The organism is Pseudomonas halotolerans (genome assembly GCF_039581215.1).
Lineage (GTDB): Bacteria > Pseudomonadota > Gammaproteobacteria > Pseudomonadales > Pseudomonadaceae > Aquipseudomonas > Aquipseudomonas tehranensis.
Window position 1 is genome coordinate 283,283 of sequence record NZ_JBCNTJ010000001.1, and the last position, 57,671, is coordinate 340,953.

Below are 57,671 nucleotides of genomic sequence, written 5' to 3' on the forward strand. Positions count from 1 at the left end.
GGAACTGATCGAGGTCTTGGCGCCGTGTCAGCACCGGCTGTTCGACTTGGGCGGTGAACTGGCGATGCCAGCCTGTCAAGCCTTGAACGTGAAGGAAGTCGAGCGTCTGGAAGCCGCCATCGATGCATGGAACGAAGAAGTGGGGCCGCTGGAGAACTTCATCCTGCCCGGTGGTTCGACACTGATCGCCCAGGCCCATGTCTGCCGCAGCCTGGCCCGTAGCGCCGAACGCCGCTGTCAGCAGTTGAACGCCGTGGAGCCATTGGCCGGGCCGGGGCTGGCGTATATCAATCGCCTATCGGATCTGTTGTTCGTCGCGGCGCGGGTCATTGCCCGCAGGCAGGGGGTGGCGGAGGTGCTGTGGGTAGCGGCTGCCAAGCCTGGGAGCTGATCAGAGAAATCTACCGCCGGACAAGTCGTCTTCGCGAGCAAGCCCGCTCCCACAGGGATTTCTGCCAGGCACAGAATGTGTGTCCATCGCAGATTCCCTGTGGGGGCGGGCTTGCTCGCGAAGGGGCCGGCAGCCCCCCACACAATCAAGCCTCAGGCCAAAACGCTCGAATCCCCGCCACGCCCTGCGCGCCCGCTGCCCAGGCTTGCTGCCGTTCGTCAGGCCCGACCCCACCCAACAGATACACCGGCCGGTTAAAGCCCTCAATCAATCGCGAAGCCTCTTCCCACCCCAGCGGTGGGGCCTCGGGATGGGTCTGGGTCGGTTGTACCGGCGAGAGCGTGACGAAATCCACGTCCATCTGCTGCGCCAGGGACAACTCTTCGGCGTTGTGGCAGGACGCCGCCAACCAACGGTCCTTACCAAAAGGTCGACCGGCCGCCGCATGCTTGCGCAATTGCGCGGAGGTAATGTGCCAACCGGCGGAAGGGAAATCCCCCAGCCATTCGAAGGGCCCCTTGAGCATCAACTGAGCCTTGCCGGCGCACAAACCTGCCGCGTCCACCGCCAGATCGCGGTATTGCGGGTCGTAGCCGTTGGGGGCGCGCAACTGGACCAGTTTGATCCCGCCGGCGATCGCCTTTTGCATGCCGCGCAGCAAGCTGGGGGTTTCGAGGCCTTCAGGGGTGATCAGGTATTCGCCCGGCAAACGGGCCGCGGCGACGATCGGTTGGTTGGCCGCCGGAAACGCGTAGTTCGGCAGGTCACGGGCCGTTACCCAGGCCAACGGTTGCCCTTCGGCACCGTGGGGCTCGCCGGTGAACGCCGAGACTTCCCAGACATCCAGCAACACCTGTTTGTCCGGATAATCATGGCGCACCTTGATCAGCGGCCGGGCGGTGTCGACCACAATCCCCAGCTCCTCATGAAGCTCTCGGGCCAGGGCGGTTTCGACGGACTCATCCGCCTCGACCTTGCCACCGGGGAACTCCCAAAGGCCGCCCTGGTGCTGAGTGTCGGCCCGTCGGGCGATCAGGATTTTGCCGGCAGCGTCACGAATGACCGCCGCCGCTACATGAACTCGTTTCACCGCGCTGTTTCCTCCAGGCCGGCCTGTTGCCACGCCTTGAACGCCGGCCATTGATAGATAGTTTCGACATAGGCCGCATCGACCTCGGGCAACGCCACCTGATAGGTGCGCAAGCGCACGGCCACCGGGGCGAAGAACACGTCGGCCAGGCTCAAGCGGCCAAACAGGTAGGGACCGGTTTCAGTCGCCGCGGCACGGCATTCGGCCCACAGCGCCAGCATCCGCTGGATTTCCGTCAGGACCTCCGCGGGCATAGGCGCCAGCGGCGCATCGCGGGTCAGGTCAAATGGCATGTGGCTACGGATGGCAAAAAAACCGCTGTGCATTTGTGCGCAGGCCGAACGTGCTTGAGCCCGGGCCGCTACGTCCCTGGGCCAGAGGCCGGCGTCTGGAAACTGCTCAGCCAGGTATTCGGCAATCGCCAGGGAGTCGGCGATCACACCGAAGTCGGTCTTGAGCAACGGGACCTTGGCGGTGGCTGAATACTTGAGCAGTTTCTCACGGGTGTCGGGTTGGTCGAGCCTGACCAGCTCCTCGGTGTACTTCGCGCCGGTCAACGCCAGGGCCAGCGCGCCGCGCAGGGACCAGGAGGAGAGGTGTTTGTCGCCGATGATCAGGTGCAGGCTCATGTGGATTCCTTTCTTGTGGTTTTGAGTGTCTGTACTGGCGCCTTCGCGAGCAAGCCCGCTCCCACACTGGATCTGCGGCGTTCACAGAACCCCTGTGGGAGCGGGCTTGCTCGCGATAGGAGCGACTCGATCCCGAATGTATTAAGTCCGATACTCAGCGTTGATCTTCACATACTCGTGGGACAGGTCGGTCGTCCAGATCGTTTCGCTGCAATCACCACGTCCCAGCTCGATACGAATGGTGATTTCTTCCTGTTGCATCACCGCCGCGCCTTGGGCTTCGGTGTAGGTGGCGGCGCGTGCGCCCTGGCTGGCGATGCAGACGTCACCGAGGAACACGTCGATCTTGCTCACGTCCAGTTCCGGCACACCGGCACGGCCGACGGCGGCCAGGATCCGGCCCCAGTTCGGGTCGGAGGCAAACAGTGCGGTCTTGATCAGGGGCGAATGCGCCACGGTGTAGCCGACGTCCAGGCATTCCTGATGATTGCCGCCACCGTTGACCTGCACGGTCACGAACTTGGTCGCGCCTTCGCCGTCACGGACGATGGCCTGGGCCACCTCCATGCACACTTCGAACACGGCCTGCTTGAGGGCGGCGAACAGCGCACCGCTGGCTTCGGTGATTTCCGGCAGGTCGGCCTTGCCGGTGGCGATGAGCATGCAGCAGTCGTTGGTGGAGGTGTCGCCGTCGATGGTAATGCGGTTGAACGACTTGTTGGCGCCGTCGAGCATGAGGTCTTGCAGCACTTGCCGGGAGACTTTGGCGTCGGTGGCGATGTAGCCAAGCATGGTCGCCATGTTCGGGCGGATCATGCCGGCGCCTTTGCTGATGCCAGTGACGGTGACCGTCACGCCATCGTGCTGGAACTGACGACTGGCCCCCTTGGGCAGCGTGTCGGTGGTCATGATGCCGGTAGCGGCAGCGGCCCAGTTGTTTTCCGACAGGTCATCCAGAGCGGCCTGCAACGCGCCTTCGATCTTCTCGACCGGCAACGGTTCGCCGATCACACCGGTGGAGTACGGCAGCACCTGGCTGGCGTCGACGCCGGTCAGCTCGGCCAGTTTGGCGCAAGTACGCTCGGCGGCGGCCAGGCCTGGGGCACCGGTGCCGGCGTTGGCGTTTCCGGTGTTGGTCAGCAGGTAACGCACCGGCCCCTGGACCCGTTGCTTGGCCAGGATGACGGGGGCTGCGCAAAAGGCGTTGAGGGTAAACACGCCGGCCACCGTCGAACCTTCAGCGCAACGCATGACCACGACATCCTTGCGCCCTGGGCGCTTGATGCCCGCCGAGGCGATACCGAGTTCAAAACCGGCAACCGGGTGCAACGTTGGCAACGGACCAAGACCAACAGCCATGAATGCGCTCCTAAGTAGATAAATCGACACCGCCCTAATCAAGACGGTGAATCAAAATGGCAAAACGCCGCGACGGCTGAAAGCCGGTCGCGGCGCGGGTCGTTCAGCGTTTGAAACGGGTGTTACTGAATCTGCCCGTGACAATGCTTGTATTTCTTGCCCGAACCGCAATAGCACAGCTCGTTGCGGCCCAGCTTCTGCTCGTTACGTACCGGCGCGGTCGCCAAGGCAACATCTACCTCGGCGCCCTCCTCCTGGGCAACTTCCAGGCCTGGGGCCGGGGCGTGCTCAAACTGCATGCGCGCGGCCAGGGCTTCGGCTTCCTGACGCAGACGGGCTTCTTCTTCGACCGGGTCTTCGCGGCGAACCTGAACGTGGGACAGCACGCGGATCGAGTCGCGCTTGATCGAATCCAACAGCTCGGAGAACAGCGTGAAGGACTCGCGCTTGTACTCCTGCTTGGGGTTCTTCTGGGCATAACCACGCAGGTGGATACCGTGGCGCAAGTGATCCATGGTCGACAGGTGGTCTTTCCACAGGTCGTCCAGCACCCGCAGCACGATCTGCTTCTCGAAGGAGCGCAGCGCTTCTTCGCCGGCCTGGTCTTCTTTCTCGTTGTACGCAGCGATCAGTTCGGCCAGCAGCTTCTCGCGCAGGGTTTCTTCGTACAGGTGATCGTCTTCGTCCAGCCATTGCTGGATCGGCAACGCCACACCGAAGTCGCTCTGCAAAGCGGCTTCCAGACCGGCGACATCCCACTGCTCAGGCAGCGACTGCGGCGGAATGTGGGCGCTGATGGTTGCGTTGAGCACGTCCTGGCGGAAATCGGCGATGGTTTCGCCAATGTTGTCGGCGGCCAACAAACTGTTACGCATGTGATAAATCACTTTACGCTGTTCGTTGTTGACGTCGTCGAACTCCAGCAATTGCTTGCGGATATCGAAGTTGCGGCCCTCGACCTTGCGCTGGGCTTTCTCGATGGCGTTGGTCACCATCCGGTGTTCAATCGCTTCGCCGGGCTGCATGCCCAGGGCCTTCATGAAGTTTTTCACCCGATCAGAGGCGAAGATGCGCATCAGGCTGTCTTCCAACGACAGATAGAAGCGGCTGGAACCGGCATCGCCCTGGCGACCGGCACGGCCACGCAACTGGTTGTCGATACGACGCGATTCGTGACGCTCGGAAGCGATCACCTGCAAACCACCGGACTCGAGCACCTGCTGATGACGCTTCTGCCAGTCGGCCTTGATCTGCGCGATCTGCTCGGGCGTCGGGTTTTCCAGGGAGGCGACTTCCACTTCCCAGTTGCCGCCCAACAGGATGTCGGTACCACGACCGGCCATGTTGGTGGCAATGGTCAGGGCACCCGGACGACCGGCCTGGGCGATGATCTCGGCTTCTTTTTCGTGGAACTTGGCGTTGAGGACCTTGTGCTCGATACCTTCCTTGGTGAGCAGTGCGGACATGTGCTCGGAGGTTTCGATCGTAGCGGTACCCACCAGGATAGGACGGCCCTGGGCCATGCATTCCTTGATGTCGGCGATGATCGCCGCGTATTTCTCATCGGCGGTGAGGAACACCAGGTCGTTGTAGTCTTTACGGGCCAGCGGCTTGTTAGGCGGGATCACCATCACTTGCAGGCCGTAGATCTGATGGAATTCGAACGCTTCGGTGTCGGCGGTACCGGTCATGCCGGACAGCTTGTTATACAGACGGAAGTAGTTCTGGAAGGTGGTCGAGGCCAGGGTCTGGCTCTCGGCCTGGATGTTCAGACCTTCCTTGGCTTCGATAGCCTGGTGCAGGCCTTCGGACAGACGACGGCCCGGCATGGTCCGGCCGGTATGTTCATCCACCAGCACGACCTGGCCGTCCTGGACGATGTACTCGACATTGCGATGGAACAGCTTGTGCGCACGCAGGCCGGCATAGACGTGGGTCAACAGACCCAGATTATGGGCCGAGTACAGGCTCTCGCCCTCGGCCAGCAGGCCGACGCGGGTGAGCATTTCCTCGATGAACTGGTGACCGGCTTCGTTGAGCTCGACCTGGCGGGTCTTCTCGTCGACCGTGTAATGGCCGGCCTTGGTCACTTCACCCTCGACTTCTTCGACGTGAAGTTCCAGCTGCGGGATCAGCTTGTTGATCTCGATGTACAGCTTGGAACTGTCCTCGGCCTGACCGGAAATGATCAGCGGGGTACGGGCTTCGTCGATGAGAATGGAGTCGACTTCGTCGATCACGGCAAAGTTGAGTTCGCGCTGGAATTTTTCATCCAGACTGAACGCCATGTTGTCGCGCAGGTAGTCGAAACCGAATTCGTTGTTGGTGCCGTAGGTGATGTCCGAAGCGTAGGCGGCGCGTTTTTCTTCCGGCGGCTGGAACGGCGTGACCACGCCGACCGTCAGGCCAAGGAATTCATACAGCGGGCGCATCCAGTTGGCATCACGGCGGGCCAGGTAGTCGTTGACCGTCACCACATGCACGCCCTTGCCGGACAGTGCGTTGAGGTATACCGCCAGTGTCGCCACCAGGGTCTTGCCCTCACCCGTACGCATTTCAGCGATCTTGCCTTCGTGCAAGGTCATGCCGCCGATCAACTGAACGTCGAAGTGACGCATGCCCATCACCCGCTTGCCGGCTTCACGAGCAACCGCAAAGGCTTCGGGCAGGAGCTGGTCAAGGGTTTCACCCTTGGCGATGCGGTCCTTGAATTCGGCAGTCTTGGCGCGTAACTGATCGTCCGAAAGGGCCACCATTTGCTCTTCGAAGGCATTGACGATCTGTACCGTCTTGAGCATGCGTTTGACTTCACGCTCGTTCTTGCTTCCAAAAAGTTTCTTTAACAAAGGCGCAAACATATCGGCAGGATCTTCCACACTAAAGGGATGGAGGGCGGCCCCGTGAGTCGCCCGTGCAGCCCTCATGGCCGCATGCGAACGAGCATTCTACCCGGAAACGATGGTGAGGAAAGTGGCGTTATTCCACGATGCTGGCACAGCGCTGTGACGGGGCCTCCCTAAAATAAGGGCTTTTACGGGAACTTCAACCCACAAACGCAGAAGTTATTCATCAATTGCGCGGCTAAGGCCGCCCTTGGCGAGCGGTCGCGGCGCACCCGGCGCTTTCTGCTACCATGGCGCCTCTGTCACTTGCGGTATTCGTTCATGGCCTTTCGCCCTCTTCCAGCCAAGGTTCCCGCCGTTCTGCTGCGCGAAGCCAAACCGCTGAAAGCCATCTTCGGCCACGCCAAACGACTGGGTCACTTGCAGCGCCTGCTGGACAGCCAATTACAGCCCGCCGCTCGCGAGCACTGCCACGTAGCCTCCTGGCGCGAAGGCAGCCTGCTGCTGATCGTCACGGATGGCCACTGGGCCACGCGCTTGCGCTATCAGCAAAAGCGCCTGCTGAGGCAATTGCAGGCGTTCGAGGAGTTTGCCGGCCTGACGCGGATTCTGTTCAAGGTACAACCGCCCACCGTGCAAGTCGCCGTCAAAGGGCACACGCTGGACTTGTCCACCGATGCAGCCGCTACCATCCAGGCCACGGCGGATGGCATCACCGACCCCAACCTGCGGGCGGCGCTGGAGCGGCTGGCGGCGCATGCGCGGCCCAAGGATTGAATCTGAATATCTCTGTTGGATGATAGATCGCCTTCGCGAGCAAGCCCGCTCCCACAATGGATACGCGGCGGACACAAAATATGTGTTTAGCGCGATACCACTGTGGGAGCGGGCTTGCTCGCGAAGGCAGCGACTCGGTCTTGAGCCCTTACCCACTACCGGCGCTTTTTGCTCCCCAGCAACGACCCCATCAACCCACGCACCAACTGCCGGCCCAACTGATTGGCCGCCTGGCGCATCGCCGATTTCAATGCCTGGCCGGCCGCCGTACCGAGAAATTCCCCGGCCTTGTCGGTGAAGCTCGGCTCTTGAGCGGTCGCCTGGCCCTGAGCCTCTTCGGCTTGCGGCTCCAAGCCCTTGCGGCCCATCAGCACTTCATAGGCCGACTCGCGATCAATGGGTTTGTCATAACGCCCCTGCAACGGCGAATCGGCAATCAGCCCGGCACGTTCGGCTTCGGTCAACGGCCCGATCCGCGACTGGGGCGGCGCCACCAGCACGCGCTGGACCATCTGCGGCGTACCCTTTTCCTGCAGGGTGCCGACCAAGGCTTCACCAATACCCAGCTCGGTCAGCACCGTCAGGGCATCGAATTGCGGGTTGGGCCGGAAACCCTCCGCCACCGCCCGCAGGGATTTCTGCTCCTTGGTGGTAAAGGCCCGCAGGCCGTGCTGGATGCGCAGGCCCAACTGCGCGAGCACGTCGTCCGGCAAGTCTCCTGGCGACTGGGTCACGAAATACACCCCCACGCCTTTGGAGCGAATCAGCCGCACGACCTGTTCCAACCGTTCTTGCAACGCCTTGGGGGTATCGGCAAAGAGCAGATGGGCCTCATCGAAGAACAGTGCCAGCAGCGGTTTGTCCGCGTCGCCGCGCTCGGGCAATTGCTCGAACAACTCGGCCAGCAGCCAGAGCAGGAACGTGGCATAGACTTTCGGCGCTTCATGCACCAGACGGCTGGCGTCCAGCAAATGGATGCGGCCGCGGCCGTCACTGGCCGGTTGCAGAATGTCTTCCAACTGCAAGGCCGGCTCACCGAACAACGCATCCGCGCCTTGTTGCTCCAATGTGGCCAAGCGCCGCAGCAAAGCCTGGCTTGAGCCGGTGGTCATCAAAGCGGCGTCGTCCCCCAACAACTCGGGGTTGTCCCTGAGGTGGTTGAGCAGCGCCTTCAAGTCCTTGAGATCCAGCAGCAACAGGCCTTCGCGGTCGGCGACCTTGAAGGCCGCGTACAGCGCCGATTGCTGACTGTCCGTAAGCTCCAGCAGGCTGCCAAGCAACAGCGGGCCCATTTCACTCAGGGTGGTGCGCAGCGGATGACCGGATTTGCCATGAATGTCCCACAGGGTCACCGGATACGCCTGGGGGGTGTGGCCAAGCCAGGGCATGCCAGCGATACGCTCGGCGACCTTGCCCTGGGGATTGCCGGCGGCACCGAGGCCGCACAGGTCACCCTTGATGTCTGCGGCGAATACCGCAACGCCGGCATCACTGAACGTCTCGGCCAGGCGTTGCAAGGTGACGGTCTTGCCGGTGCCGGTGGCGCCCGCCACCAGACCATGACGGTTGGCCAGACGCATGGCCTGGGCGATGGGTTGGCCGGCAAGGTCGGCGCCAATAACAAGTTGCGATGAGTCAGGCATTTCGTCACCTGTGATTAATCCATGGCCTTGCGCGGCCGATATATAAAGCGACAGACCCTACTGAAAACAAGGTCGGATAATTCCCTAAGGAGAGAAGGAAATATCAGCTTTTTTTCACTATGAAGCCATTTTTGCGCGCTTGTATATAAGCACGCTTAGCGTATCAAGACCTTAGCGGACCCCCGAGCCATGAATAAAAACCTGCGCTTTAGCCACAAAATTCTAATAGCCGCCGCGCTCATCGTGATTGCAGCCTTCGCTTCCTTCACGACCTACAACGATTACCTGCAACGCAACGCCATCCGTGATGACCTGGACAGCTACCTGCATGAAATGGGTGCCGTCACGGCGAGCAACATTCAGACCTGGCTGTCCGGCCGCATCCTGCTTATCGAGAACCTGGCCCAGAACATCGCCGTCACCCCGGACCCGGCCAGCGTCACTCACCTGCTGGAGCAGAAAGCGCTGACCTCGACCTTCATGGCGTCCTACCTTGGCGATGCCCAGGGCAGTTTCATCATTCGTCCGGACGCGAAGATGCCTGACGGTTTCGATCCACGCGTACGCCCTTGGTACAAAGGTGCACAAAGCAGCAGCACCTCGACCCTGACCGAACCCTACATTGACGCGGCCAGCGGCGGGCTGATCATTTCCATCGCCAGCGCCTCGAAAAACGCCACGCAGAACGTCGGTGTGGTGGGCGGCGACCTGAGCCTGCAAACCATCGTGGATAACCTCAAGACCGTGAATTTCGACGGCATGGGGTATGCCTACCTGATCAGCGCCGACGGCAAGATCCTGGTCCACCCGGATAAAGCCCTGGTCATGAAAACCCTGGCCGAAGCCTACCCGACGAACACCCCGAAGATCAGCGACCAAGTCAGCGAAGTCGAGGTCGATGGCCACACGCGCATCGTGACCTTCACGCCGATCAAAGGCCTGCCCTCGGTGAACTGGTACGTCGGCGTGTCGGTGGACAAAGCCAAGGCCTACTCGATGCTCAGCGATTTCCGCACCTCGGCCGTCGTGGCGACGGTCATCGCGGTGGCGTTCATCATCGCGCTGTTGAGCATGTTGATCCGCTTGCTGATCCAGCCGTTGCATGTAATGACTCGCGCGATGGAAGACATCGCCGATGGCGACGGCGACCTGACCAAACGCCTGACGGTCCAGAATCAGGACGAATTCGGCATCCTGGGCACGGCGTTCAACCGCTTCGTGGAACGTATCCATCATTCGATCCGCGAAGTGTCTTCCGCCACCGAACACGTCAACGAAGTTGCCTTGCGGGTGGTGAGCGCGTCGAACTCCTCGATGGTCAATTCCGACGAGCAGGCCAGTCGCACCAACAGCGTTGCCGCGGCCATCAATCAATTGGGCGCCGCTGCTCAGGAAATCGCCCGCAACGCAGCGCAAGCCTCCCATCAGGCCAGCGACGCCCGTGGCCTGGCCGAAGACGGCCAACAGGTAGTGGATCGCAGCATTGCCGCGATGAATCGCTTGTCCGACTTGCTGAGCGCCTCGAGCAGCAACGTTGAATCGCTGAACAGCAAAACCGTGAACATTGGCCAGATCCTGGAAGTGATCACCAGTATTTCCCAGCAAACCAACCTGCTGGCCCTCAATGCCGCGATCGAGGCGGCCCGGGCCGGTGAGGCCGGGCGCGGGTTTGCCGTGGTGGCCGATGAAGTGCGCAACCTGGCCCACCGCACCCAGGAATCGGCACAACAGGTGCAGACCATGATTGAGGAATTGCAGGTTGGCGCCCGGGATTCGGTCACGACCATGAACGACAGCCAGCGCCACAGCCAGGAAAGCGTGGAAATCGCTAACCTGGCCGGTGAGCGTCTGAACAGCGTGACCCAGCGCATCGGCGAAATCGATGGCATGAACCAGTCAGTGGCCACCGCCACCGAGGAGCAGACGGCCGTGGTGGAATCCATCAACGTGGACATCACCGAGATCAACACGCTGAATCAGGAAGGCGTGGAGAACCTGCAATCGACATTGCGAGCCTGTTCAGACCTTGAGCAGCAGGCGGCGCGGTTGAAGCAACTGGTGGGCAGTTTCCGCATCTGAGGCCTGGACTGACGCCATCGCGAGCAGGCTCGCTCCCTCATTGGTTTTGTTTACATAGATCCACTGTGGGAGCGAGCCTGCTCGCGATGGGGCTCTCTCAAACAACACACTGCTGACAGACATCCCGCCGCCCACAACCCCAACCGAACATCTATTCTTACTAAAGGTCAACAAAGGAGACTACAGACCGGAGGGATGTTCATCGTGCACATAGCGGACATAACCATGTTCTACGCCCCCGCCAGCGGCGGTGTGCGCACTTATCTGGATGCCAAGCACCGGCGCCTGAGTGATCGGCCCGCCATTCGCCACAGTCTGTTGATCCCCGGCGCGCATTTGAGCGAGCACGACGGGATCTATCAGGTGCCGGCCCCCGCGCTGCCTTTCGGCAAGGGCTATCGCTTCCCGCTTCGCCTGGCGCCTTGGCGCAATGTCCTGCGTGATTTACAACCAGACCTGATTGAAGTCGGTGATCCCTACCTGACCGCATGGGCCGCCCTGGACGCCCGGCGTCAGCTCGATGTGCCCGTGATCGGTTTCTATCACTCCGACCTGCCGCTGCTGGTCAGCAACCGCATGGGCAACTGGTTCACACCCAACATCGAAGCCTATGTCAGCAAGTTGTACGGCAATTTCGACCGGGTCCTGGCGCCGAGCCAGGTCATGGCCGACAAGTTGACCGGGCTGGGGGTCAAGAATGTCTACGTGCAGCCTTTGGGCGTGGATCTGCAAACCTTCAACCCCGCCGCCCGCGACCCGGAACTGCGAGCCGAACTGGGAATCGCCGAAGACACGCGCCTGCTGATTTTCGCCGGTCGCGGTTCCAGGGAAAAAAACCTGCCAGTGCTGCTCAAGTGCATGAAACGCCTGGGCGAGCGGTATCACCTGCTGCTGGTGGGTTCGTCCATGCCCGCCGTGGTCCCGGACAACGTTACGGTGGTCGATGAGTTCTGTCCGGCGCCGCAAGTCGCCCGGCTGATGGCCAGCGCCGATGCCCTGGTGCATGCCGGCGACCAGGAAACCTTCGGCCTGGTAATCCTTGAAGCCATGGCCAGCGGCATCCCCGTGGTGGCGGTGGCGGCCGGGGCCTTCACCGAAATCGTCCACGAAGACTGCGGCCTGCTGTGCACGCCCGACAATCCTCAGGCCATGGCCAACGCCGTGCGGCAGCTGTTTGCCGAAGGCTGCCAGCGACGCGGTGTGCTGGCGCGCCAGCATGTGGAGCGCCACTACGCCTGGGACTCGGTGGTCAACAGCCTGTTGGGGCACTACTACAGCGTCCTGGGTGAACAACTGCCCCTGCTGGCCAATGGTTGAGGTGACGTCCGTGTCGATCAATCACTCGCCCAGTCTGCTGCTGGTGCTGCATGACGTGGCGCCGCAAACCTGGCCTGACTACCAGCCCTTTGTCGAAGCGGTCGACGCCCTTGGCCACGTGCCAATGACCTGGCTGGTGGTGCCGGACTTTCACCACACCAACGCGCTGGAGCATCACCCAGGCTTTCGGCGCCTGCTCGACGGTAGGGTCGAGCGCGGCGACGAGTTGGTGCTGCACGGCTACTACCATTGCGACGACGGTCCGCCGGCGACGCATCCCAAGGACTGGTTCATGCGCCGGGTGTATACCCACGAAGGCGAGTTCTACAGCCTCTCTGAAGAGGCCGCCCTCGCCCGCCTGCGCGCCGGTGTCGAAACCTTCCAGCGCTACCAGTGGCCGCTGGAAGGTTTCGTCGCGCCGGCCTGGCTCATGAGCGAAGGCACGCGCCAGGCACTGCGCCAGTTGCCACTGAGTTACACCAGCGATCCCCAGCACCTCTATCGCTTGCCGGACTTCACCCCGCTCGATGCCCCGGGGTTGGTCTGGAGCGCCCGTAGCGCCTGGCGCCGTGGCCTTTCCAAAGTCATCAATGATCAACGGCAACAGCGCTGGCGCCAGGCGCCGGTCATTCGCCTCGGCCTGCATCCCGTCGACATGCGTCACGACTTTTCCCGGAATTATTGGTTGCGCACCCTCGAACGCCTGCTCAACGAAGGCCGCGAGCCGTTGACCAAGGTCCAATGGCTGATGACCACCCAAGGCCTGCGGGCCCGCGACGCCGCATGAAACGGCTGATCTGGCTGAGCGCCGCCTTGCTCATGGCGTTACTGGTGCCGTGGCTGATGGGTGGCGGGGAGATGTGGTCGCGGGTGCAGCGCTTTCCATTGTCACTGCTGCTGACCATGCTCGGCATGATTGTGCTTTGCTGGGGCCTGAACTCCATGCGTCTGCGTTTGCTGCTGGGTGAACACCGCGGGCGCGTCGGCAGGCTGAATAGCATTGGCGTCGTCATGTCCACCGAGTTCGCCATGTGTGCCACGCCCGGCGGCAGTGGCGGGCCGCTGACGCTGATGGCATTGCTGGCGCGTAATGGCGTGCGTCCGGCCCATGGCAGCGCGGTGTTTGCCATGGATCAGTTGAGCGATCTGCTGTTTTTCCTCTGTGCCTTGGTCGGCATCCTGTTTTATGCCCTGTTCCAGAACCTCAGCCAGAGCATCGAATGGATGCTGGCATTGAGTGCCATCTCATTGTTTGGCGGACTGTTCGGCTGCGTGCTGGTGGCCCGCTACCACCGCAAACTGATTCTGCTGGGCGCTCGGTTATTGCGACATCTGCGGGTAAAGACCACCACTCGCCAACGTTGGGGACGCAAGATCCTGCACTTTCTGGCGGCATTTACCGACACCCTGAAATTGCCCCGTCAGACCCTGTTTCAGGTCTTCGCCCTGACGTGCCTTCACTGGGCGCTGCGCTACAGCGTGTTGTATCTGGCGTTGAGAGGACTGGGGGCGGATTTGCAGTGGGCCTGGAGTTTCCTGATCCAGATGCTCTCCTTGAGCGCGGGGCAGTTCAGCCTGCTGCCCGGCGGCGCCGGGGCGGCAGAGTTGACCTCGGCGGCCCTGCTGGCGCCCATGGTGGGCACATCCACGGCGGCAGCGGCGATTCTGATCTGGCGGGCGGTAACCTATTACTTTTATCTGGTCGCCGGTGGACCGGTGTTCTTTTTGATGGTCGGGCGACCCTTGATCAAGAAGCTGATCAAGCTCAAGCAAGCCTGACGCCCCTCCACAAATCACCGCTTCGCGTTTTTGTAGGAGCTGGCGAAGCCTGCGATCTCTTGGCGTTTTCAGCGAGGCTGAAGATCAAAAGATCGCAGGCTTCGCCAGCGCCTACGGGGGATCGGATTCGTCCTCGGGATGCGTTTGTTTCCACAATTGCGCGGCGTCGGGAAACTCTGTGCCATTTTCCGGGCTCAACGCCTCAGGATCGTAACGGCTCAGGCAACCCTCACCCAGAGTGGCCGGCGCTCGGGAGGTGGCTTTGTCCAACGGATCGGTCATGGCGAACCTCATGAAAAAAGGGCCTGGTGATCACTCGCCCAGGCCCTTTGCAGTGTAGTCAGAACACCACGGTCTTGTTGCCGTGCACCAGCACCCGGTCTTCCAGGTGATAACGCAAGCCCCGCGCCAGTACCATTTTCTCCACGTCACGGCCGAAACGCACCATGTCTTCGATGCTGTCGCTGTGGCTGACGCGGACTACGTCCTGCTCGATGATCGGCCCCGCGTCCAGCTCCTCGGTCACGTAATGACAGGTGGCGCCGATCAGCTTCACGCCCCGCATCGAAGCCTGGTGATAAGGCTTGGCACCGACGAACGAGGGCAGGAAACTGTGGTGGATATTGATGACCTTGTGCGCGTATTCGCTGCACAGGGCGGGTGGCAGGATCTGCATGTAGCGGGCCAGCACCACCACCTCGGCCTCGTGCTGCTTGACCAGCCGCGACACTTCGGCAAACGCCGGCTGCTTGTCCTGCGGGTCGACCGGGACGTGGTAATACGGGATACCGTGCCACTCCACCATGCTGCGCAAGGCGTCATGGTTGGAGATGACACAAGCAATGTCGCAATCGAGCTCATCGCTGTGCCAGCGGTGCAGCAAATCGGCCAGACAGTGAGACTCTTTGCTGGCCATCAGCACCACGCGTTTTTTCTGCGCGGTATCGGTGATGCGCCAGTCCATTGAAAACGCTTCGGCAATCGGTGCGAACGCTTCGCGAAAGGCTTCGATGCCGAAGGGCAGCGAGTCAGCACGAATCTCGTGACGCATGAAGAACCAGCCACTGTGAGTGTCCGAGTGATGGCTCGCTTCAGTGATCCAACCATTATGGGACGCCAGAAAATTACTGACTTTAGCAACGATGCCGACGCGGTCCGGGCAAGCGATCACCAGCCGAAAAGTGCGCATGAGGGGAACTCCAGAACTTCACAAAGGCGGCCATTCTAGCCATTGCGCGGCAAAACTGCAGTATCGATGACACGCCGCGTACATTTGTGTGCCCCGCCAGCAATGGGGGCGGACCTTTGGCAACACGCTATATTTGTGAGCAGATGTGAAGATTGTGTTTTCAGTATTTAACTGCAACGCCATTTTTTTTGAGGGCCGCACTAATTAATTAAATAAAACACCGGCTAAATGTTTACTTGATGAAACTGTCTGATTACTATTACCCCACTGTCTCCTTGTCACCCGTGTCCTACATAAGGTAGTCCTCATGTCCTTGATCAATGAATACCGCAGCACCGAAGAAGCAATCAAAGAACTGCAAGAACGCCTGAAAGCCCTGTCCAAAGACGACAAGCTGCAGAAAGAACTGGAATTCGAAGGCAAACTGCGCACGCTGATGGGCGAATACCAAAAATCGCTGCGTGACATCATTGCGATGCTGGATCCAGAAGCCAAATCGGGCAAAGCAACCCGTGGCGCGGTAAAAACTACCGGCACCAAACGCGCTCGCAAAGTTAAGCAATACAAAAACCCGCACAACGGCGAAGTCATCGAAACCAAAGGTGGCAACCACAAGACCCTGAAAGAGTGGAAAGCCAAGTGGGGCGGTGACGTGGTTGAAGGCTGGGCAACCCTGCTGGGCTAAGCCTCACCGGTTCGCGCCGCTTTATGCGAACAAGAATAACGCCAGCGATTGCTGGCGTTTTTTTATGCCTGTGATTTGCCCACTTCATCACTACTCAAAGGCTTAAACGTTTACGCAGTTGCTGGCTGTAGCCCTGCCACTCTACAAGCACCTCGCGCTGCAATGGCGTAGAAACGGCCATCCACTCCACCATCGCCTCATCAAAACTTTGCAAGGTATTAGGTGCGCCCCATTCCGGGGAGGACAAACGTTGCTGACAGAAAAGTCTCCAGCGCTCCTGCTCTTCGCGGGTCAACGTGTCCGGGAAGTTGCGCGCACGATATCGGAACAATAACTCCGGCAAACGCTCATCATCAAAAGGCCAGTGCCCTGAAGCCAACTGAGCAGGGTCAGCCATGCGGACTTGCTCGCATAATCGACGATCGCGGTCGCCGATGAAGCCTGCGTATAACTGTTGCTCGGGATCCTCACTGGCCGTGAAATCCTCGCGGCCATAAATAGCCTGAAGTTTGTCCTGCCAAACTTGTTGTGCGTCAGTTAGCCGCAGCGCACGCTGCTGGTAAACGTCCATGTCCAGTTGCAGTCGCTGCTGGTCCTCGGCACGCAGCACCGAGAGCGGCGCGACCACCGGGCACTTGTTGATGTGAATGAGTTTGAGAGGCACCGGTAACTCGCCTTCGAGCAGTTCTTCACGGCGGGTATACAAACGTTGCCGCAGGGATTCGGCATCGTGGTCCAGCAAACCCAGCGGGTCCAGGTGCAAGTCGCAGACAATCAGGGCATTGCGATTTTTCGGGTGCCAGGCCAATGGCAAAACTACCCCGATATAGTTTCGCGCAGCCGAGAAGCGCCCGGAAATATGCACCATCGGCTGCAACAGGCGGATCTGGTCCATGACTTTCTGTTTGCTGCGCAACTGGAACAGCCAGTCGTAGAGCCTGGGCTGCTTCTGGCGGATCAGACGGGCCAGGGCGATCGTCGCGCGCACGTCCGATAACGCATCGTGTGCCTGCCCGTGGTCGATACCATTGGCGGCGGTCAGGCGCTCGAGCTTGAGCGTGACGCGGCCCTCCTCTTGCGGCCAGACAATGCCTTCGGGGCGTAGCGCATACGCGGCGCGCACCAGGTCGATCAGGTCCCAGCGGCTATTACCACCCTGCCATTCCCGCGCGTACGGATCGAAAAAATTCCGGTAGAGGCTGTAGCGGGTCATTTCATCGTCGAAGCGCAGGGTGTTGTAACCGGCGCCACAGGTGCCGGGCGCGGCCAGTTGTCCGTGGATACGGGTCATGAAGTCGGCTTCACTCAAGCCGTTGTCGGCCAGGCATTGCGGGGTAATGCCGGTGATCGCACAAGCCGCCGGATGGGGCAGGATGTCATCGCTGGGCCGGCAATACAGATTCACCGGCTCATCGATTTCATTGAGTTCGAAATCGGTACGGATCCCCGCCACCTGCAAGGGTCGATCGCAACGCGGGTTGATGCCGGTGGTTTCGTAGTCGTACCAGAAGATGGAAGTCACGGGTTGTTCCTGGGTTGAAGACTGGCGAAGTCTAGGCCTTCGAGCCCACCTGCGGCCAGCGCTGCATAACTTTTGAAATCCAATGGCAGTTGAGGCGGACACCGGCGCCGTGAACACAGAATCCTGTTGCAAGCCATGAAATGACATACATAGTTATGTCGTTTGCCTGCACGAAGACTGCTAGCATCGGGACCGAGATTGAACGTTCGAACCGGCCCATCACTCAGGTTGCCCATGCTCGAGAAACCAGCACTGCAAAGGAACGCGACGCTGCCCCCGGCACTGGATACGCGCTATCAGGTTGAAACGCCCGAAGGCATCGACCTGCCCCTGCGCCCGGCGGGGTTGATGCCACGTGCACTGGCCTTTGCCATCGACCTGGGCATACGCGGGCTGGTCCTGGGGCTGGTGTTCATCATCCTGGCGTTTTTGGGTGAACTGGGCATTGGCCTGGGCTCCATCCTGCTGTTCGTCGTCAGCTGGTGGTACATGGTGCTGTTCGAAGTGCTGAACCAGGGGCGCTCCCCTGGCAAACAGATCATGGGGTTGCGAGTGGTGCAGGACGACGGCAGGCCCATCGGCTGGTCCGCCTCATTGATCCGCAACCTGCTGCGTTTTGTCGACATGCTGCCCTTCGGCTATACCTTCGGCGCAATCAGTTGCCTGCACCATCCAGCCTTCAAACGCCTGGGAGACCTGGCCGCCGGCACGCTGGTGGTGTATCGCGAGCAACCGGTCAAACGCCCTGCGCTGCCCCTGGCACAGCCGATACGGCCACCTTTTGCCCTGAGCCTGCACGAGCAACGCGCCGTGCTGGGTTTCGCAGAACGCCAGGCCGAACTGTCCGCAGCGAGGGTCAACGAACTGGCGACTATCCTGGCCGCGCCACTGAACGTCGAGGCCCCCAAAGCCGTGGCCGAACTCAATGGCATCGCCCGTGGCCTGCTGGGGCCGACATGAAACAAAGCCTGTTCGAAAGCCGCCACCAAGGGGAATGGGACCGCCTGTCCCGGCAGCTCGATCAACTGGAGCACAGTCGTAACGTGCCCCAAAGCAGTGACTTTCCTCCGGCCTACCGCCGGCTTTGTCATCATCTGGCGCTGGCCCAGGCGCGGGGTTACAGCAGCCTGCTGGTCGATACACTGCAACAGTTGGCACTGCGCGGCCACCAGCAACTCTATCGGGACCGCAGCCGGCCATCGACCAGCCTGTCGGCTTTCATCCTGGCCGGTTTCCCCCAACTCGTGCGGGAACAATGGCGTTTCGTGCTGGCCGCCGGGGTGATGTTCATGGGCAGCCTGAGCGGCATCGGGCTGCTGGTCTACCTGTTTCCGGAGCTGGTCTACAGCCTGTTGAGCGTCGAGGAAGTCAGCCAGATACGCGGCATGTACGACCCGGCCGCAGGGCACCTGGGGCGTTCGATCGAGCGGGCCGCCAGCGAGGACTGGGTCATGTTCGGCTACTACATCATGCACAACATCGGCATCGCCTTTCAGACGTTTGCCAGTGGCTTGATGTTTGGTCTGGGCAGCGCATTCTTCCTGTTTTTCAACGGCCTGACCATTGGTGCGGTGGCCGGGCACCTGACCCAGATCGGCTCAGGAGGGACGTTCTGGTCGTTCGTCATCGGCCACGGCGCCTTCGAGCTCACCGCCATCACGTTGGCCGGCGCCGCCGGCCTGCAACTGGGCTGGGCGTTGATCGCACCGGGTCGCCTCACCCGAGGCGAGGCCTTGCGCATCGCCGCCGGCAAAAGCGTGCTGATGGTCGGCGGCGTGATGCTGTTTCTGCTGATTGCCGCGTTCATCGAAGCGTACTGGTCCTCCAGCGCCGTGACAGTGGCCACCAAATACACGGTGGGCGCCTTGTTGTGGCTTTTGGTGATCAGTTATCTGGTGTTTGCCGGACGGGCCCACCATGCGTCTGAGTGATGCCACCGTGGTCATCCGCCCGCGCAGCACCTGGGAAGCCATGGACCTGGGCGTGCTGATGAGCCAGCAGCATCGACGTTTGCTGATGACCAGTTGGGCCGTCATCACACTGCCGGTGTTTGCGCTGTTGTCGCTGCTGCTGTGGGATTCACCTTCCCTGGCGATGTTCCTGTTCTGGTGGTTGAAACCGGCCTTTGACCGTTTGCCCCTGTACATTGTGTCCAAGGCGCTGTTTGGTGAAACACCGACGTTGAAACAGGCTTTGCGCCAGTGGCCCACATTGCTCAAGCCCCAGTTGCTGGCGAGCCTGACCTGGCGCCGGCTGAGCTTGAGTCGCAGCTTCCTGATGCCTGTGGTGCAACTTGAAGGACTCGACGGCGAGGCGCGCGAACAGCGCTTGCGGGTGCTGCTGCAACGCAACGGTGGCGCAGCGCAGTGGCTGACCGTGATCGGTGTGCACCTGGAAATCGCCTTGTGGTTCGGCCTCATGGCGCTGTTCTACCTGCTCGTGCCGCAACAGGTCGAACTGCAATGGAACTGGCAGACGCTGATCGCCGTCGCCGAGCACGACTGGTTGTGGCTCGAACACCTGATCAACCTGTTGTATCCCCTGCTGCTGATCGTTTGGGAGCCGGTGTATGTCGCCTGCGGCTTCAGCCTATACCTGAACCGGCGCACCCTACTCGAAGCCTGGGACATTGAACTGGTGTTCCGACGCCTGCGCCAACGCCTGAGCAGCACAGCCCCCGCGCTGATGCTGCTGGCACTGCTGCTGGTGCCGCTGGCACCGCCGGCCTGGGCCGCCGAAGCCAGCACCGCCCCCGACAGCCCGCGGCTGCTCAACCAACCCCTGACCAGCGAAGCGTCCAGAGACAGCATCAAGGCGATCCTCCAGGCCCCGCCGTTCAAGAACCCGGAAACGGTGACTCGATATCGCCTGGGTGAAGAAACGGCCGAATCACCCGAGACCAACGAAGCACCGGCCTGGCTCAAGGCATGGTTCAAATGGATCAGCGGCCAACGCTTCGACATCGCCGCCGCGCTGATCCAGATCGTACTGTGGGCGTGTCTGGTGGCGGCGATTGCCTGGCTGGCCTGGCGCTACCGGGAAAGGCTCAGGGCCTTGGTAAATCTGCGACCGACAAAACGCCCCCCTGCGGAACGACCGGTGCCGGCACAGATGTTCGGCCTGGATATCCGCGAAGAGAGCCTGCCGGACGACGTGGCTGCCAGCGTGGAACAACTATGGGCCACTGACCCCCGCCAGGCCCTGGGGCTACTGTACCGGGCCTTGCTCAGCCGGTTGCATCATGACTTTGCGATCCCCTTGAAACCGGCCGACACGGAAGGCCAAGTGCTGCAACGCGTCGAACAGCTTCAGCATGAACGCTTGCTGACGTTCAGCCAACACCTGACCCTGCACTGGCAAAACATTGCGTACGGCCATCGCCCGCCGCCGACACACCTGCAACAGCAGCTGTGCGATGACTGGCGCGGATTGTTCGGGCCGCAGGTGTCTCGATGAATCGCCGCACAGGGCTGGTGATCGGCGCTGGGCTGGCCGCACTGGTGTGCGCATTGGGCATCTACCTGTTCCTGAAGGCGGTGCCCTATGAGGAAACCATCGATCACGGCCCCTCCCCCGAGGCCCAGGCCAACCCCTACCTGGCCGCTGAACATTTCCTGCGCCAGCAGGGCATAAACGTTGAGCACGCCAATAATCTGGAGGACCTGCCCAACCTTGAGCCTCATCAGCGCAGCCTGTTGTTGCTGGGTGAACGCACCCACATGACCCCGCGGGAAGTCGATCAGTTGATGAACTGGGCCCAGGCCGGTGGACGCTTGCTGTTTGTCGCCGAGGCCCTGTGGGACAACAGCACCGCCAGCAGCGGCGACTTATTGCTGGACCGTGTGCGCCTGCGCCAATTCCTGAGCAAGGACCTCAAGGCGCCGGAGCCCGAACTCATCAAGGATCGCTACCCCAAGTTGACCAAGCTGTACCTGGAGGACGAAGAAGCGCCTGCGTATGTCGGCTTCGACACCGACTTCCACCTCGAAGACCCGCAGAACCTGGCCCAGGCCTGGGCCAACAGCGCGTTGGCGACCCACATGATGCAGCTCAACCACGGTCTGGGCTCGATCACGGTGCTCACCGACGCCGAGCTGTGGAAGAACGATAATATCGACCAATACGACAACGCCTGGCTGCTCTGGTATTTGAGCGCCGACACGAACGTCACGCTGCTGTACGACATCGACCACGACAACTTGCTGGCCCTGTTACTGCGCTATTTCCCCCAGGCCTTGGTGGCGCTGCTGGCCTTGATCGCCCTCTGGCTCTGGCGTTCGGCGGTGCGTCAGGGCCCGCTGCAACAACCGGCCCCCAAAGCGCGGCGTCAGTTGGAAGAGCACTTACAGGCCAGCGCCGCTTTTCATCTGCGCCACAATGGCCGTCAGCATCTGCTGCACAGCTTGCAACAGGACGTGCTGCGCCGGGCACGCCATCTGCATCCCGGTTTCGAACAACGGGCCGTGGCCGAACAGTGGCAAGTGCTCGCCCGCCTGACCCGCCAACCTACGCGGGCCATCAGCCAGGCCTTAAGCCCCCGGCCGCAACAGCGCCTGTCCAGCGCTGAGTTCTGCCGCCAGGTCGCCCATCTGCAAACCCTCAGGAATGCCTTATGACTGAACAGAACGAACCTGCCGGCGGCCAGACCCACGCCGCCCAACAGCGCCAGCGCGCCAGTCAACTGGCCCAGGCCATCCGCACCGAGCTGCACAAGGCGGTGGTCGGCCAGGCCGCGGTGATCGACGATGTGCTCACGGCCCTGATCGCCGGCGGGCACGTTTTGCTCGAAGGGGTTCCGGGGTTGGGCAAGACGCTGCTGGTGCGCGCCCTGGCCCGCTGTTTCGGCGGCGAATTCGCGCGCATCCAGTTCACCCCCGACCTGATGCCCAGCGACGTCACCGGGCACGCGGTGTACGACTTGCAAACCGAGCAATTCAAGCTGCGCAAGGGGCCGGTGTTTACCAACCTGCTGCTGGCCGACGAGATCAACCGCGCCCCGGCCAAGACCCAGGCCGCGCTGCTCGAAGCCATGCAGGAACGCCAGGTCACCCTCGAAGGCCGCGCCTTGCCCATCGCCCAACCGTTCATGGTGCTCGCCACCCAAAACCCCATCGAACAGGAAGGCACCTACCCGCTGCCGGAAGCCGAGCTCGACCGTTTCATGCTCAAAGTGCGCATGGATTACCCCGACGCCGACCAGGAAGTGAACATGGTCCGTCAGGTCAGCCGTTCGACCCGGGCCGACATGCTCGATGTACAACCGTTGCGCACAGTGTTGCAGGCCAAGGACGTGCAAGCGCTGCAACGCATCGCCAGTGAGCTGCCGATGGACGATCAGGTGCTCGACTACGCCGTGCGCCTGGCCCGCACCACCCGCAGTTGGCCGGGCCTGACCCTGGGCGCCGGACCGCGTGCCTCGATTGCCCTGGTGCGCTGCGCAAGAGCGCGAGCGTTGTTACGCGGCGGCGAGTTCGTGGTGCCGGATGACATCAAGGGCTGCGCCCTGGCCGTGCTGCGCCACCGGGTGCGGCTGGCGCCGGAGCTGGACATCGAAGGACTTTCGGTGGATCAGGTGCTGGGCCAACTGCTCGATCAAGTGCCGGCGCCGCGGTTGTGAGTACACATTTCATGATGGAGAAACTCATTGTGGCGAGGGGATTTATCCCCGCTGGGGCGCGCAGCGGCCCCTTGCGGTGTGTCAGACAAAAACAGGGGGCTGCTTCGCAGCCCAGCGGGGATAAATCCCCTCGCCACAAAAGCGCGCTCTGCATTTCTCCAATGGGAACGCCCCCATGAAACCCTCGCGCCTGCTCATGACCTGGCTCGCCATTCTGCTGGCCGTCGGCATTGTCCTGGGCGCATTGCGGGCGCTGGGCGTTGCGGTTCCATCGATGTTGCTGTCGATCCACTGGGGACTGCTGCTGGCCTTGCTCGCCTTGGCGATACTCGACGCCATGCGCCTCAAGCGCTTGCCCTCGCCCCGGGTGCAACGGCAGATGCCCGGCAGCCTGGCATTGGGTCGCTGGAGCGAAGTGCGGCTACAGATCAGCCATGACTTTGCGCAGCCACTGAATGTTCAAATCTTCGATCACGTCCCCGCCGGCCTGGACTTCGAAAACCTCCCCTTGTCGGTCGAGCTGCAACCAGATCAACACAGCCAAATTGGCTACCGTCTGCGCCCGCTCAAACGCGGTCACTTCCGCTTTGAACACTGCGAAGTCAGCCTGCCCAGCCCATTGGGCCTGTGGGACGGCAAACGCCTGCTGGACGCGCGCGACGATACCCGAGTCTACCCGGACTTCGCCCGGCTCTACGACGGTCAGCTATTGGCGGTGGACAACTGGCTCAGTCATTTGGGTATTCGCCAGCGCCAACGCCGGGGCCAGGGCCAGGAATTTCATCAACTGCGCGAATTTCGCGAGGGCGACAGCCTGCGCCAGATCGACTGGAAAGCCACCGCTCGCCATCGCACTCCGATTGCCCGGGAGTACGAGGACGAGCGCGACCAGCAGATCATCTTCATGCTCGATTGTGGCCGGCGCATGCGCAGCCAGGACGGCGAGCTGGCGCATTTCGACCACGCCCTCAACGCCTGCCTGCTGCTCAGCTACACCGCGCTGCGTCAGGGCGATGCGGTGGGCCTGAGCACCTTTGCCAGCGAACAGCCGCGCTACCTCGCCCCGGTCAAAGGCACCGGCCAGCTCAACGTGCTGCTCAACACCGTGTACGACCTCGACAGCAGCCAACGCCCCGCCGACTACCAAACCGCCGTCAACCAACTGCTGACCCGGCAAAAACGCCGGGCCCTGGTGGTGCTGGTGACCAACCTTCGCGATGAAGACGATGAGGAGCTGCTGGCCGCCGTCAAACGCCTGGGCCAGCAGCATCGGGTGTTGGTGGCGAGCCTGCGGGAAGAGGCCCTCGACCGCTTACGCCAGACACCGGTACAAACCCTGCCCGAAGCCCTGACCTACTGTGGAACAGTGGATTATTTGAACGCCCGGGCCGAACTGCATGAACGCTTGAATGCCCATGGCGTGGCGGTCCTGCAAGCCCGGCCCGGTGAGCTGGGGGCCGAGCTGGTGACGTTGTATCTGGGGTGGAAGAAGGCGGGGAATTTGTAGGTGTTCAGCGTCAACGCTGGACACTGACCTCGCACGGTAATAATCGTGGCGGCAGGACCGGGCTGCGCAATTCCACCTCGAAAACACCGTAGGCCTGATCTTGAGTCTCGATCGTCCAGCGTAAGGGCGTCGCCGTGACTGGCCGGTATACGTACAAGCGAGGATCAAACACCAATCCCAGGCTTATGGGTGGGGTGCCGAACAGGGCCACCTCGGTCTCGTCCATCAAGGCGCTGTCTTTATTGACCCTCAACTCCAAGACATGACTTCGTCCATGGACCAGAACCAATCGCCTGACGGGCAAATAGTCCATATCGACGGGCGCCCCGTTCAACCAAAGGGTAAATTCCTGCACCCAGCTGTCCTCGGTCCCCAGCACCTTCGCCTCCAACCAGTCCGAATCCCACCCAAATTCCCCGCGCACGGATGCACTCAGCGTGTAGTGCCCTATCCTTGACGGCAGCTCAAAGGCAATCGGCGCCTTGCCCTGCGCATCGGTAACCGACGGCGCCAGCACCAAGCCTTTGAAAAACCAATGGACCCTCACCCCTGCAACCGGCTCACCGGTAGCCGCGCTGACCACCGTTGCCTCGGCGCTGATTTCGTCTCCCGGCACCCCTTCAAGGTCAGGGCTGCTCAGGCTTTCGATCACACACGCCTCATGCACGAGGTACTCAAGCTCCACGACCTCGATGCCTCCAACGGCGCGGGCCCTCACCGTGCCCGGCCCAGAAACCGTCGCGATGAAACTGAAGCGTGCAACGCCATAAAAATCAGTGGTCGTCGTCACAGGCTCCATGGCTTCATCAGTGCTCGTCCAAGACACCGGAACATTGCGCGCTGGCTGGCCAGTCACGGCATTGACCAAGGTAATTTCAAATAACAACACTTCCCCCCAGTCGACGACTTGACGCTCCTGATTCGTAGCGCTTGCCACGTCCACCGGCACATGGCTGCCCAGGGAAAACGCATTCAGCGGTGAGCGCGCCAACAGCCGCGAAGCCGACAGTTGCAAATAGAACGCGGCGTCGGTCTGACCCTCTGCCAAAAGGCTGACCGACAGGCCCGCAGCGGTCAACGTCTGTGGTTTCCCTAATCCGACCGGCCCGAACTGCAACCCCGTATCCAGTCCGTGCGCGCCGCTGTACCCCAGCGCCAGGTTCTGGTCGAGCAACGGGCTGTCTTCCAGAACGGAAACAGTCAGCTCCAGCCTCTCCGCTCGTCGCGGGAAGAAAGTCTGCTCACCCCAGGGCCGTGGGTCCCCCAAATAGCTTTGGACATTGAGGTCGAGCCAGGGATCTTCCTGATGCGCAAACACATCGAAGCCCTGCTCGACCTCAGTCCCATCGTAGGGATTGTTGACCAACGCCTGGACTTGTTGGTTTCCCGCTGCCGCTGGCTGGTAGGCGCGCTGGGCGATACCGTCCGCCCCGCTTTGGGAGGTTTGGCCGTCGTCCCAGACCACGTTCACTTCGTTGGCCGGCTGCTTTGTGAACGCCGACACATAGCGCAAGGCCAGCCGGGCGCTTTCGCCTTTGCTCAGCACCGGGTCGGTCGCCACCTCGAAGGCCGTTCCGACCACCACTTTGTTGTGGGCCAGTTTCAGGGCGAACGTCGGTGGCTGGGTAAACGCCTCGACGCCCAGCACCCGGGCAGCCCAACTGCGCTGTGCGGACTGGCTCGCGCCGCTGAAGTCACAGCGGTAGCGAACCCCGCCAGCGGTCATGGGCGCAGGCTCGGTCAAGGGCGGGGTCATCTCCCATCCCGCCGGCAGGTCCGGCGCCACGGTGGTCTCGAACAACAACCCATGCAAGCCGCCTGGGTCTCCCTCCGGCAAGAGCGTCAGGTCGTGGGCCGCGCCGATGCACGGGTACAGCTCAGCCCCGGCGCCCCAGTTTTTGGGCGCCTGGTCGAACACCAGCGAGAGCTCCGTGGACAGGTCCTGAGGCAGCGCCCGAAACGCCAGATCGAGGGCCTCCAGGCCCGTCGAAACCACCTGTAGATCGAAAACCCCACCCGCGTCGGTCACCAGTACCTGGACCGGCCAATCCAGCCCTGCGGGGGTGATGGCGACCGGGGTTTCCATGTTGGCGATCACGATGGAGCGCGCGCTGGCCGGGTCCTGCCAGCGCAGAAACACCTCTTTGCCGATCAAGGGGCTACCGGACGCCACCGCCAGATGAAAGACCGAATCCTGTCCCATGAGGCACACCGCCCCCGCCCCGACCCGATCGACAGCCACGCCATCGAGGGTAAAGCTGGCGGTGTTCCATGCACTGGTCGCCAGGGTCTGGATGGCGAATGGGTGCCCCAGCTCCTGCCCGCCTTCACGGGGATTGACCCGCGCCGCGAGGGTGTAGTTGCCGTGCGTGGTCGGCCGGTCGATCACACTGGCCCAGCCATTTGTGCCGGTCCAGGTTCGCTGCAACCCTTGCGAAGTGTCCCACTCGACCGGCACTCCGGCAATCGGCTGCCCACCCAGGCTCGTCACCTGCAACATGCACCAGACGTAGTCATGCTCATCCACCACCGGCACCCGATTGGCCTCACGCACGCCACCGATCGTGAGGCTGTGGCGGGCCAGCGACATGGCGTTACTGACCGTGGGGCGCTGCAGCACGGCGCAGCCCAAGCACAACCCGAATTCGTCAATGCCGTTGCGGTCGTCGCAAACCAGCCGCCAGGTTAATGCGTCACCGGTGACCGGCACCGGCGTCAACAAGGCGGGTTGAACCGTCACACCCAACTCTTCAGGGGCCTTGCCTTCCCATTCCAACCAGACATCGAGGTTGCGCAGGGGGCTGTCGGCGTCAAACAGGACCTCCACCGGGTACGTCGCGCCGCGATCGGGAAAACCGGTTTGTTCCCCCCAGAGGGCAGCATTCATGTTGGGAAACTTGATGCGCACGGCCTTCAACGGGTCTGTGGCGTGGGCCTTCACAGTGAACGTGTGGAGCGCGCTGCCCTGGGCATAGAAGGGACTCTCGACGCTGGCTTTTACCGCCAGCGTACCCTCGGTGGCCGGTGCGAAATCGAACCAGGCTTCGCCTCCCTCATCGGTCTCGCTGACCGCAAGCACGTCCTCGCCGATCATCCAGCTCACCTCGTGGCCGCGCATCGGCAGGTCCAGGTAATAGGACTTCACCCGCACGCCCAGCCTCACCGTCTGAGCGTATTCGATCACCGGTTGGTAAGCCGGGTCCTGGATGCTTTCGACGACCAGCCGATGATGCCCCAGCGAAACCGTGATCGGGTAAGTGTCAGCGTGGTACTTGCTGTAGATAAACAGATCGAACAAGTGGGTGTCGTTGTCGACCGGTCGCGGGCAATTCACCTGCCAGGCGTCTTCGATCCGTTGGTTCTCCCCCCACTCGGGCGAAACGATCACCGCCTCCAGCGGGTTGCCCTGGTTCCACAACAACGCCTCGGTGCCGGCCCAGGGGCTGTCTGCGGCCAGTTGAAAGGACAACTGATGGTGCTGGGCGCCGGTCGCGCCGTGACACAGGTAAAGCATCGGCTGGTCGAGCGGGGTAAAGGCCTGGCCGTCGTTGACGATCCGCGCCAGGACCAGCGGGTCGAGTTCTAGGTGAAAATCGATCAGGGCAACGATAACGTCCCTGGTCGATGTCGCCACGCTGGGGCTCCTGATGACGAACTCGAAAAGGTCTTCTTCCTCGACGTCGAAATCGACCGACTCCGTGACGAGCGTCAGGGTCAGCTCCCTGATTTCCGAATCCGCTGCGGCGTTGCCGCGGGGCGGCAGGGCGATTTCCAGGCTGTCCTCGGTCCCGCGCCGACGCAGGCTGAACGTGCCGGGCCCATCACTGCGGTTGTCGTACAAAAAGCTCAGGCGGTAACGCGCGCCCGTCGATTGCGGCGCGGGGGCTGGTACTTGCTGGGCAATCCCTCTGCCGTTGTAAAGGGACATGTAATTGATCGGGGACCCTTGCCACGAATCGCTACCGATCACTCTGCCGCCTGATCCCCCCACGTTCCCCCAGTGGTCATAGTTGATGAAATGTCCGTTGGGAAGGACGTTGGTGCGGGTGTTGACAGGCTCCCTGCTCATTTTTCCACCCCTCGAGCGCTGCGCTCAGGCTGGTTTACATAGGATTGAACCTCCCGGGAGAACGCCGGGCTGCCCACCTTGGCGGTGTACCGGACCTTCAGGATGATGTCGGTCAGGGCCAGCAGTTGCTGTGCCTGGCGAAGTTGTTTATGCCAGGGAAAGGCCAACGTCCAGCGCGACACCGCGCCGGTATTCTCAAACGGGTTACGCAGACCGTCTTCAGGCTTCAACGCGGCCATGCCGAAATCCTCTATCCCGACAGAAATGGCGATGTGCTCGCCGCTACTGACATTCACCAGTACATCCGATGGGGCCAACGTCGGGTTATCGCTATAGAGGTATTCCAGCGACTGGAGCGAGTCCTTGATGGCTGTGACGCTGCGGATCTGCGTCAGCGTTGCACAGAGGTTCTCGTAGGGGCCGAGCAGCGTCGGCAGAGTCACGTCCACGGCGCTGATCTGCCGACAGTAATGGTTGTGATAGTCACGGTCGAACAAGCGCTGGGACAGCTCGAACTCCAACTCGCCGGCGTCTTGCAACTGCAACAGCGCGGCTTCCCAGTCCATCTTCCCTTCTACGCCGATGTTTTCATCGAACAACTGGCGCAACGACACGGTCTTGACTATTTCCAGACGCCGCTCATAGCGCAGCAGATAATCGGCCTCCATGCGCAACAGATCGAGCCGCAGGGCTTCTCCGGCGGTCAGGCCGTAGTAGTTGTCCAGCCAGGCATTGGTGCGTATGTGGTTGAGATCGAATTCGGCGCTCTCCACCTGCAAGGCACTCTGGGCGCTCATGCACAAACTGACGACTTGATCGTAGGCCTGATAATGCAGGGTCTTGCATTGCCCCACGTACCAGCGGTACAGCTCGAGGTGGGTGGCGCGGGTGAGCAAAAAGTCATACAGCGCCTGGGTATGAGTATTCATCCTGACGATCTGCTTCAGGCCCTCTTCGGCGGTTTTGACCGCGTGGCTCTGCGCCCGAATGTTGTCATCGATCATCACCAACTCCGCCGCGGCCTGGTCACGTGCCAGCCCCCAGTCTTCACGCCGTCGGCGATAGCTTTCGGACGTGGCATCCTTATCAGCATTGCCGCGTGCAGCCTCAGCCGCAATCTGGAAAGCAAAGCCCACCGCTCGCGGAATGTTGCCAGGCTGGTGCCCCCCGTTGGCCAGGCCGAATATTTTGGGAAAGGTGTCAATGACGGCACCGGCCACTTCGAAGCCGGTGCTCATTGACGACAGCAGTTGTGCGACATCCAGGTCCGACATGACCTTGTATTCGGCACTGGAAATGTTTTCCATGTGCAGTTTTTCGTAGTGCAAACGACGCTGTTCGGTGATCGCCCGGCTGCTTTGGAGCGCCGCCAGGCTTTCCTGTGCCTGGGCGAGATTTTCCTCCTGCATGGCCTTGGCGAAGGCGCCCAACTCGGTCAAGTGATGCTGCTGCAACAGCTCCTGCTCGATGCGGTCCTGTTGTTCCAGCAGACGAATCACCTGATTGCCGCACTCTTGCAGATATTGCGTGGCCCGCAGCGCCGCGTCGAACAGCACGCGCCAGCGGAACGCGGCCACCCTCAAAGGCCCACCCATGGGCCGAACCGGGCCGGCGCCACCCGCCGCCAGATTATTGAGCAGATCAGCAGGGTTGATCGTGCTGAACAATTCGACGGACATGGGTTTGCCATCGATGGTCAGGTTATGGCGCAGGTTGTACATGCGCTGCGCCGGCAACTCATAGAGCTGCAACACCCGCTGGCTCACCGGCAACCTGAAACGCTCCGTGCCGATGACCCCGGGGTCTTCGAAAAACCGGGTCTTGACCGGCAGCCACGCCGAGTCCAGCTGGAGGTCTTTTTCGAAGGCCTTGAGCGCGGCCCCTTCCTCCAGTTCCGCGACCAGATCCTCCAACGTGGCGGACGTCCACTGACTGAGGGTTTTCGTATCCGGTGATTCGCCCATCAGGTTCCTGGCGCGCAGGTATTGCAGTTTGGCCGCCGCCAGGCTGTCGCGTGTCAACTGCCGGTACAGCCAATCGCCCCACGCCACGAGGTTGGCCACGTAATCGAGGAAAATCAGCATCTGGTAGTGCCGGGGCGTCGAGTAGGCAATCGCATCCGGATCGGTCGGGTTGTCGGCTTCACAGCCGATCCCCCCTCCGGTGCCGGCCACATTCAAGGGTCGGCAACGCCAATGGGCAGGTCTGGGATGTTCCAGGTTGTCGTCCGTGTCAGCGGGCGCCTGTGGGTCGAAGATAAAATGCAGCCACTGCTGGGCTTCAACAAAACGGTCTTCGTCCTTGAGCCGCGTCGCCACCAGATGGGGCAAATGGAAAAACAGTTCCCAAAAAAACAGCCCGTTGGCCCCGTCGAACGGCCCGTTGGGCTCATCGGTATTGTCAGGCAACTTTGGCTCATAGGGAAACTGGGTGTCCCAGTCGAGCACGGCATCGACCGAAACATTGGCCCGAGTCACCAGTTCAGCACCGATCAACGTGTTCAGGCGCACGAACTGGAGCTTCGTCAACCCAGGGTCGTTGAGTTGCAGAAACTGGGCCCCGCACGGGTCGGTTTGGTGCAGTTGTGGCAGCGTGACCTCGGGGGGCACGCCCTTGAGTGTCAACACGAAAGTTTTTGTGCCCAGGCCCTCACCTTCCAGCGTAAAGGTTGCGGTCATACCGGCGAAATTGTCGCGGGAATATTGCTCCCATGAAGAGGACCAACCACCATTGTCGGAATGTGACTCCTTGAAGAATTCCGTGTCAGTGCCTGAAGGATTGGACAGGGTCAAGGTGAAGTCCTTTTGCTCTCCAGCCACACCAGGCATCAGTTGAGCGCAGTGCGCTTGCACATACAGTATCTGACCGTCTCCGCCCTGCCTTACCACGGCCTTGAGGGTGAATTTTTCCACTAGGGGGTTCGCCCCCGAGGAGACCGTTTCGGTCATGCTGGAAAAATCCGACGGGGCAATCCGTTGCTGCAAGGTTAAAGGATCGCTGAAGCGGACCATCGCCAGGTGATCCATGATCGGCTTTTCATCGTCCACCTTGCGAAACAGCGCGTCGCGGGTTTCGTAGATGTCCACCGGATTGGCTCCGGTCGAGAAGGTGATCGGTATCGCATTGGTCAAGTGCACCGCCAACCGCCCTTTGGGGTAGAGCGGGTCCACGTCGTCGCGCAGCATCACCGCCACCAGCCGGCATGTGTCACCCACCTCGTAGTCCAACTGTGACAGGTTCAAGCGTACCGGCGGCGACCACTGCCCGCTCAGCGTAATGAAGGCCACCTTCAGCTCCATCTCGTAGGGCTTTTGCATGCTGCCCTCAGCGTCGAAGAGCGCCTCGCGCCATTCGGCCCAGACCAGACACAAACGCCCCCCCCAAAACACCAGGCGGCTGTCGAGCACGCGCACATCGCAGGGGATATCGGCGGATTTCCACTCGCTCCAGGCGGCCGGGTTGATGGCCATGCTGTCCGCATCCACCTGCACATCAGCCTTGCGCCAGAAATAGCGGTGAGGCTCGATCCGCTCCTTGCCGATCAGGTAGTAATCGGCGCTGCGGGCATGGGGGCCGTCGGTATCGACATAGCCGGTGAGCACCTCCAGGTTGCACACTTCTTCAAAGCCTCGCAGGTACTGCTGGATGCCCTGTTGCACCGAGTCGGTGGTCAGCCGAGTCTGGTTGAGGTTGCTTTCAAGGGCTTTGAACAGGCTGGTCTTGCGGATACGCGCATAGGGGGTGATGTAGTCTTCGGGCATGCACTTGAGCAACTGGCTGGCGGCCCACAACGGGTACTGGCTGGCGATGTCCCAATCCTTCAGGTCCTTACTGTCGAACTCCAGGTGGGTGTAGCCGGGTTCGAGCTTCTGGTAGACGGCATGGATGTATTGCTGGAAACAACTGACGGCCTCGGCGACCCAGGAGGTCTTGACCTGATGGTTATCCAGGGGGTCGGTACGCAACCACTCCAACAGGTCGTCGGCGGTTTTGATCAGTGGAAACCCCTTGTCCTGCTCCCGGTCTTCGATTTCCTTGATCCCCAGCGCACACTCGACCAATGCGTCGCGGCGCAGAGCGGTCACCCGGGTGATGTCTTGCGTGGCCATAACCGTCTCCTGTCTGCTGGGTTCCGGGTGCTCCGCGGCAGAGCACCGGGGGCTCGATCAAAGGGGGTCTTCTTCCAGGGTGAGCACGAAGCTGATCCGTGGGGGCTGCATACTGGGTAGGCCCGTCGAGATGACCGAGACTTTCGGACGTTCGATGGTCACCGGTGTAGGACTGGTGAATGTCACCTCCGTCACCCCCTCGGCATTGGTCGAGGTCGCGAAAGGTATAGTGAACACTGGGTCGAGTTCCCAACTCACCGGCTCGTGGGCCACCGGGTTTTCATACTGATCGAGCAAGCGCGCCCGCAAGGTGACGTCGACGTCGACTTTTTCCCGAGAAACATAGATATCCTCGTCCAGCAGAAAGAACCTATACGTCTCAGGGTCATTGCCCAGGGTGACGGTCGCGGCGGGTTGTGGCTCGCGGGCATCCAATCGGTAACTGATCACATCGCGCCCCATCACGGTCCCGGCCTGCACGGTGGCCACGGCGACACCGGTTCCGTCGGTGCGGGAAACCGCCGGTTCAATCGTGCACAGCTTCGACGTCCAGTAGACATTGACGTTGGCCTGGGCCACCCCGGCATGGGTGACCGTGACGGTCAGTTGCGCCGTTTGACCACTGTTGGCGACCAGTTCATGGGTGCTGATGCTGCTGTCGACCTCCACCCGATCCGCCACGGCGTTGATGCCGTACAACGGTGACGTGCGGCCGGGCTCCGACAGGAGGGCTGCGACCTGATGGGCGATCTCTTCATACTTCTGAAAGTTTGCGTCCGGTTCCAGTGTGCCGATCTTCAAGGTGGTCGGGGCGTCCAGTTTGCTCAGCAGAGCAAACCCGCGCAGACGCGTGAACAGATCGAGGTGTTCCAGCGTACGGATGTAGCCTTTCGCGGCATTGGCACGGTCGGCGCACGCCTGTACCTCTTCGACGCTCCAGTCAAAAATTTCGGCGAGCAGCCTGGCGGTCTGCTCCTTCACCAGGCGCAGCCCATCGCCAGACAAATTGTCGGGCAGCCCGTTGACGAGCTGCAAATACTCGAGCTGCTGGGATTCGGGTTTCTGGCTGAGGGCAACGGCCCGGTTATAGACCGTCAGGTAATACAAGGCGCTTGGGGTAAACGGCCCAGTGCCGGGGGGGGCACTCACGCCGTCACCGATGCTCAGGTAAAGGCTCAGAAACTCCATGCTCAAGTTGAGCGCTTTCACCACTTCGCTGCGGCGGGTAAAACCTGCCAGCATGCCCAGGAACGGGTCGCCCGGTGCTTCGTCATGCAGATTGTCCACTGGAGCCTGGGCCGGTGTGCGTCCCGCCACCTGCAAGAGCACGTCATACACCGTACCGCCCGACCAGGCCAACACCGGCAATGCCAACGCGGGGGTCAACTGACCGTACACGGCCAGGCTCTCCTGAACCACGCCGCGCTGGCTGGCGCGACTGCTCAGCAGTACCCCCATGATTCTTTCGACGGTTTGTAGGTCCTGTCGGTACATCACCAGACGTACCACCCTATCGACCACCTCCCAGGCATAGCGCTCGTAGGGTGCGTCGGCGGACTCGAGCCGATGGATCACCAACCCATCCTGATCCACCAGCTCCAATAGTTGGTTCGTCCATAGCCGGCCATTGGACAGTTCCGGCGCCCCGGCCATGCGCAGCAAGGCTTCGGTAAACAACGACGGTGCAAGCTTGGTGCGAATCTGCTCGAAGAGTTCAACCTGGGCTTCCGAGGGCTGGGGTGGCGCGGCAATGGGTTTGACGTGCTCGACCGTCCAGGCCACGTCCAGGCCACTGTCGGCGCACCAGCGGACCCAGCCCTCCAGGCGCTGAATCTCCGACAAAGCATCGGGCATCTGTGCCCTGTCCGCGTGGATGCGCGGCTGACCGACCAACACCGACCCCCAGGTCCCGGGACTCAGCAAATTGAGGATCTCCACCGCCACGTTCGGCGCCACCCCCAGTCTCTGTGGCAGCCTGGCCATGCGATAAAAACTGGACAGCACCGGCTGGCTACGCTCGAGCCTCTCCAGCCCGTGGGCATCGGCGATCAGCGGCGCCAGGGTGAAATAGGTCGCCAGGTCGATGTTCAGGCCACTGCAAATATGCACAACCGTAAGGGCGTCGGCCTCATCCACCGGAACCAGCGCAAACGAGCCGCCATCCAGCTTCAAGGGCGGGATCGACAGAGCGTCCTTGTTGAACACCCGGTCGAACTGCGAGGGCTCGGTGCCACGGCCAAAAATCGAAACACTGCCCATGAAGGCGGCAAACTCTTCGGCCGTGCATTGGTAGTCTTCCCGGAGTATTTCAAATAGTCCCAGCGCCCGCAGGGTGTTTTCGCTCATCCAATAATTGGGCGGGTCGTCGGGGTTACTGCCCGGTTCCAGCTCGGCCTCGATGATCGCAGCCAACAACGCATCGGTTTCATGGCTGGGCATCTGCATGGCATTGTCCAGGCGGATTTTGCGGTTGAGGCGATCAACTTTGTCGTACCGGGGGTTTTCTACATCGTCGAGAATGCCGATAAGCTTGTTGGTGAAGTCGCTGCCACCGTAAAGGATGCTCATCGTCGATTGTTCTGCCAACCCATTGTTGACGAACACCGAGCCTGCATGCCCAGGTGTGATCTCCAAGTCAATTAATGACACATGCGGGGATACGGTGGGGGCGAACAGTTCGACTGAGAGCAGGGCTTCCAGGCCGGGTTGAGTCAGCTTGGTCCGCTGGTTGAAGAAGAAGGTCTGATTCAGATTGCTCTGTTCGATCGAGTCTGGCTTCAGCCCGAAATACTCTCTGAGATAAGCGTCCTTATCACCCCCTGGGAAATACGGCTCGTGGGTCATGATTGCCCGTTGGCTCGGGCTGAGTCGGGTGGCCTGGACGAGTGCGTTGTCAGCCGTTTCACCCCAGGGCAACGCCCGCAGGAAATAGGGGAATCGGGGGTCGCACAGCTTCACGATGCCGCCCATGGAGGTACCCAGATCCCGGGTCAGCTCATCCATCGTGACCCAAGGGTGGTGATAGGGCAGCCCATTGGGGTAGCTGCGGGCGTTGAGTATGGCGTCCAGGTTTTCCACTTGACCCAGGGAATCCTCGATCGACTTCTCCAGCACCGAGCTGACCACCTCCACCGAGGACACCACGCCGTAAGTCGTCACCGGATCGATGGTCAACTCGTCCAGGTCCACCCGCCGGAGCTTGAGCGGAAAGGCATTTGCATCGGATGGCCTGAGCCGTTGTTCCGACCAGCGCTTGAGCCACACCGCATATGCCACGGGCGAATGAATGGCCTCGATCGCATCCACCGAACATTTGCCGCCAAAATTGGGGCGGAACAGGTCGCCATAAGTCGGTCCGCCGGAGACTAACGCCAACATCCCCTGGCGCATGTGTGCGGGGGGAGGCTCGGGGCTGGTCAGTTGCTCTTCGATGTAGCCGCGCAGCACCCAGGTCGCCAAACCGTTGAGGCGCAACGCGAGCGCCCGGGCGTCGTCAATCGCCAGGCCATACTCACTCACCAACCCGGCGACCCCTTTGCGCGCCAGCGTGCACACCGAACCGCCGTCTTCAAAATACTGCACGAGGTCGGGAAACTCACCAGACTGCCGCCCGTTCAGGATCTGCGCACAAAAGTGGCTGGCGATTCGAGCCGGAGAATCCTTCATCGTAGTGCTCCGCAAGGACTAGGGATCGGGCCACCTGCGTCAAAGACAGCAGCCTGCACACCTGATATTTGAATGTAAAACCAGGGCGGCGCCTACTGTCAGATCTGACAGTAGGCGCCGGTTTTTCCGAACGATTTTGCGGGCTGTCGCGCCACGGCCTGGCGCCCAAACACAGTCGCCCCCCAGCCCCATGTGGGAGCGAGCAGGCTCGCGCCTACATCGATTCTCGAGTGGATACCATTCGGCTACCGACCCCGGTTATCCTCAATCGGGTCCACTTCAAAGCGCAGGCTGTCGCCCCAATCCGAATCGTCCTGCCGGGCTTTCATCCAGTGGGCGCCAGGCAGCAAGGGGGCATCCGGTGAAGCGGTCCAGGTGCCACCCGTCACCGAGTCGCCTTGAGAAACCACCTGCCGGCTATCGAACCAATGCGACAGCTCAATGCGCTTACCCGTCTCGCCAGTGCCTTCGAAAAGCGGCGTATCGGCGAACCAATGCCCCGCTTCAGGCGCCGTGAATGTCGGCGCGCCGGACAGCATCCGCACCTCATGGGCATCGCTCCAGCCGGAGCGGTAACCGTTGCACTCCTGCTGCGCCATCCATTGCAGCGGGCCGGCCGGCCTGTCGACTTGCAGGTGCAGCGACCAGGTGCGGTTCGCGTGTACCTGGGTTCTGCCCAAGAGGGTCTCGGGCGCGCCACTCCAGGCCACCTCCACCCAATCGCCGGCATAGCCGAAGCCGGAGACCGTCACCGTTGAACCGATGTGCTGTTGCACGGTGGGTGATTCAATGAGGGGTAGGGCCGGAATAACGGTGAAAAGATGGTCGGGGCCAAAACTGGACGGTTGCCCGGCAAAGAACTGCCTGGCCCGCAGTACATAGTCACCCACGGGCAGATCGTGGTCGTAGGTCCAGTAGCCGTCGACGCCCCTGGCGGGCACCCGAGCCAGCGGTTCGTCCTCGCCGTCGAGCCACAGCTCGACCTGCGCGGTGTTAGCCTGCGACCTTTTGCGGGCATAGCCATCGATGACCGCGCCTCGGGCGAGGCCATCGCCTGATTGGGGATGGTCGATGGTGGGGGGGAAGAGGATGACCGTAAAGGAAACCGGCGCGCTTCTCTCGGAGGGAAATTCGCCATAGGTTTGAACGACGTATACGTGGTACGAACCGAAGGCAAGGTCCTCAAGCTGCACCGACCATTCGTTCTGCGTAATGGCCCCCGCGCCCAAGAGCTTTTCCGTCACCGACTCGAACACACTCATCACCGCACCCGCGATGCCACCGGTTCCCATGATGACCGGGTTGTGATCGACATCGGCATCGATGGGCGAGGTGATGACCGGTTGCAAGACGACGATCTCGAAGGGCTGTGTGGCTTCATTGGACGTCACGTCGCCAAAACTCTGCGTCACGCGAACGGTATAGGAAGCGGGCATAAACGGCTCTGGTCGGGTGAACGTCCAGGTTGTTCCCGTCACCGTCGCGACGTGGGGAGTGCCCTGCTCCCCGTCAAACCCCAGGTTCACCTGCGCACCGTTCAAACAGGTGCCCGAGAACTGCGGGGTCAAACCGTCCTCGCTGACGCTCACGGTGGGCAACGGCGCATTGATGGTGAAAGGCTGTGGGTCGGTCGGGTCAGAGCGCAGATCGTTGAACAACTGCCACGCTTGAACGCGGTAGATGCCTGGATCCCAGGCTTCGGTGGCCGCACTGGACCAGGTCCTGTTGGTCGGGTTGACGTCGACAATGGGCACCGCAGGCGTTGTTTCACCTTCACAGCGCACCTCGATTTGCGCCGCTGGCTGCCCCGTCCAGCTGTGGCCGGTACCGGAAAACACCGGCGTGCGGTCCTCGCCAACCTGAACCGAGAGGGTGGGCACCGGGACGGGGATCGTGACCGTGAGCGTGTCGCTCCAATCGGAATGAATCCAGGCGGAACCGTCGGGGAGTTTTTGCCGCAGATCCATCGAGTGGCGGGCCGGTGGCTGATCCCGCCACTCCACCGTCCACTGGCCGCCACTGACACTCGTGCTGACCTGAGGAATGGTGTTGTTGGTTATGTGGACGTCCACCGTGGCACCGGGGTGGCCGGTTCCTGAGAACTTCGCCGTGCCGGGGCTGGGGTAGGTGACTTGGATATTGGTCAGTTTGGGGGGTTTTATCTTGAATGCCCTTGGGGAACTCCGACCCGATACTTTCCCGCTCAAGGTTTGCGAGACGGCCAACGATATTGGCCCTGGCGGCACAGTTACCGCTGCACTCCAACTGCCATTGTCCTGGGTGACTTCCGTGTGACCGACACTGGTCTCCGTCAGGTCACGATAGACCGTTACCGTTGCACCCTTTACTGCACTGTTACCGCTGAGGGTGAAGGTTTGTGCCTGAATACTACTAGCGGCAGGACTGGTGATTGCCGGGGCACCTAAGACGGTATAGGTAACAGGTGCTGAAACGACGCGGGGGAAACCTGTTAGCTCGAATACAGCCACCACTGCGACAGGGCCAGTGGGTAGCGCAACGTTTAAAGGAGACGCCCAACTATCGTTGGAGCCAATAGTCGTTTCTGCTGCCAGTTGAAAACTTTGATTGTCGCTCTTGACCACCTTTACTTTGCTACCGGGGGCACCAAATCCACGGAAACTATCGCCGGTGGCTACAACGGTATTGGCGGCAGGTGCGGTGATGTAGGCGAGAAAGATATGCTGGCCGGATGAATTTGCGGATGGTTTGCCGCTCACCACCTGATAGGCATCAATCGTCATGTGGCGTCCATCTGGCGTGATATTGACAGTCGCATTCCATACTCCGCCAAACGTCACTCTTGCCTCAGACGGGTCGGCGCTGACACTGGTGCGAACAAACACCGAAGCACCATAGGCGTATAAAGCGCCGCCACCAGTAACGACTACGCTACGGGCGCTGACATTTCTGATCGGATCGATAAAGGGCGCAGGGACAACATGTTCCACCCTTACTTGCCCCGTCATATTGACGTCGCCCACTCCTTTTCTGTCGTATATGAAATTGAAATGGATCACACCATCTTGGGCATTCCCCGCTACAGAGAGCGAATGAACAAACGTATGCCAGTCATCGTCTTGGGTTGCATGTTCAGTCAGTAGTTTCCACCCAGTATCGTTCTCCGAAACAAGTCCTAACTTAATGTCTCCCTCGTTTCGGCCATTGCCGCTTGCCCGAAATCGCTGTGTCTCTACGGTGAATAACCTACCGTTAGGAGACCATGTATATTCCACTTCGAGGTCTGCCCAATAACCATCTTTTGTAGCCCTTATGATCTTTTTTCCACGCGTCTCACCGACTTCAGTGATGCCTTCCTGGTGTACCGCAGGTTCGGGGGCGTTCTGTTCGAAATCGTCGTCAGTGGACATGTCTGACTCCCAAAAAAAGCGAGGGGGTAGCAATCGCAAAGCGGGCTCCAGGACCTAGTAAATGATAGGAGGGGCTGCTCAAACACCTGTTAGTTCTGACAGTCCCGACAAGCGGCCAGGCTTGGACGGGAAAAATCCGGCTGACTACAGCGCCTTGCGCAACGGACTACACATCCGCCAGAATCCGCCGGCTTGTGCGCCTTGGCCTTGCCCCGTAATTTGATCCGCGTCGCTGACATCTCAGCGATCGGGTTTAGTCGCCCGGGGTATGTCATCAAGGTGCATTGCGCCTCCATCAGTCAGGTTCCCTTATCCCTGCACTTGATGGTGGCTGTGCGCAGGGCGCTTCGGCGCGCCGGTTTTTGGTGACACTTCCCCGGTCGACTAACCTGCGTACAGCCGCCACCCTTCGTTTAGTCGCGAAGAGGTCAAGGCATCACTTGAAGGGAAGTTCACCAATGATCAAACCAACACCCAATCCCCCCCGAAGCCCGATCCACGACCCGCGCATAAAACCCTCGACGCCAAAAAGCTCGACAAAGCCGCCCAGAAAGCCCTGGACCACTACCTCAAACCCGACACCCCAGACAAACCCGCAAGGCAACTGGACTACTTCATCGTCGCCCCCGACGCCGACCCCGAAGGCATGCTGGCGCACACCTACGAAACCTTCTGCTCAGTGAGCACGCTGATCCTGGATCTATCCGAAGACCTGGAAGGCGCCCCGCGCAACCTGGCCCTGGCGATTCACCAGATGGGCGAGATGGGGGTGTTGTTGCTGGAGAAGTTGCTGGATAACGAGGCGAAGGTTCAGCGCTGAAAGCGCCCTGTAGGAGCTGCCGAAGGCTGCGATCCTTTGATCTTGATCTGGGGGGGGTCGCAGTCCCGGCCTACAGGTCTCCACCGTTTCGCCGGCCTGCGCACATGGGCAGATGCCTGATTAATCAATCTGTAGTTTCCGCATAAAAATCCGCAGAAACTCTCAAAATCGTCTATCGTACGAAATCACAAAACCCAGCAAAAACGGGCGTTATCGGCCGTTTTGTTTTCCGCATAAATTTCCGCAGAAATCACCGAAAAAAAATAGCCGTTTGCGTTCTCTGGAAGTAAAAAAGATGATCACCTCGAAAACGTACCTCGACCCAGTACTGCCAGAAAATCTGCCCGACTCGATCATTCAGGCAGCGGATCAGCTGCCGCGCAAGGCAGAATTTCTTGCCGGACGGCTTGCCGATGAGACATCGAAGCAACTGGCGGGCCTGTTGCGCATCACCAATACCTACTACTCGAATTTGATCGAAGGGCATCGAACCGAAATCGCTGACCTCCAGGCCGCGCGCACGATACCGAAACGAGACAGAAAGGTGCTCAAAGAACTTGCCGTGCAACACATGACGCAGCAGGAGGTGATGGAGCGGGTGCTTCGCATGCGCCCAACAAATAGCTTGTCCGCGATGTTCGATCCCAAGTTGATCGCTACCATCCATCGTCGGCTGTTCAAGGACGCTTCAACCGAGGAACTGACCTTAGGCGATGGTCGCATGATGGAAGCAGGCAAACTGCGGGCCGAAGAGAATGAGCAAGTCCAGGTGGGCGCCCATGTCGCCCCAGCTGCAGCAGCGGTATTGCCCATGCTTGAGCACCTGCAGTTGCACTACGGACGAATAAAGGATCCGCGGCGCCAATTGATCGCTGCCCTGGCAGGTCATCACCGAGTGGCGCTTGTCCACCCCTTCCTTGATGGTAATGGCCGAGTGATTCGGATGCTCACCCACCTGCAACTTGTTCATCTCGGGCTGAAGCCTTTCCTCTGGTCACTGTCTCGTGGCCTGGCTCGCAGGCAGGATGAGTACTATCGCTTCCTGGCTTTGGCTGATCGCCCTCGTGAAGGTGACTATGACGGGCGTGGCCAACTCTCACAGCGTCACTACTTCAACTTCATTGAATTCATGCTCGATGTCTGCCACGACCAGATTGAATATATGACGACCGCACTGAACCCCACCAGATTGCGCGAACAGGTTGTTCATGTATTCTCAACCGATCCTGACCTTCGCCGTGCCGGTATCAGACCCACCAGCGCAGCGGCTGTGTTGGCTCTTCTCACCCAAGGTGCGATGCCGCGTGCGGAGTTCAAGGTGTTCACAGGTTTGAAGGATCGGCTTGCAACGGAAGAGCTGGGCCGCTTGATCGAAGCAGGGATAGTGGTCAGTAGTACCCCCAGATCCCGCACGGTGGAAGCGGGTTTGCCCGCACACTTCGCCGGATTGATCTTTCCAAACCTGCATTTCCAAATGGGTTGAATGGTGGCGGTGTCTCAGAGTGTTCTTTTGATCTGGCGGTCTTTCGCTCAAGACTCAATTGCCTGGGAAAAAGATCGCAGCCTCGTTGCACTCGGCAGCTCCTACAGGGGGTCACGCTTGGGGAACGTATAAGGCATCAAACCGATGCCGACAACGCATGGCAACTAATGAGGCCGGACTTCGAAGCGCCCGCTCTCCACCCAATCGGAAGCCGTTGCGCCATCCGCCGTGTCGGTGAGGGTCTGCCTGAACCGGACGTTACCGTATCCCCGGTACACCGAAACCCGACACCCCAGACAAATCCGCAAGACAACTGGACTACTTCATCGTCGCCCCCGACGCCGACCCCGAAGGCATGCTCGCGCACACCTACGAAACCTTCTGCTCGGTGAGCACGCTGATTCTGGATCTATCCGAAGACCTGGAAGGCGCCCCGCGCAACCTCGCCCTGGCGATTCACCAGATGGGCGAGATGGGGGTGTTGTTGCTGGAGAAGTTGCTGGATAACGAGGCGAAGGTTCAGCGCTGAGCAACGACCTGTAGACGTACAGGCCGGTGAAAAACCTGTGGGAGCGAGCTTGCTCGCGATGACGGTGGGTCAGCTGACATCAATGTTGAATGTGCCGACGCCTTCGCGAGCAAGCTCGCTCCCACAATGGATTGAGTACACCCGCAAGCGCCAGGCGTTGCGCCCTGGCTCTCTCGCAGAGATGGCCTCAAGCCGACTCTGGCAACGGATGAAAACTGAAGTATTGCCGAAGGGCATTCACCAGTTGCCCATATTCGGGTGGCGCCCATTGCAGGCTGAAACCGGCGTCGTAATGCTGCGGGGTCACGTCTTCATGGCACCACAGGCAACTGGCCGTCAACGTGATGTCTTGAGGCGGCCCCTCATTGGTAGGAATTTTCAGCCGCAGGTCGAAGACGGCACCGACCATCAGCGGCAACTGGCTGATCAGCATCAGGCCATCTTCAGAGACGTTGCCCAGAAAACCGACGGGCCTGTCGTTCACACCATTGAATACGCGCAAGAAATACGGCAACTGGTGCCGCTCGATTCGCCTCTTTTTGTACATGTCCTGTATCGCTTTTTGAACGCCCCCCCTACAGGGGCTACCGATACTTCGGAACGGGCACGAACAGGCCCGCTCTCCCCGATCCCGGTGCCAGACGCTTGCAAGCGCGTTAGCCCTACTTCTGCCGGTCACAGGTGCCTCTTGAAATTAGAGACCTGGCTCTAATCATACTTGTACAAATATAGCTCAGGGTTTGGCGGCGGCCAGTCCGAGGGTGATAGTTTCATCAAGCGCCATGGTACAGGGTGGAGATGGTCAGGGACTGCCCCTGACCATTGCCTTGACGGGCGGTATCAGAACGCGGTGGGGCGGATCGCCGGGGCGCTGCGCAGCGGATAATGGCCCAGGCTCTGCAAGGTTTCGAGGCGGGCGCGGGCGCGGAAGGCGTATTCGCTGTTAGGGTATTGGGTCAAGAGGAACTGGTAGGTTTGCGCTGCATCGACAAACAGCTTCTGCCGTTCCAGGCACTGGCCACGCATCATCGAGACTTCCGGCTGCATGTAGCGCCGGGCCCGGCTGGCGCGGTCGACCTTGGACAGCTCGAGCATCACCTGCTCGCAATTGCCCCGCTCGTAGGCCTTGTAGGCCAGGTTCATGTGGTGGTTCATCGACCAACGGGTGCAGCCCGTGATGCTCAGGGCCAGGGCAACAAAAAGCACGAATCGCATGGGAGGTTCTCCTGTCTTGAGCTTTGTATCGACCTGAATGGGGAAATCTTCAGCCCGAAAACGCATGCCACGCTAAACACCTGTGGCGAGGGAGCTTGCTCCCGCTGCGCTGCTCAGCAGCCCCAAAAACAGGGCCGCTGCGCGCCCCAGCGGGAGCAAGCTCCCTCGCCACAAGAGCAATGTTCGGCTTTAGCCGTTAAAGGCGCAAAAATTTTCAAGAATGTTCATTTCGAAAAACAAACGAAAAAGTAGTGCACATGAAAAATGACTACACCCAAAGAGCATAGTAGCCTTCGCTGGCGCTTGAACCTGAGGAGTCTTGCATGTCCGTCCGTCGCACCAAAATCGTCGCTACCCTTGGCCCGGCCAGTAACTCGCCGGAAGTTCTCGAACAGCTGATTCTGGCTGGCCTGGACGTTGCCCGCCTGAATTTCTCCCACGGCACCCCCGAAGAGCACAAGGCTCGCGCCAAACTGGTACGCGACCTCGCTGCCAAGCATGGCCGTTTTGTCGCCCTGCTGGGTGACCTGCAAGGCCCGAAGATCCGTATCGCCAAATTCGCCAACAAGCGCATCGAGTTGAAGATTGGTGACACTTTCACCTTCTCCACCAGCCACCCGCTGACCGAAGGCAACCAGCAAGTGGTCGGTATCGACTACCCGGACCTGGTCAAGGATTGCGGCGTGGGCGACGAGCTGCTGCTCGACGACGGTCGCGTGGTGATGCGCGTCGACACCGCCACCGCCACCGAACTGAACTGCACCGTGACCATCGGCGGCCCGCTGTCGGACCACAAAGGCATCAACCGGCGCGGCGGCGGCCTGACAGCCCCGGCCCTGACTGAAAAAGACAAGGCTGACATCAAGCTGGCCGCAGAAATGGAAGTCGACTACCTGGCCGTGTCCTTCCCCCGCGACGCGGCTGATATGGAATACGCCCGTCAACTGCGCGACGAAGCCGGCGGCACCGCCTGGCTGGTGGCCAAGATCGAACGCGCCGAAGCCGTGGCCGATGACGAAACCCTGGACGGCCTGATCAAGGCTTCCGATGCCGTGATGGTGGCCCGTGGCGACCTGGGCGTGGAAATCGGCGACGCCGAGCTGGTGGGCATCCAGAAGAAGATCATTCTGCACGCGCGCCGCCACAACAAAGCGGTGATCGTCGCGACCCAGATGATGGAGTCGATGATCCAGAACCCGATGCCGACCCGCGCCGAAGTGTCCGACGTAGCCAACGCCGTGCTCGACTACACCGACGCCGTGATGCTCTCGGCCGAAAGCGCCGCCGGCCTCTACCCGCTCGAAGCGGTGCAGGCCATGGCACGCATCTGCATTGGCGCGGAAAAGCACCCCACCAGCAAGACCTCCAGCCACCGTATCGGCAAGACGTTCGAGCGCTGCGACGAGAGCATCGCCTTGGCGACGATGTACACCGCCAACCACTTCCCGGGCGTGAAGGCGATCATCGCCCTGACCGAAAGTGGCTACACGCCGCTGATCATGTCGCGCATCCGCTCCTCGGTGCCGATCTACGCGTTCTCCCCGCACCGCGAAACCCAGGCTCGCGCCGCCATGTTCCGTGGCGTCTACACCGTGCCGTTCGACCCGGCCGCCCTGCAACCGGGCGAAGTCAGCCAGGCAGCGGTGGACGAACTGGTCAAGCGCGGCGTGGTGCAAACCGGCGACTGGGTCATCCTGACCAAGGGCGACAGCTACCACACCATCGGCGGCACCAACGGGATGAAAATCCTGCACGTTGGCGACCCGATGGTCTGAGTGAACGACCGCTGAAAAACCAAAGCCCCGCCATGTGAATGGCGGGGCTTTTTGGTTTTTGCCTTGAAGCCTGTGCGGTCTGGTCTGCCGCCTTCGCGAGCAAGCTCGCTCCCACAGGGGATCGCTGGTGTTCATGAATAATGTGTTCAACACCACTTCTTTGTGGGAGCGGGCTTGCTCGCGAAAGCGGTGGGTCAGCTTGCTACCATGTTGAATGTGCCAACGCCTTCGCGAGCAAGCCCGCTCCCACAGGGGATCTGGGGTGTTCATGAATAATGTGTTCAACACCACTTCTTTGTGGGAGCGAGCTTGCTCGCGATGGGGCCAGGCCAGGCGCTACAGAATTCAATGCCGGTTGATAAACCCCGACAACGCCTCTAACGCCTCGGGCGAGCGCAGTCGTTGGGTGAACAGCCTGCCCTCCTCTTCGATCACCGCGCGCAGTTGTTCCCGGTCCGGGGCCTTCATCAGTTGTTTGCTGATGCGCACCGCTTCAGCCGGCAGCGATTCGAAACTCAGTGCCACGTCCCGCGCCTTGGACAACACCGCCTCGCCACTGTCCAGCGCTTCGGTGGCGATGCCCCAGGCTGCCGCCTGTTCGCCGCTCAATCCCTCGCCCAACAGCAGCAACTGCGCGGCCCTGGCCTGGCCGAGCAGCCTCGGCAGGATCAGGCTGGAGCCAAATTCCGGACACAACCCCAGGCTGACGAACGGCATTCGCAGCCGCGCGTCCCGGCTGACGTAGACCAGGTCGCAATGCAACAGCAACGTAGTGCCGATGCCCACCGCCGGCCCGGCCACGGCGGCGATCACCGGTTTGCGGCAATCGAGCAGGCTGAGCATGAACTCGAATACCGGGTTGTCGAGATCGGCCGGCGGCTGTTCGAGAAAGTCGACAATATCGTTGCCGGCGGTGAAGCAGTCATGGGAGCCGCAGATCAGCACCGCGCTGATCTGCGGGTCGACGTCAGCCATCGCCAAAGCTTGGGCCAATTGGCTGTACATGGCCCGGGTCAGGGCGTTTTTCTTTTCCGGGCGATTGAGGCGCAGGGTCAACAGGCCGCGTTCGCGTTCAAGCAGCAGGGTGTCGGTCATGGTCGGGCTCGCGTCTGAAGATCAGCGCTCAACCACGGGTCAGGAAGACATCGGCCAGCAGTTGATTACGCGGCAGGCCAGCCAGGTACAGGCGCTTGGCAAAGGCCTCGACCCGGTCGGGATGGCCGCAGAGTAAGGCCTGGGTTTGCCGGGAAACAAGCCGCAGTTGCGCCAACGCAGAGGGCGCCTCGGCCGTGGTCAGCAGCTCCACGGTGAGGTGTTGATGCTTGGCCGCCAGCGCGGCCAGGGGTTTGGCCAGGTAGTGCCCGGCGGCATCATGGGCCACGTGAATAAGACGAATCGTGCCTTGGTGATGCTGATGCAGGGCTGCGCGCAAAAGACCGAACAACGGTGCCAGGCCGGTGCCGGCCGCCAGTAGCCAGAGCGGCTTGTCGTGCCACTCGAGATCGTAATGCAGGGCACCGCCACGCAATTCACCGAGAAAAATCGGGTCGCCCGCTTTCATCTGTCGCGCCGCATCGACGAACTGGCCGGGCTCGCGGCAATCGAGATGAAACTCCAGGAAGCGGTCTTCTTCGGGCAGGCTCGCCAGGGAATACGGACGGGCGACGTCACCGGCCCACAGCACCAGATGCTGTCCCGCCTGGTAACGCAACGCCCGCTCAGGTATCACGCGCAAGCGCAGCACGTCGGGGCTCAGCCAATCCACCGCCGCCACCTGGGCGGCACGGCCGTCGCGTTGCGGGTCAAAGGTGTGGATCTGCACATCCTCGATCACCTGGCACTGACATGCCAGCCGCCAGCCTTGCTGGCGCTGCGCGGGGCTCAAGGCGTCGGGCCGACTGTCGCGCACGTCACCGTTCACGCACTGCACCAGACACGCATGGCAGCTGCCGGCGCGACAACTGTAGGGCACGACCACGCCGCCCTGATTCAACGTGTCCAGCAGATTACTGCCCGCCGCCACCGTCCACTGCCGGTCGGCGACTTTTACTTCAGGCATCAACGTTCTCCCAGGCGGCGGCGCACCGATTGCGGCCGTCTCGCTTGGCACGGTACAAGGCCTGGTCGGCACGCTGCAACGCGTTGTCCAGATCGTCGCCCGTCTCCAGCATCGTCATGCCCACCGACAGGCTGAGGGAGCCGACCTGCAAGCCGATCAGCTCGACTTCAGTAAATGCCAGGCGCAGCCGCTCGCAACAGGCCGTCAGCCGCGAGGGGTCGCAGGCCGGCAGCAGCATGACGAATTCTTCGCCACCGTAACGGGCCAGTACATCGCCCTCGCGCAGGCAGGCCGTGGCGACGCCAGCGAACGCCTGGAGCACTTGGTCACCGGCGGCGTGGCCGTGCAGGTCATTGATGCGCTTGAAATGGTCGAGGTCGATCAAGGCCAGGCCATGGGCAACACCGGGCCTGAGCGTGTTGAGCTCCCGGGAAGCCAGGCGCAGGAAGTGGCGGCGGTTGAATAAACCGGTCAGTTCATCCGTGGCCACCAGATCTTCTAGCTGACGCATCATGCCGCGCAGGGTGTCCTGATGCGCCTGCAAGGCAAACCGCCGCTGACGCATGCGTTGGCGCGAGTTCTGTACGTAACTGGCGTAGAGCACCAGCCACACCAGCACGATAAACAGCACGCACACCTGCAACCCGGCCAGCGTGGGGTCGGGAAGCCTGAAGAAGTAGCCGTCCCAGAGGGTGATGGCGGTGAAACTGAAAAACACCAGCATCGCGCAGCGCACAAAGGCCCGACGGGACAAGTGGAACAGCCCGAACAGCAGAATCAGCACATAGAACACCAGGAAGACGCCTCGGGCCTGGTCCAGATGCGCCATCATCCAGGTCTGCCAGCCCAGGCCGATCAGCACCTGCATTTCGGTCAGGCTGGGGTCGGCGAATCGCAAGTTGCGGTCGCTGATAAACAGCGCGAACAGCCCTGCCTGGCACAACACCACCAACACGCTGCCGATGATGACATCGCGCAACGAATCGAGGTAATGACCACTGAAAAATGCCAACCACAACAACACCAGTGCCAGCGCGTAAGTCGCGGCCGCCAAGGCGAAGCGTTTCAGCAAAAGACGTTGGATGGCGTTATGGGTCAATCGTTGACTCACCATGGGAAAGGAACTGACAGGAGGCGTCCTACGCTACAGGCCAGACGCCACTTTAGTGGCGTGCAGGGCAAATGACCATTCAATTCTGGAGCAGAAAAATGGCGTCAAAGCAATGGCCCAGATTGACGCAGTTGTTTGATACTAAAGGGACCTTGTGGTGATGGGATTGATCTGTGGCTTGCTACAAAGGCAGCTCGCTCCCACTGGGTGCCTGCCTGCGATATACTGCCGCGCCTTTTTAGCGTCGCGCCAGCATGCCCGGCGTGCCTTAAGAGGTGCCGTCCGTCGACCGATGCACCCAAGCGGGCAGCACCTTATTGAATGTTCCCGTCTTTAGAGAGGAGCGCGACTCATGACCGTGATCAAGCAAGATGACCTGATTCAGAGCGTTGCCGACGCCCTGCAGTTCATTTCCTATTACCACCCCGTGGATTTCATCCAGGCGATGCATGAGGCCTACCTGCGCGAAGAATCGCCGGCGGCCCGTGACTCCATGGCGCAGATCCTGATCAACTCACGCATGTGCGCCACCGGCCATCGGCCGATCTGCCAGGACACCGGCATCGTGACCGTGTTCGTGCGCGTGGGCATGGACGTGCGTTGGGATGGCGCGACCATGAGCCTGGACGACATGATCAACGAGGGCGTGCGTCGCGCCTACAACCTGCCGGAAAATGTCCTGCGCGCGTCCATCCTCGCCGACCCGGCGGGCGCGCGTAAAAACACCAAGGACAACACCCCCGCCGTCATCCATTACTCCATCGTCCCGGGTAACACCGTGGAAGTGGACGTGGCGGCCAAGGGCGGCGGCTCCGAGAACAAGTCGAAGATGGCCATGCTCAACCCGTCCGACTCCATCGTCGACTGGGTCTTGAAAACCGTACCGACCATGGGCGCCGGCTGGTGCCCACCGGGCATGCTCGGCATCGGCATCGGCGGCACCGCCGAGAAAGCCGCGGTCATGGCCAAAGAGGTGTTGATGGAATCCATCGACATTCATGAACTCAAGGCCCGCGGCCCGCAGAACCGCATCGAAGAGATGCGCCTGGAGCTGTTCGAGAAGGTCAACCAACTGGGCATCGGCGCCCAGGGCCTGGGTGGCCTGACCACCGTGCTCGACGTGAAGATCATGGACTACCCGACCCACGCCGCCTCCCTGCCGGTGTGCATGATCCCCAACTGCGCCGCCACCCGCCACGCCCACTTCGTGCTGGACGGCACCGGCCCGGCGTCGCTGGAAGCGCCACCGCTGGACGCCTACCCGGAAATCGTCTGGGAAGCCGGTCCGTCGGCGCGCCGGGTGAACCTCGACACCCTGACGCCGGAAGACGTGCAGAGCTGGAAGCCGGGCGAAACCGTGCTGCTCAACGGCAAGATGCTCACTGGTCGCGACGCGGCGCACAAGCGCATGGTGGAAATGCTGAACAAGGGTGAAACCTTGCCGGTGGACCTCAAGGGTCGCTTCATCTACTACGTCGGCCCGGTCGATCCGGTAGGCGACGAGGTGGTAGGCCCCGCCGGCCCGACCACTGCCACGCGGATGGACAAGTTCACCCGCCAGATCCTCGAGCAGACCGGCCTGTTGGGCATGATCGGCAAATCCGAACGCGGCCCGACCGCCATCGAAGCGATCAAGGACAACAAGGCGGTCTACCTGATGGCCGTCGGCGGCGCCGCTTACCTGGTGGCTCAGGCGATCAAGAAATCCAAGGTCCTGGCGTTCGCCGAACTGGGGATGGAAGCGATCTACGAGTTCGAGGTCAAGGACATGCCGGTGACCGTGGCGGTCGATAGCAAAGGCGAGTCGGTACACATCACAGGTCCAGCGATCTGGCAGAAGAAAATCAGCGACAGCCTGGCAGTGGAAGTGCAGTAACTCGCACGTTGCCGTAAAAAAGGCCGGTGGGCGACAAACCCACCGGCCTTTTTTTGCGCAGTTTTGCCCCGTACCTGTAGGAGCTGTCGAGTGCAACGAGGCTGCGATCTTTTGATCTTTCGCTTCAGACTCAATCAATAAGGCAAAGATCGCAGCCTCGTTGCACTCGACAGCGCCTACCGCGCAGCCGTTCATCGGCAGGCCCGCCGACCTGTCAGATCTGACAGGTTACCCCATGACCATCTCTTGGCATCCTGAAGCCATGCCGGGTGTTCGCCCAGGCGTCGGCTAACAGAGATGATCCCGATGGCAGAACAATCGCCCCTCCAGATCGTGACCCCGACCATCGCCGGCAGTGCGTCTATCGCCACCCTCGGTAACAGCCTCGGCCCTGTCGGCACGCGCGGGGCGAGCTCATTCGAATTGCCGTTCCCCCTCTCCCCCGCCCGTCACCTGACGCCGGCGCTGGCCCTGCATTACAGCAGCCAGGGCGGCAACGGCACCTTCGGCATCGGCATGCAGCTTTCCATCGCCAGCATCACGCGCAAAACCAACAGAGGTGTGCCGCACTACGCTGATGAGGATGTCATGGTTGACGCCGATGGGGTTGACCGCTGGCCCGAACTCAACGCCGAACCGCTCATTCGCCCCCTGGCGGGCCCCGGCAGTGCCACTTGCTCGGTGGTGCGTTATTACCCCAGGACCGAAAGCAGCTTCGATATTTATGAACGGTGGACCCCCACCGACGGCCAGGCAGCGTTCTGGCGTGTCCAGGGCAGCAACGGCCATGTGTATTGCTACGGCAAAACCGACGCGTCGCGCATTGCCGAACCTGAAGCCGAAGCTGAGCCCGATCCCACAAAACCACCGCGCATCGCCGAATGGTTGTTGCTCGAAGAAGTCAGCCCGGCAGGCGAGCACATCTATTATGAGTACCAGGCCGACCCCGGCGCGTCGGACGGCCCCCACGACTACCGTGCCCAGCGCTACCTGAGTCGGGTGTGCTACGGCAACGCGAGCGCCAGTGACACCCTGTACTGCTTCGAAGAGGCCGACCCGGCCCAGCGCAACTGGCACTTTCACCTGCTGTTCGACTATGGGCAACGCACCCTCGATCTTGCGCAGCCACCTTCCTGGCAAGCCCCCGAGGGGGCGCCCTGGCGGCTACGCAGCGACCCGTTTCACAGCTATCGATACGGTTTTGAGGTCGGCACGCGGCGCTTGTGTCATCAAGTGTTGATGTTCCATCACTTCCCCGCCACGGCCGATACTGAACCGGCCCTGGTCCGGCGGCTGGTGCTGGAATACAGTGCCACCGCCCTGGGCTACAGTCTGCTGACGGCCGCCCATTATCAGGATTGGAACGCTGAAGGCGATGTCGACTACAGCCCTCCCGTGGAATTGCAGTACACCGATTTCGACCTGAACCTGGCACCCGAAAAATTCTTCGACCTGGAGACCATGCCCGCTCTCGAAGCCGGCCGGCATTACCAATGCGTGGACCTGTATGGCGAAGGTCTGCCGGGGTTTCTGTACCGCTACACCGATGCCTGGTATTACCGCGAACCTGAGCGCGCCGGGCCTGATGAGGATGCCATCGGCTATGGCCCGTGGTCACGCCTGGACAGCATCCCGGTCGCCAGCCAAAACCCGGCCGTGATGCAGGTGCTGACCGACCTGACCGGCAGCGGCCGTCTCAACTGGGTCATTGCCCAGCCCGGCATGAGTGGTTTCTATACCCTCAACCCGGACCGCAGTTGGTCGACCTTCACCCCGTTTGATCGTTTTCCGACGGAGTTCCTGCACCCCGCCGCGCAACTGGGGGATTTGAACGGCGACGGTTTGCGCTCCCTGGCCATGATCGGTCCCAAAAGCGTTCGGCTGTACGCCAATCTGCGCGAGCAGGGGTTCGCACCGGGGGTGAATGTTCCGCATGAGCCGGACAGCCCCCTGCCATTGTTCAGCGACTCGCGCAGTGAACTGGTGCTGTTCGGCAATTTGCTGGGCAGCGACAGCACCGAGCTGTGCCGGATTCGCTTCGATGAAATCAAGTGCTGGCCAAATTTGGGGCACGGGCGGTTCGGCGAAGGGTTTGTGATGAGCCCCCTGCCCTTCAGCTACGACCAGTTCGACGCCGACCGGGTGCGGATCGCCGATCTGGACGGGGCCGGGGCGCCTGCGCTGATCTACCTTAACAGCGACTGTTTCGATATCTACCTCAACCATGGCGGCAATGGCCTCGAGCAAACTCCCGTCAAGGTGCCGTGGCCGGCGGGCGTGCGGTACGACAATCTGTGCCAGGTCACCCTGGCCGATCTGCAGGGGCTGGGTTGCGCCAGTCTGATGCTGAGCGTGCCCCACATGTCCCCCGATATGAAGCCCAAGCATTGGCGTTATGACTTCGTCGCGGCGCGCCCCTATCTGCTCAACGCGACGAACAACAACATGGGCTGCAGCACCACGCTGACCTATCGCAGCAGTGCGCAGTACTGGCTGGATGAAAAACAACAGCGCCGGGCGCAGGGCGAGCAAGTGACCTGTTATCTGCCCATGGCCCTGCCCTTGTTGGCGCGTCAGCAACAGCTGGATGAAATCACCGGCAATTGCCTGACCCAGCGCTTGAGCTATTTCGAAGGCGACTACGACGGTTATCACCGTGAGTTCCGAGGCTTCGGGCGGTTGTATCAAGTGGACAGCGAACGGCCCGAGGATGAAGTGGAAACCGGATTTACCGCGCCGGTCCTGGTCAAGACCTGGTTCCACACCGGCCGGACGGTCAATCAGCCGCTCAAGGACTGTTTCGACGGCGACGACGCCGCCGTGCCGCTTGGGCCTGTACTGTTGAGCCGCTTTCATGAAGGCGACGAGGCTGACGAAATCATTGCGCCCGACCCCGAGACCGCCCGGGAAATGGCGTATGCCTTGGGTGGCTTGGTGTTGCGCACAGAAACCCATCCCGCCGAAGCGAGTGAGCCGGCCCGGCCCTACACCGTGACGCAACACCGCTATCTGCTGCGCCAGCCCCATCCCCATCACAAAAGCCTGCTGGTGCTGGAACTGGAGGCGCTCAGCCATCAATACGACGGCTTTACCCATGACCCGCAAAGCCAGCACGGCATCAATCTGAAATGGAATCTCTACGGCCAGCTGATTCACGGCTTCGTCGTCCATTACGCCCGACGCCTTACACCGCTCGACCCGCCCCCCTTCGACGATGAAGACGAGAACACCTGGTGGCTCGATGCCCATGATGAGCAGCAGCAGGTGTTCCACCTGGTCGAGAGCCGGGCCACGCACCTGCACCTGTTCGACGAAAGCGGGTGGCGTCAGCGCCTGGGCCTGCCCTGGCGCAGTCGGGTCAACGCCTTGCAACGCCCCAAGGGCGAACTGCCGCAGGGCCTCAACCCTCGCCAGATCAGCTATGAAGCCTTCCTCGCCCATCATGACGCCCCACAATGGCAAGCCGCACGGCAATTGGTTGCGCTGCAAGAACAGCACTACCTGCGCGACGACCAAGGCGATATTGCGTTCCAGGCGTTGCTCGGCCCGCTGGAGACGGCCGAGTTCGACAAGCAGGCACTGGACGCCTACGACGCCGTGCCAGCGCCCTTCGATATCCGTGGGCAACTGGAAGAAATCGGCTTTGAGCCCATGCCGCTGTTTCTGCCTGAAGATCCGGACGAAGACGCCGCTGAAAACCTCTGGTCGAAAAAGAGCGGGTTTGCCACCCACCAATCGCTTAACGGTTTCTTCCAGATCAACGCCCTGCAAGAAACCCAAAGCCATGGTGTTACGAGGCTGACGTACGATGCCTATCACCTGATGACCACCGCCATTACCCTGCCGGACGGCTGCACGACCCAGGTCGAATACGACTATCACGCGCTGTTGCCGCAGAAAATCATCGACGCCAACGACAACGTGCAGCAAGCGCTGTATGGCCCCGACGGCGTGCCATTGGGCATTACGTTTTTCGGCAGCGAAAATGGCCAGCCGGCGGGCTTCGATGCCATCGACACCTACGTGCCACCCGACGACCAGTCGCCGGCTTACGCCATCGAACACCCCGAAGCCACCTTGGGCAGAATCGCCAGTGCCGTGCGCACCGACGAGTTCAGTTGGATGGGCGCGCTTGACCTCGCCCAAGTCGCCCTTGCCCAGCGCAGCGAGTGGATCAGCGCTCGCTACTTGATGCCCAGCGGCCATGTTCGCGCCAGGGCACGCATTCACCTGGCGCGGCTGGCCGAACGCACCGCCGCCGAAGAACAGTTGTGGACGCTGATCCAGTCCACGGCCCGAGAGCCGGTTCACAGCGTCGTGCTGAGCGCCGATCGCTACCCGGACGATCCGTTGCAACAGGTGCGCATCACCCTCAGCGCCCTCGACGGATTCGGCCGCACCTTGCAAACCAAGCAGCGGGTCGAACCCGGGGAGGCCTATGCCGTGGCCGAGGACGGCTCGCTGGCGCTACAGGACGGGCAACCGTTGCAGCACCTGGCCGACCCGCGCTGGCGCGTCAGCGAACGGGTCGAGTACAACAACAAGGGACTGGTCACGCGGGTCTATCGGCCGTATTTCGCCGATGCCTGGCGCTACGTCAACGACGCCTCGCTGCGCCTGCACGGCTATCACGACCAGCAGTTTTACGATCCGCCAGGACGGCTGATCAAGGTCGTCAATGCCAAGGGGCATGAAGCCTGGCACGTACATCATCCCTGGTACCTGTGCGATCACGATTACAACGACACCGCGACGGGGTCGGACAAATGAACAGGCAGTCCCCTGCATCACAGGCCATCGGACGATGACTACGCTGCACTCCCGCACGCCTGACATGGTGGTCTTCGATAGCCGTGGCCTGCCCGCTCGACATGTCGTTTATTTGCGCAACCAGGCCACACCTCCCAGCGTCGCACTGGTCTCCCGCCAGCGCCACAACGCAGCCGGTCACCTCGTTGAACAGTGGGATCCGCGCCTTTTCGGTCACGCGCCCAAACCCAACCAGAGCACCCTCTACAACCTTGCCGGCCACCCACTGCGCACAAACAGCGTCGATGCCGGATGGCGCCTGGAGCTGCCGGGACTGGCAAATGAATCCCTGCTCCGCTGGGATCAACGCGGCGGTCATTGGCGCATCACCTACGACCTGCGGTTGCGTCCGGTGGTCCTGGAGGAACACAGCCAGGCCACAGCCGAGATCGACACCTTCACTTACGCCGACGCCACGGCCGACGCCGGTCATAACCTGCGCGGCCAGTTGCTCGAACAGATCGATCCGTCGGGAACCCTGCGCCTGGACACCTACAGCCTGCTCGGCCGCCTGTTACGAGAAACGCGGGCTTTTGAGGACGGCATGACCTCGGTCAGCCAGTACCGCTACGGTCCGCTGGACAACCTTCTGGAGCAGACCGACGCCGGGGACCACCGGCAACAGGCCGACTACGACCTGGCCGGACAGCTCAAACAGGCGCGGTTACAACTCAATGAGCAGGCCCCATGGCTGCCGGTGCTGCAAAACGCTCGGTATGACGCCGCAGGGCAGATCATCGAACAACGGTTCAGCAACGGCATCGTCAACCACTGGACCTACGACCCGGCCGATGGACGCTTGCAACGCCAACAGGCACTGAACAATCAGACGGTCCTGCAAGACTTCGAGTATGCGTACGACCCGGTGGGCAACATCACCCTCATCCTCGACCACGCCTTCACGCCCAGCCACTTCGCCAACCAGCGGGTCGATGGGCATCGCCGGTTCAGCTACGACTCGCTGTACCGTCTGCTCAGCGCCAGCGGTTACGACGACGGCCCGCCCCCGGACATACCCGGCCTCCCGCAGCCGACCGATCCCAATGACCGGCGTAACTATCTCCAGACTTACGAATACGATCACGGCGGCAACCTGATCAAGCTCAACCATGTGCGCGAAGGCGCCAGCCATACCCGCCAGATGTTCGTCGACCCACACAGCAACCGGAGCATACGCTGGGAACCGGGTGACCCCGATCCGTCATTCAATGAGCTGTACGACCGCCACGGCAACCTGCTGCTGCCGCAGCCCGGTCGGGAGCTGAAATGGAACGCTCGCGATCAACTGTCATCGGTGACACTGGTCAAGCGTGACGCTAGCGCCGACGACGAAGAGCACTACCACTACAGCCAGGGCCAGCGGGTTTATAAGCGCCACGACACTTACACCGCGACCACCTATCATTTCCACGCGGTGCACTATCTGCCGGGACTGGAGATCCGCACCCGCGACACTGGCGAGCAACTGCACGTCATCACCGTGGACACCGGACTCGGCAGCGTGCAGTGTTTGCACTGGGTCGCCGGAAAACCGGCGCCCATGCCCGCCGACCAACTGCGCTACAGCCTGCGGGATCATCTGGGTTCAAGCCTGATGGAGCTCGACCAGCAAGCCCGGCTGATCAGCCACGAAGGCTACTATCCGTTTGGTGCCACCGCCTGGATGAGCGCGCGCTCGGCGGTGGAAGTCAGTTACAAGACCCTGCGCTATAGCGCCAATGAAATGGATGTCAGCGGGCTGTATGCCTACGGCGCCCGCTACTATGCGCCGTGGCTGCAACGCTGGATCAGTGCCGACCCGGCCGGGGACGTGGATGGGTTGAACCTCTACGGGTTCGTGGGTAACAACCCGCTGCGCTATGTGGATGACAGGGGCACCACCAAAGCCCAGTGGCAGATCATGAACTACTCGGATTTCATTGCAGAACTGGGGACGGAATCGGCCACCGCCCTGGCGCAAATCGACAATATTATTCACAAGACAAACATCGGCAAGGAAATGCTGAAGAACCTGGCCGGCGAATCCGTCAGTGCCGCGGTCGGTTTTCTGGGTGGTTATGCAGGAGCCGAGGTGTTCGGCGCCGTATCCCCTCAGCTCAACGAGGTCCCTTATCTGGGCGGCCTCGTCGGTGGAAATATAGGCGCCGACATGGGCGCTGCGTTGGCCGACGCCAGCCTCCCGACTGCCCGTGTACTTCGTCCCCTCATCCCGCAGACATCCGCGATGTCGGTCGAGGCGATTGACCGCAGGATCGGGCTTGGCCAGAACGAATCCCTGTCCTTTTCGGTCCAGGACTTCACCAGTTTTTTCCTGAACAGGGTCACCGGCTCGGT

Annotated in this window: 38 protein-coding genes and 1 pseudogene (2 of these 39 running past the window's edge); 21 read left to right on the forward strand and 18 right to left on the reverse strand. The window is 61.3% G+C overall.

Annotated elements, in window-relative coordinates; translation table 11 throughout:
• Positions 1-391: the 3' portion of a cob(I)yrinic acid a,c-diamide adenosyltransferase gene (locus AAIS01_RS01400; protein ID WP_343467477.1), read on the forward strand. The gene continues 191 nt to the left of window position 1, outside the view; only the last 391 of its 582 coding nucleotides appear in the window; its start codon lies off the left edge, out of view; its stop codon occupies positions 389-391.
• Between the two features lie 145 nt (positions 392-536).
• On the opposite strand, the gene AAIS01_RS01405 is transcribed toward AAIS01_RS01400, so the two are convergent.
• The 4 genes from AAIS01_RS01405 to secA all read right to left on the reverse strand — a co-directional run bounded on the left by AAIS01_RS01405 (position 537) and on the right by secA (position 6,327).
• Positions 537-1,481 carry a Nudix family hydrolase gene (locus AAIS01_RS01405; protein ID WP_343467478.1) on the reverse strand — a complete coding sequence of 315 codons (945 nt, stop codon included), beginning with the start codon at positions 1,479-1,481 and terminating at the stop codon, positions 537-539.
• A complete protein-coding gene (locus AAIS01_RS01410) occupies positions 1,478-2,110 on the reverse strand; it encodes a glutathione S-transferase family protein (RefSeq protein ID WP_343467479.1) in 633 nt (210 codons plus the stop codon). Before AAIS01_RS01410 ends, AAIS01_RS01405 begins: the two co-directional genes overlap by 4 nt.
• Before the next feature lie 141 nt (positions 2,111-2,251).
• Positions 2,252-3,469 (reverse strand): bifunctional glutamate N-acetyltransferase/amino-acid acetyltransferase ArgJ, encoded by a 1,218-nt coding sequence (gene argJ, locus AAIS01_RS01415; protein ID WP_343467480.1) that lies wholly within the window; start codon positions 3,467-3,469, stop codon positions 2,252-2,254.
• Positions 3,470-3,591: 122 nt separating this feature from the next.
• The gene (gene secA / locus AAIS01_RS01420; protein ID WP_343467481.1) at positions 3,592-6,327 is read right to left on the reverse strand and encodes a preprotein translocase subunit SecA; all 2,736 of its coding nucleotides are present in this window, start codon (positions 6,325-6,327) and stop codon (positions 3,592-3,594) included.
• A gap of 306 nt (positions 6,328-6,633) precedes the next feature.
• Here secA and AAIS01_RS01425 point away from each other — a divergent pair, with 306 nt between their 5' ends.
• Positions 6,634-7,089 carry a DUF721 domain-containing protein gene (locus AAIS01_RS01425; RefSeq protein ID WP_047227086.1) on the forward strand — a complete coding sequence of 152 codons (456 nt, stop codon included), beginning with the start codon at positions 6,634-6,636 and terminating at the stop codon, positions 7,087-7,089.
• 155 nt (positions 7,090-7,244) lie between these two features.
• Here the strand turns inward: AAIS01_RS01425 and AAIS01_RS01430 are convergent, their stop codons facing one another.
• Complete coding sequence (locus AAIS01_RS01430; RefSeq protein ID WP_343467482.1) at positions 7,245-8,732, reverse strand: helicase HerA-like domain-containing protein; 1,488 nt, start codon at positions 8,730-8,732, stop codon at positions 7,245-7,247.
• 189 nt (positions 8,733-8,921) lie between these two features.
• Here AAIS01_RS01430 and AAIS01_RS25610 point away from each other — a divergent pair.
• From AAIS01_RS25610 to gpgF, 5 genes and pseudogenes are all read left to right on the forward strand, one after another.
• Positions 8,922-9,953, forward strand: a pseudogene (locus AAIS01_RS25610) (HAMP domain-containing protein); the annotation flags it as partial.
• Positions 9,954-10,046: 93 nt separating this feature from the next.
• A complete protein-coding gene (locus AAIS01_RS25615; protein WP_370695207.1) occupies positions 10,047-10,811 on the forward strand; it encodes a methyl-accepting chemotaxis protein in 765 nt (254 codons plus the stop codon).
• Between the two features lie 195 nt (positions 10,812-11,006).
• Complete coding sequence (gene gpgS, locus AAIS01_RS01440; protein WP_092457584.1) at positions 11,007-12,128, forward strand: N-acetylglucosaminyl phosphatidylglycerol synthase; 1,122 nt, start codon at positions 11,007-11,009, stop codon at positions 12,126-12,128.
• On the forward strand, positions 12,121-12,915 hold the full coding sequence (gene gpgD / locus AAIS01_RS01445; RefSeq protein ID WP_343467616.1) for an N-acetylglucosaminyl phosphatidylglycerol deacetylase: 795 nt from the start codon (positions 12,121-12,123) through the stop codon (positions 12,913-12,915). Before gpgS ends, gpgD begins: the two co-directional genes overlap by 8 nt.
• Positions 12,912-13,907 (forward strand): glucosaminyl phosphatidylglycerol flippase, encoded by a 996-nt coding sequence (gene gpgF, locus AAIS01_RS01450; RefSeq protein ID WP_343467484.1) that lies wholly within the window; start codon positions 12,912-12,914, stop codon positions 13,905-13,907. The genes gpgD and gpgF overlap by 4 nt, the downstream gene beginning before the upstream one ends.
• Before the next feature lie 111 nt (positions 13,908-14,018).
• Here gpgF and AAIS01_RS01455 read toward each other — a convergent pair whose 3' ends face one another.
• Positions 14,019-14,189 (reverse strand): hypothetical protein, encoded by a 171-nt coding sequence (locus AAIS01_RS01455; RefSeq protein WP_343467485.1) that lies wholly within the window; start codon positions 14,187-14,189, stop codon positions 14,019-14,021.
• Between the two features lie 58 nt (positions 14,190-14,247).
• The gene (gene purU, locus AAIS01_RS01460) at positions 14,248-15,096 is read right to left on the reverse strand and encodes a formyltetrahydrofolate deformylase (RefSeq protein ID WP_343467486.1); all 849 of its coding nucleotides are present in this window, start codon (positions 15,094-15,096) and stop codon (positions 14,248-14,250) included.
• A 307-nt stretch (positions 15,097-15,403) separates the two neighbouring features.
• On the opposite strand from purU, the gene mvaT reads away from it, so the two are divergent.
• The gene (mvaT, locus tag AAIS01_RS01465; RefSeq protein ID WP_305388381.1) at positions 15,404-15,781 is read left to right on the forward strand and encodes a histone-like nucleoid-structuring protein MvaT; all 378 of its coding nucleotides are present in this window, start codon (positions 15,404-15,406) and stop codon (positions 15,779-15,781) included.
• A gap of 94 nt (positions 15,782-15,875) precedes the next feature.
• Here mvaT and sbcB read toward each other — a convergent pair whose 3' ends face one another.
• Positions 15,876-17,303 (reverse strand): exodeoxyribonuclease I, encoded by a 1,428-nt coding sequence (gene sbcB, locus AAIS01_RS01470; RefSeq protein ID WP_343467487.1) that lies wholly within the window; start codon positions 17,301-17,303, stop codon positions 15,876-15,878.
• Positions 17,304-17,537: 234 nt separating this feature from the next.
• Between sbcB and AAIS01_RS01475 the strand changes: the two genes are divergently transcribed.
• From AAIS01_RS01475 to AAIS01_RS01500, 6 genes are all read left to right on the forward strand, one after another.
• On the forward strand, positions 17,538-18,263 hold the full coding sequence (locus AAIS01_RS01475; protein ID WP_343467488.1) for an RDD family protein: 726 nt from the start codon (positions 17,538-17,540) through the stop codon (positions 18,261-18,263).
• Complete coding sequence (locus AAIS01_RS01480) at positions 18,260-19,234, forward strand: stage II sporulation protein M (RefSeq protein ID WP_343467489.1); 975 nt, start codon at positions 18,260-18,262, stop codon at positions 19,232-19,234. The genes AAIS01_RS01475 and AAIS01_RS01480 overlap by 4 nt, the downstream gene beginning before the upstream one ends.
• Positions 19,221-20,759, forward strand: a complete 1,539-nt coding sequence (locus AAIS01_RS01485; protein WP_343467490.1) for a DUF4129 domain-containing protein — start codon at positions 19,221-19,223, stop codon at positions 20,757-20,759. The genes AAIS01_RS01480 and AAIS01_RS01485 overlap by 14 nt, the downstream gene beginning before the upstream one ends.
• On the forward strand, positions 20,756-21,919 hold the full coding sequence (locus AAIS01_RS01490) for a DUF4350 domain-containing protein (RefSeq protein ID WP_343467491.1): 1,164 nt from the start codon (positions 20,756-20,758) through the stop codon (positions 21,917-21,919). The genes AAIS01_RS01485 and AAIS01_RS01490 overlap by 4 nt, the downstream gene beginning before the upstream one ends.
• The gene (locus AAIS01_RS01495; RefSeq protein ID WP_343467492.1) at positions 21,916-22,920 is read left to right on the forward strand and encodes an AAA family ATPase; all 1,005 of its coding nucleotides are present in this window, start codon (positions 21,916-21,918) and stop codon (positions 22,918-22,920) included. The genes AAIS01_RS01490 and AAIS01_RS01495 overlap by 4 nt, the downstream gene beginning before the upstream one ends.
• A gap of 175 nt (positions 22,921-23,095) precedes the next feature.
• Positions 23,096-24,427, forward strand: a complete 1,332-nt coding sequence (locus AAIS01_RS01500; RefSeq protein WP_343467493.1) for a DUF58 domain-containing protein — start codon at positions 23,096-23,098, stop codon at positions 24,425-24,427.
• Between the two features lie 10 nt (positions 24,428-24,437).
• Here the strand turns inward: AAIS01_RS01500 and AAIS01_RS01505 are convergent, their stop codons facing one another.
• From AAIS01_RS01505 to AAIS01_RS01525, 5 genes are all read right to left on the reverse strand, one after another.
• Positions 24,438-28,355, reverse strand: a complete 3,918-nt coding sequence (locus AAIS01_RS01505) for an Ig-like domain-containing protein (RefSeq protein WP_343467494.1) — start codon at positions 28,353-28,355, stop codon at positions 24,438-24,440.
• Positions 28,356-28,492: 137 nt separating this feature from the next.
• Positions 28,493-32,605: a Tc toxin subunit A-related protein gene (locus tag AAIS01_RS01510; protein WP_343467495.1), complete on the reverse strand. Its 4,113-nt coding sequence runs from the start codon at positions 32,603-32,605 to the stop codon at positions 28,493-28,495.
• 57 nt (positions 32,606-32,662) lie between these two features.
• Entirely contained in the window at positions 32,663-36,271 is a 3,609-nt protein-coding gene (locus AAIS01_RS01515; RefSeq protein WP_343467496.1) for a Tc toxin subunit A, read from the reverse strand.
• A gap of 245 nt (positions 36,272-36,516) precedes the next feature.
• Entirely contained in the window at positions 36,517-39,660 is a 3,144-nt protein-coding gene (locus AAIS01_RS01520; RefSeq protein WP_343467497.1) for a hypothetical protein, read from the reverse strand.
• A 436-nt stretch (positions 39,661-40,096) separates the two neighbouring features.
• A complete protein-coding gene (locus tag AAIS01_RS01525) occupies positions 40,097-40,318 on the reverse strand; it encodes a hypothetical protein (protein ID WP_343467498.1) in 222 nt (73 codons plus the stop codon).
• On the opposite strand from AAIS01_RS01525, the gene AAIS01_RS01530 reads away from it, so the two are divergent.
• The 3 genes from AAIS01_RS01530 (at position 40,307) to AAIS01_RS01540 (ending at position 42,492) form a co-directional block, all read left to right on the forward strand.
• A complete protein-coding gene (locus tag AAIS01_RS01530; protein ID WP_343467499.1) occupies positions 40,307-40,480 on the forward strand; it encodes a DUF6124 family protein in 174 nt (57 codons plus the stop codon). The genes AAIS01_RS01525 and AAIS01_RS01530 overlap by 12 nt on opposite strands.
• Positions 40,481-40,775: 295 nt before the next feature.
• The gene (locus tag AAIS01_RS01535) at positions 40,776-41,963 is read left to right on the forward strand and encodes a Fic family protein (RefSeq protein WP_343467500.1); all 1,188 of its coding nucleotides are present in this window, start codon (positions 40,776-40,778) and stop codon (positions 41,961-41,963) included.
• 325 nt (positions 41,964-42,288) lie between these two features.
• Positions 42,289-42,492, forward strand: coding sequence for a DUF6124 family protein (locus AAIS01_RS01540; protein ID WP_431191896.1), 204 nt, complete (start codon positions 42,289-42,291; stop codon positions 42,490-42,492).
• Positions 42,493-42,679: 187 nt separating this feature from the next.
• Here the strand turns inward: AAIS01_RS01540 and AAIS01_RS01545 are convergent, their stop codons facing one another.
• On the reverse strand, positions 42,680-43,039 hold the full coding sequence (locus AAIS01_RS01545) for a PilZ domain-containing protein (protein ID WP_343467501.1): 360 nt from the start codon (positions 43,037-43,039) through the stop codon (positions 42,680-42,682).
• Between the two features lie 293 nt (positions 43,040-43,332).
• The gene (locus tag AAIS01_RS01550; RefSeq protein ID WP_343467502.1) at positions 43,333-43,707 is read right to left on the reverse strand and encodes a tetratricopeptide repeat protein; all 375 of its coding nucleotides are present in this window, start codon (positions 43,705-43,707) and stop codon (positions 43,333-43,335) included.
• Positions 43,708-44,030: 323 nt separating this feature from the next.
• On the opposite strand from AAIS01_RS01550, the gene pyk reads away from it, so the two are divergent.
• On the forward strand, positions 44,031-45,482 hold the full coding sequence (gene pyk / locus AAIS01_RS01555; protein WP_092393429.1) for a pyruvate kinase: 1,452 nt from the start codon (positions 44,031-44,033) through the stop codon (positions 45,480-45,482).
• Between the two features lie 345 nt (positions 45,483-45,827).
• Here pyk and AAIS01_RS01560 read toward each other — a convergent pair whose 3' ends face one another.
• Genes AAIS01_RS01560 through AAIS01_RS01570 form a run of 3 tightly spaced genes read right to left on the reverse strand, consistent with a single transcriptional unit; the run spans position 45,828 to position 48,640 of the window.
• Positions 45,828-46,577: an enoyl-CoA hydratase-related protein gene (locus tag AAIS01_RS01560; protein ID WP_343467503.1), complete on the reverse strand. Its 750-nt coding sequence runs from the start codon at positions 46,575-46,577 to the stop codon at positions 45,828-45,830.
• Between the two features lie 28 nt (positions 46,578-46,605).
• Positions 46,606-47,541 carry an iron-sulfur-binding ferredoxin reductase gene (locus AAIS01_RS01565; protein ID WP_343467504.1) on the reverse strand — a complete coding sequence of 312 codons (936 nt, stop codon included), beginning with the start codon at positions 47,539-47,541 and terminating at the stop codon, positions 46,606-46,608.
• Positions 47,534-48,640 carry a GGDEF domain-containing protein gene (locus tag AAIS01_RS01570; RefSeq protein ID WP_343467505.1) on the reverse strand — a complete coding sequence of 369 codons (1,107 nt, stop codon included), beginning with the start codon at positions 48,638-48,640 and terminating at the stop codon, positions 47,534-47,536. Before AAIS01_RS01570 ends, AAIS01_RS01565 begins: the two co-directional genes overlap by 8 nt.
• A 364-nt stretch (positions 48,641-49,004) precedes the next feature.
• On the opposite strand from AAIS01_RS01570, the gene AAIS01_RS01575 reads away from it, so the two are divergent.
• The 3 genes from AAIS01_RS01575 to AAIS01_RS01585 all read left to right on the forward strand — a co-directional run.
• Positions 49,005-50,528, forward strand: coding sequence for a fumarate hydratase (locus tag AAIS01_RS01575; protein WP_014339954.1), 1,524 nt, complete (start codon positions 49,005-49,007; stop codon positions 50,526-50,528).
• Between the two features lie 306 nt (positions 50,529-50,834).
• Complete coding sequence (locus AAIS01_RS01580) at positions 50,835-55,298, forward strand: SpvB/TcaC N-terminal domain-containing protein (RefSeq protein WP_343467506.1); 4,464 nt, start codon at positions 50,835-50,837, stop codon at positions 55,296-55,298.
• Positions 55,299-55,332: 34 nt separating this feature from the next.
• Positions 55,333-57,671, forward strand: the 5' portion of a protein-coding gene (locus AAIS01_RS01585; protein ID WP_343467507.1) for an RHS repeat domain-containing protein. The gene runs 394 nt beyond the window's last position; only the first 2,339 of its 2,733 coding nucleotides appear in the window; its start codon is at positions 55,333-55,335; its stop codon lies beyond the right edge, outside the window.

Bases quoted from the DNA above. Each gene is read 5' to 3' on its own strand.
- AAIS01_RS01550 (WP_343467502.1), bottom strand. From the start codon at position 43,707: ATGCGATTCGTGCTTTTTGTTGCCCTGGCCCTGAGCATCACGGGCTGC.
- AAIS01_RS01485 (WP_343467490.1), top strand. From the start codon at position 19,221: ATGCGTCTGAGTGATGCCACCGTGGTCATCCGCCCGCGCAGCACCTGG.
- AAIS01_RS01560 (WP_343467503.1), bottom strand. From the start codon at position 46,577: ATGACCGACACCCTGCTGCTTGAACGCGAACGCGGCCTGTTGACCCTG.
- AAIS01_RS01580 (WP_343467506.1), top strand. From the start codon at position 50,835: ATGGCAGAACAATCGCCCCTCCAGATCGTGACCCCGACCATCGCCGGC.
- gpgD (WP_343467616.1), top strand. From the start codon at position 12,121: ATGGTTGAGGTGACGTCCGTGTCGATCAATCACTCGCCCAGTCTGCTG.
- AAIS01_RS01505 (WP_343467494.1), bottom strand. From the start codon at position 28,355: ATGTCCCTTTACAACGGCAGAGGGATTGCCCAGCAAGTACCAGCCCCC.
- AAIS01_RS01530 (WP_343467499.1), top strand. From the start codon at position 40,307: ATGCTGGCGCACACCTACGAAACCTTCTGCTCAGTGAGCACGCTGATC.
- mvaT (WP_305388381.1), top strand. From the start codon at position 15,404: ATGTCCTTGATCAATGAATACCGCAGCACCGAAGAAGCAATCAAAGAA.
- gpgS (WP_092457584.1), top strand. From the start codon at position 11,007: ATGTTCATCGTGCACATAGCGGACATAACCATGTTCTACGCCCCCGCC.
- AAIS01_RS01515 (WP_343467496.1), bottom strand. From the start codon at position 36,271: ATGAAGGATTCTCCGGCTCGAATCGCCAGCCACTTTTGTGCGCAGATC.
- AAIS01_RS01575 (WP_014339954.1), top strand. From the start codon at position 49,005: ATGACCGTGATCAAGCAAGATGACCTGATTCAGAGCGTTGCCGACGCC.
- AAIS01_RS01455 (WP_343467485.1), bottom strand. From the start codon at position 14,189: ATGACCGATCCGTTGGACAAAGCCACCTCCCGAGCGCCGGCCACTCTG.
- AAIS01_RS01535 (WP_343467500.1), top strand. From the start codon at position 40,776: ATGATCACCTCGAAAACGTACCTCGACCCAGTACTGCCAGAAAATCTG.
- AAIS01_RS01480 (WP_343467489.1), top strand. From the start codon at position 18,260: ATGAAACAAAGCCTGTTCGAAAGCCGCCACCAAGGGGAATGGGACCGC.
- gpgF (WP_343467484.1), top strand. From the start codon at position 12,912: ATGAAACGGCTGATCTGGCTGAGCGCCGCCTTGCTCATGGCGTTACTG.
- pyk (WP_092393429.1), top strand. From the start codon at position 44,031: ATGTCCGTCCGTCGCACCAAAATCGTCGCTACCCTTGGCCCGGCCAGT.
- AAIS01_RS01545 (WP_343467501.1), bottom strand. From the start codon at position 43,039: ATGTACAAAAAGAGGCGAATCGAGCGGCACCAGTTGCCGTATTTCTTG.
- purU (WP_343467486.1), bottom strand. From the start codon at position 15,096: ATGCGCACTTTTCGGCTGGTGATCGCTTGCCCGGACCGCGTCGGCATC.
- AAIS01_RS01510 (WP_343467495.1), bottom strand. From the start codon at position 32,605: ATGGCCACGCAAGACATCACCCGGGTGACCGCTCTGCGCCGCGACGCA.
- AAIS01_RS01425 (WP_047227086.1), top strand. From the start codon at position 6,634: ATGGCCTTTCGCCCTCTTCCAGCCAAGGTTCCCGCCGTTCTGCTGCGC.
- AAIS01_RS01430 (WP_343467482.1), bottom strand. From the start codon at position 8,732: ATGCCTGACTCATCGCAACTTGTTATTGGCGCCGACCTTGCCGGCCAA.
- secA (WP_343467481.1), bottom strand. From the start codon at position 6,327: ATGTTTGCGCCTTTGTTAAAGAAACTTTTTGGAAGCAAGAACGAGCGT.
- AAIS01_RS01565 (WP_343467504.1), bottom strand. From the start codon at position 47,541: ATGCCTGAAGTAAAAGTCGCCGACCGGCAGTGGACGGTGGCGGCGGGC.
- argJ (WP_343467480.1), bottom strand. From the start codon at position 3,469: ATGGCTGTTGGTCTTGGTCCGTTGCCAACGTTGCACCCGGTTGCCGGT.
- AAIS01_RS01500 (WP_343467493.1), top strand. From the start codon at position 23,096: ATGAAACCCTCGCGCCTGCTCATGACCTGGCTCGCCATTCTGCTGGCC.
- AAIS01_RS01475 (WP_343467488.1), top strand. From the start codon at position 17,538: ATGCTCGAGAAACCAGCACTGCAAAGGAACGCGACGCTGCCCCCGGCA.
- AAIS01_RS01495 (WP_343467492.1), top strand. From the start codon at position 21,916: ATGACTGAACAGAACGAACCTGCCGGCGGCCAGACCCACGCCGCCCAA.
- AAIS01_RS25615 (WP_370695207.1), top strand. From the start codon at position 10,047: ATGGTCAATTCCGACGAGCAGGCCAGTCGCACCAACAGCGTTGCCGCG.
- AAIS01_RS01490 (WP_343467491.1), top strand. From the start codon at position 20,756: ATGAATCGCCGCACAGGGCTGGTGATCGGCGCTGGGCTGGCCGCACTG.
- AAIS01_RS01410 (WP_343467479.1), bottom strand. From the start codon at position 2,110: ATGAGCCTGCACCTGATCATCGGCGACAAACACCTCTCCTCCTGGTCC.
- AAIS01_RS01520 (WP_343467497.1), bottom strand. From the start codon at position 39,660: ATGTCCACTGACGACGATTTCGAACAGAACGCCCCCGAACCTGCGGTA.